We start from the raw sequence: 56,718 nt of genomic DNA, 5'->3' as shown, positions 1-56,718 counted from the left end.
GCCTCTACCAGCAGCAGGTCCATGGCGCGGTGCCCTCGGAGCCGGATGATGCGTTGTGGTGGACGCTGCGGCGGCCGTTCCGGCCGCTGAACTATCACGCGGCGAGGGCGATGTTCGCACGCGCCAACGGCCTGCTTGGGTCGAACTGGTCGCTGCACGACCTGCGACACACGGCGGCCTACCGGCTGGCACGAGATCCGAACATGCCGATCACCGACGTCCAGTGGGTTCTGGGCCATGCCTCGCTGACGACCACGCAGATCTATACGACGCCGACCGCTGCGGACGCTATCGAGGCAGTGGTGGCCCATCGCCGTTCCCGGGCGAGGATTCCCAGTCGCGGTGCCACCGCAAGGTTTCGGTGCAGACGGTCCTGGACTGGCTGGAGCTCTATCCCGGCCAGAGCTGGCAGCAGCGGTGGGACGCGACCGACGCCGGCCGCGACGGCCAACGCGACTGGCGGCTCCAGCTGGCCGCCGACCTCGCTGCAGCCGGGCTGCAGAACCAACGCCCCGACTATCTTGGCAAGATCCTTGGCAAGGGCCTGATCCAGCTGATCGGCGGCGACTACCTGCGCCCTGCCTTGGGCTGGTTGATGGTCACCTCGTCGCCGCAGCGGATCGCCAACGAGCTGGCCCAGGTCCGCGATCCCCACGGTTTCGCCGAGCTGCGGACCGCCCGGTCGGCTGGCGCGGTCGGCGGCTCAACCATGATCCCCTCAATTGAGAAGATCGCGCTGATCGTGGCGGCGAAAGGCGGCAGCGTCCGCGACGTGACCATCGGCGATTGCGTCGAGGCGATGCGCGTCAGCAGAGAGGTGTTTCCCGGACCGACCCGATCTGGCCGGCACAGCCCGGTCTTCTATCAGCTGCTGCATTCGGCCGGAGTCTTCCCGGCCGACGCTCCGCCCACGGTCCGCATGTTCAGCCCTGTATTCGCCGGCCAAGTTCCGGTCGAGCAACTCGTCGACCGCTATCAGGTGACCTGCCGCCCGGTCCGTGTCGGCGATCACGAAATTCCCCCACTTTGCGGGTTCCGCGATCAGGTAATTCCCCACCTGTGACGGGGTCGGTCACGTAATTCCCCAGGGGGAACGTGAGCGGCGGTGTCGGGTGTGGTCCTCGCGATCATGGAAGGTTCTCCCTCGTCTGAGGGCGAGGGAGCCGATGGCGAGGAGAAGTTTCACCGTGGTGGACATTACGGAGATCTTGATCCACTGGTATGCGGGTCGGTCGATCAATGAGATGTCGGTCAGCCTGGGCGTGGACCGCAAGACGATCCGCAAGTATCTGGCTCCCGCGCTTGAGGCGGGGCTGCGCCCGGGCGGGAAGCCGGTGACGGCGGCGCAGTGGGCGGCGCATGTCGAGGTGTGGTTCCCGCAGTTGTCGAACACGCGGTTGCGGCAGGTCACCCCTGGCCGGAGATCGACCGGCACGCCGAGTATGTGAAGACGCAGCTGGCTGCTGGGGTGCACCAGTCGACGGTGTGGCAGCGGCTGCGCGACGAGCACGGCCTGGAGGCGTCGGTGGCGTCGTTTCGGCGGTGCGTCCGCGCGACGCTGCCGGAGGAGACCCGCCGGGCGGCGGTGACGGTGCTGCGCGACGGCATCCCGCCGGGTGAGGAAGCCCAGATCGATTACGGGCTGCTCGGGACCTGGGTCGACCCGGCCGGTGGTCGGCGGCGCAAGGTGTGGGCGTTCGTCATGGTGTTGCCGTGTTCCCGGCACGTGTTCCTGCAGCCGACGTTCGTGATGGATCAGACCGCGTGGACGCAGGCGAACGTGGACGCGTTCGCGTTCTTCGGCGGTGTCCCGCGCCGCCTGGTGCCGGACAACCTGCGCACCGGCGTCGAACAGGCCGATCTTTACGACCCGAAACTCAACAGGTCGTATGCGGAGATGGCCGCGCACTACGGGGTGCTGATCGACCCGGCCCGCCGCGCCAAACCCAAGGACAAGCCCCACGTCGAACGGCAGGTCCCCTATGTCCGGGACAGTTTCTGGCGCGGCCGGGACTTCACCTCGCTGCAGCAGATGCGCGCCCAGGCACTGCGCTGGTGCACCGACGTCGCCGGCGCCCGATCGTGCCGGCCGCTGGGCGGTGCCCGGCCCCTCGAGGTGTTCACCGCGGTGGAGGCACCGGCGCTGCAACCGTTGCCGCGCAAGCCGTTCGTCATCGCTGCCTGGTCGACGGCGAAGGTCGGCCCGGACATCCATGCCAAGGTCGGCCAGACGCTGTATTCGATCCCGTGGCGGTTCATCGGCCAACGCGTCGACGCCCGCTCGACCCCGATGGTCGTGCAGTTCTTCCACAACGGCCAGCTGATCGCCACCCACGGCCGCAAACCCCGCGGGAAGCAGACGGACTTCAGTCACTACCCACCGGAGAAGATCGCGTTCCGGATGCGGACCCCGACCTGGTGCCGGGAACAGGCCGCCGCGATCGGCCCCGCCGCCACGGAGGTCATCGCCGGGCTCCTCGCCGTCGGGGTGCTGTTCAGGCTCCGCGCGGCGCAGGGCATCTGCGGCCTCACCGGCAAGTATCCCGCCGCCCGGGTCGAGGCCGCCTGCGCCAAAGCCCTCGCGGTCGGTGACCCGTCCTACCGCACCATCAAAGGCATCCTCGCCGCCGGCACCGACATCGAACCCGCCGCGACCGACGGGGCGTCACGGACCGGCGACGCCGGCGCCGCAGCGTTCCTGCACGGCCCTTCGCAGCTGTTCGCGAACGTCATCCCCATGCCGACCACGACCGCCCCGGCCGCCGGGGACCAGGCCACCACGACCGCGCCGCTCGAGCTCCCCACGGCCGGCGCGAGCGACCATCACGCCGGCTGACCCGAACGCCGCAGCAGACTAGGAGACCATCCGATGACGATCGTGGACACCACACTGAACAGCTGCCTGCGCAGCCTGAAACTGTCCGGGATGCTCGACACCCTCGACGCCCGCCTCGCCCAGGCCCGCAACGGCGAACTCGGTCACCTCGAGTTCCTGCAGATGCTCTGCCACGACGAGATCACCCGCCGGGAGAACACCGCCATGGGCCGCCGCGTCCGCCGCGCCCGGTTCGAGCAACTGTCCACACTGGAGGAATTCAACTTCGGCGCCAGCACCAAACTCCCCGCCGCGCAGATCCGCGACCTCGCCGCGCTGCGCTGGCTGCACGCCGGCGAATCCGTCATCCTCTACGGACCCGTCGGCGTCGGCAAAAGCCACATCGCCCAAGCCCTCGGACTCCTCGCCATCCGCCAACACGCCGAGGTCCGCTTCACCAAAACCAGCCGCGCCCTGGCCGACCTCGCCGGCGGCCACGCCGACCGGACCTTCACCCGCCGCCTCGGCGAACTCGTCCGACCAGCCGTGCTCATCCTCGACGACTTCGCCATGCGCGAACTCACCCCGCAACAAGCCGACGACCTCCACGAACTGGTCTCCGAACGCGCCCACGCCGGCCGCAGCCTCATCATCACCGCCAACCGCGCACCGCAGGACTGGTATCCGCTGTTCCCCAACCCCGTCGTCGCCGAGTCCCTCCTCGACCGGCTCATCAACAACAGCCACCAGGTCTTCATGAACGGACCCAGCTACCGGCCGAACAAGCGACCTCGAGGGGCCGCTCGCGCTCCCCAGAAGGACACCGAGTAGAAAGAACCCACAGGACCACACCCTGGGGAATTACCTGATCAAAACCCCTGGGGAATTAGGTGATCGCCCACAGTCCGGGACCTGCTGGTCGACTACCTGCGGGAGCGTCAGCCGGCAGTCGACTACGGCACGCTCACGTCGCTGGCCACCACGCTGGTGCTCTGGTTCTGGAAGGACCTGGAACGTCATCACCCGGGCATCGACTCGCTGCGGCTGAACCCCGAGACCGCCGCCGGTTGGAAGCAACGGATCCGCACGCGCGTAGTCCGCTCCCGCGGCGCCGACGGGGAAGTCGTCGAAACCACCGTGGAGCGGCAGACCGCGACCGACGCGGACCGCCGCGGCCCGTCTGGCCGCGGCCCGGGCGGTCCGCGCCTCACCGGCGATGGCGTCACGTTGCGGCTGGCCCGGCTCGTCCGCCCGTCGCCCCGCATCTGGGCTGAAGACCCGGCCACCGGCCGGCGTCGTGACCTCATCCGCGAGGAGGACAGCGCGTTCTGGGCCTGGGCCTCAGTCGAGGTGCTGCGGATGACCGGCATCCGGATCGAGGAACTCACCGAACTGTCACACCACAGCCTGGTGCAATACCGGGCGCCCGCCGGCGAGCTGATTCCGCTGCTGCAGGTCCCACCGTCCAAGACTGACGAGGAACGCCTCCTGGTCATCTCGCCCGAGCTGGCCGACACGCTCTCCGCGGTCGTCTGCCGCATCCGCACCGCCGACGGCAGCGTCCCCCTCGTGGTCGCATACGACCACCATGAGAAGGTCTGGAACCCGCCGATGCCCCTGTTGTTCCAGCGCACCGTTGGCCTGGAGGCAAGGCCGATACCGATCTCCGGCATCCGCATCCTGATCGGTGAAGCTCTCGCCCGCACCGGCCTGACCGACGCCACCGGCACGCCGCTGGACTTCGCCCCACACGACTTCCGCCGGATCTTCACCACCGACGCCATCATGAACGGGATGCCACCCCACATCGCCCAGCTCCTGCTGGGACACAAGGACATCAACACCACCATGGGTTACAAGGCCGTCTACCCCGAAGAGGCCATCAACGGACACCGAGCCTTCATCGCCCGCCGCCGAGGACTGCGTCCCAGCGAGGAATACCGACAACCCGGCGACGAGGAATGGGACGAGTTTCTCGGACACTTCGAACGCCGACGACTCGCACTCGGCGACTGCGGCCGCGCCTACGGCACCAGCTGCATCCACGAACACAGCTGCGTCCGCTGTCCGCTCCTGCGCGTCGATCCCAGCCAACGGCAACGACTGATCGACATCCGCGACAACCTCACCGCCCGCATCACCGAAGCAGAACGCGAAGGCTGGATCGGCGAAGCCGAAGGACTCCGCGTCAGCCTCGCCGCTGCCAAGGAAAAGCTCACCCAGACCGCCACCACCGCCCAGCGGCGAACCACAGCCGTCGAGCTCGGCATGCCCACCTTCCAGAGACTCGCGGCACGCACCGTCGCCGCCTCCACTGAGCCACCGAAACCTTCATGATCATTTCAAGTTCAGAGAAGCACATAGACGACCCTTTGAGTGCCGGGGCTCGCGGAGGATCGAGCCCTGACGCCGGCGCGGCAATGAGCGAATGGCAGGTTCCAGATCGCGCTCCGCGAACGCATGATCAGCCCAGATCAAGTTTGAGCTGCTCGTGCCGGGTGCCGCCACCGCTGGAAGCCGATCCGGAGGCGTTCGAGTTCAGTAGAAGTTCCGATGTCGGGACGGTGTTCCGGACGCTCGGCGTAGTGCCGAATGGCAGTGGCGAGGAACTCGCGGTCGACGTGGAACAGGAGCAGCAGGACGTCGAGGTCCTTGGCTCGCCCAATGGGGTTGTGATAGCGCAGCGGCATAGTCCAGCGGGCGGTCGACGGCGGGCCGCCCGGGAAGAGGTCCTGCCAACAGATGTTTCGGGCACCGACGAGATACCTGACCGTGACACCAGTTGGTGTGAGCAGTATCGACACGGTGGGCAGCCACAGGAACGCCAGCGCGGCAACGGCCAGCAGGACGGCCGACAGCACAAGCACGGGAACGAAACCTGACAGCGTCGACAGTCGCACGTGATCGCTGTTGGGTACCCGCTCCGCCGGGATCAGATTGCCTGCCATCACCATGAGCGCGATGGCCCAGACACCGCGATACGCCGGCGACTCCGGCACCACGAAGGCTGGCCGCTGCGGAACGGTGGACAGTGTGAACGTGGCCGGCCTGGGGCGTAGCCGCCGGGTCAGCCACAGATACGCGACAACCGGCACCGCAACGATCGATGCGAAGACCACGAGCCCGGCGCACGCACCGAGAACGTCCGGGTGGATCCGCCAGGTCAGTGGTTGGAGGACGAAGTTGTGCAGCACGCTGTAGCCGAACGCGGCGACGGCGACGCAGGTGGCGGTGAACCGCGAGGCAGAGGTCACGCGCGGATGACTGGCGGTTGGACCGCGGTGCCACGACGGGCGACCGGCTGCGCCTTCCACTGCCGGAAGCCGGTCTCGAGGCGGTCACGTTCGGCCTGGGTACCGATTTCGGCGCGGTGCTCCGGGCGCTCGGCGTAGTGGCGCAGGACGGTGGCCAGGAAGACGGCGTTGATGTGCAGCCGGAACACCGTAATGCGGCTCGAGCCCGTCTTGCCGTCCGGGCCGCGGTGCAACAGCCGGATTGTCCACCGACCCGGGTGCGGGCCGCCGGACATCAGGTCGTCCCACCGGATGTCGTGAGGGCGGAAGGCGTTGCGCACGGTGATCCCGGCCGGGGTCAGCCGCAGCTCGGGACCCGGCAGCCAGAGCAGCGCGAATGCGGCCAGCACCATCAGCGCGGGAACCGCCATCAGTGCCTGCAGGCCCGGGTCCACAGGCAGCCCGATCCGGTCCGTGCCCGGCACCCGCTCCATCGGCAACGTGTTCGCGGCCTGCACCATCAGCGTGATCGCCAGGAACCCGGGCTGCGCCGGCGAACCAGACACGACGAACGCGGCCTCGTCGCGGGCGCGGCGGAACGTCGCCGGTGGACGCAGCAGCCGACGCGTCAGCCACAGGTACACCAGCAGCGGGCCGAGCATGGCGACCCCAACCGTTCCGATGTTCACCCATGTGCCGGTCGACGCCGGCTCGATCCGCCAGAACATCGCCAGCAGCACGAACTTGTACACCCCGACTGCAACGAGTCCTGTCAAGGCCACGGCGGTGCCGGTGACTCTCCAGGCGAGCGACATGGCCGGATCGTAGATGATCAACGGAACCGCAGGTAGCCTCCGAACAGCTCGGGACGGAAGCGAAGCTGGTTTCCGCTCAGTTCAGAGAACGTCCCCGAGGTCGAGTCACTGGACCAGCTCAACGCCATGGTCGACGCGTGGGACGCTGCCGACGACGCCCGACGCATCGGCACCCGAACCCACACCGTCGGGGAGTTGTTCGCGATCGAGCAGCCGCTGCTCGCGGCGCTGCCGGAGGAGGCGTTCGAGACCGGGACCTGGCTCGGCCCGCGCGTCGACCGCTACAGCTAGGTCACCGTCCGCACGAACCGGTATTCGGTGCCGGTGCGTCTGGTCGGCCGGCAGGTCCGGGTCCATCTGCACGCCTCGCATCTGGTCGTCTATGACGGGCGTGTCGAGGTCGCCCGACACGAGCGGTTGATGGCCAAGAGTGGCAGCCGGCTCGACCTCGACCACTATCTGGAAGGCCTGCTCCGCAAACCTGGCGCGCTGCCCGGATCGACCGCGCTGGAGCAGGCCCGCGCCGCGGGCAAGTTCACCCCGGTCCACGACGCGTGGTGGGCAGCCGTCCGCAAAGCCCACGGCGACGCCGCCGGCACCCGCGCCCTGATCGAGGTCCTGCTGCTGCACCGGCATATGCCCCACGAGCACGTCGTCGCCGGCCTGGCCGAAGCGCTGCGCGCCGGTGCGCTGACTGCCGACGCGGTCGCGTTGCAGGCCCGCAAGTTCGCCGAGACCGACGACCACCCAGCTGCTACCGATCGACCGGCTCAGCCGATCGGCAGCAACGTCGTCTCCCTCACCCAACGCCGGCTCGCCCAACTGCCGGCCGACACCCGGCCGCTGCCGACGGTCACCGCCTACGACCAGCTGCTCCGCCTCCATCGCCGCACCGCAGAAGGGATCAGGCCATGACTCGCCACCGAGGACTCACCGAGCAGGCCGCCGACGCGGCGATCGACTCCGCCTGCAGGTTGCTGCGCCTGCCGACCATCCGCAGCCAGTTCCCAGAGCTCGCCGAGGCTGCCGCCCGCAGCCAGATGACCTACCGCGGGTTCCTCGCCGAGCTGCTCATGGCCGAGTGCGACGACCGGGCCCGACGCCGCTCCGAACGCCGGATCAAAGCCGCCGCGTTCCCACGCGACAAGAGCCTGCGCGCGTTCGACTTCGACGCCAACGGCAACGTCGACCCCGCCGTGATCCACACCCTCGCCACCTGCGACTGGGTCAAGAAGGGCATGCCGCTCTGCCTGATCGGTGACTCCGGCACCGGCAAAAGCCACCTGCTCATCGCATTGGGCACCGAAGCCGCGATGGCCGGCTACCGGGTCCGCTACGTCCTGGCGACCAAACTCGTCAACGAGCTCGTCGAGGCCGCCGACGACAAGATGCTCGCCAAGACGATCGCCCGCTACGGCCGCGTCGACCTCCTTCGCATCGACGAACTTGGCTACATGGAACTCGACAAACGCGGCGCTGAGCTGCTCTTCCAGGTCCTCACCGAACGCGAGGAGAAGGCCTCCGTCGCGATCGCGTCCAACGAGGCGTTCTCCGGCTGGACCAAGACCTTCACCGACCCGCGGCTCTGCGCCGCGATCGTCGACCGGCTCACCTTCGGCGGCAACATCATCGAGACCGGCACAGACTCCTACCGGCTGGCCCAAACCCGCAACCAACTCGCCAGCACAGGCCAATGAACCAGCTGCCCACCGGCGTCATGGTCGTCTACGCCCTCGCCCAACCCGTCGACGACTTCACCGCGCTCACACCGCTACCTGACTGGATCAACGCCGACCCCATCCCGCACACCCACTGGGCGCTGCAGGCGATCCTCGCCCTGGCCGACGCCGCGAACTCCGTCCGCTGGGACGGCGACATGCGCCACCTCCCGTCTGTCGGCGCCGTCATTGCACCACCGGACACGCACCCATACCTCGTGGTCCAGCAGGACAACAACGGCACCACCTTCGTGATCAGCGACATCGAGATCCCCGGCCTGGCCAACGCCGTCGAACGCTGCACCCGGACAGACCGCCGACCGATCGGAGCCTGGACACATCCCACCAGCACCGACATCCCGACGTTCCTGCAGCCGACCTACCCAGACGTCCCCGCAGGCTCCGACCCGCCATTTTGATCTCGTTCGAGGCCGACCAAGGTGGGTCCCAAACTCACCGACAACGATCACGGAAAAAGTCACCCAGCCGGGCCCGAAAGTCACACACATCTGGGCCCGGTTCTCACCAACGAAGCCAGGCGTCGCACGCCCCGACCACGAAAGACTCCTACACTGCCCGCACTGCTCTGCAGCAGCACGGTTTCGCAGACGCGACCGTGCGTATCGCATCAGGTCAGGACCCGGCACCGGCCGGTGCCCTCATCTACGCCGTCCGGATCGAGCAGACGTGCGTCGTCGGCTACCTGCAACGGGTCCCAGCCGGACCCGGCTCGGACACCGCTGTCGGATTGCTCCCCGGATCGACCTGTCTCGTTTCGGGCTGACCGGCAGAGGGTCGGGCTGGACCTGCGCTCCAACCAATCCTCAACGATGGTGTCGTAGCAATCCGGGTCGCGGTCCTGCGGCGCGAGACTCGCCCGGAACTCCTCTTCCGTCAGCTCCAGGTCGGGGTCGCGGGACTGCCGATAGTAGTCACCCCGTTCGTAGACCTCGAGGCAACCGCTGGAGCGCAGCGTTCACGTCGGCTTGATAGTCCACGGCGTACCACGATGCCGATGAACCCCATCAGCGCTCCTCTCGAAACACGACGCCAGCGATCTTTCCATGCGTCGCGCCGCCGCGAGCGCAGTACCAAGATCGACTGTGCGCGCATATGCCGCTGGGTCGAGCGCACTGACTGCACCTGTGCCGTCACCGACGGTGCCTCTTGGCGGGATCGCGCTGCCGCGCTCGGTCGTGCCGACGACAGCGCGCTTCGCCCGGCCGAGGAGCTGCGGCTGCGGTATCTGCTATCGGCGCAACCGGGGCAGGCGGCGTGTCGTGCCGCATCGGCGAACCGCCGCTGCGCGTGGAGCAGCTTCGCGTAGAACAGCCTGCGCGTGCCCAGAACCACGTGCCAAGCCGGCGTGACCTGTGCTCCCGTGGAATCGGACATAGATCCTGAAACCGACCGAATACTACTTTATCGCACCGTAGGCGGCATTGAGCGTTGGGTGATCTGAAACTGCCGTCTCACGTTTGGCTCCGCTCTGACGTCTGCAGAGTGCAGAGGGAAAGGAGCCGCGATGAGCACGCGACACATACTGGTGGAAACGTCTCTCGGATCGGTCACGCTCGTCGCGAGCGGTGACGCGATCATCGGCCTGTACTTCCGCCGTCACATCCGCCGGCCCGCGCAGGAATCGTTCGGGCAGGAAGTGACGACGGCCGAGGATGCGCTGCTTGCCGAGGCAGCTGAGCAGCTGATCGACTACCTGGCCAGCGGTCGACGTGCGTTCGACCTTCCGTTCGACGCTGCGGGTGATGCATTCCAGCGCGCCGTGTGGAGCATCGTTGCCGAAATCCCGTCCGGTGAGACCGCCACCTACGGGCAGATCGCGGAACGGCTCGGCGACAAGTCCCTGGCCTACCGCGTCGGCCAGGCGGTCGGCGCGAACCCGTTGTGCATCTTCGTGCCGTGTCACCGCGTCGTCGGCGCGAATGGGAACCTCACCGGCTACGCCGGCGGGCTCGAGCGGAAGCGGGCGCTTCTGGAGCTCGAGGAGCCCGCCCAGGTGCGCGCTGGACGCTTGTTCTAGCGAGTCTCACGAAAGACTTCCCTGCACCGTCTTCAATGGGATGAACATGAAACAGCCGTTCGAGTCAGTGGTCGCGCAGCACAGCGTCACCGTGCTGCGCGTCTGCCGGGCGCTCCTCGGAGTGCAAGATGCGGACGATGCCTGGTCGGAGACCTTCCTTGCCGCGTTGCGCGCCTACCCGGACCTTCCGGAGACCGCGAACGTCGAGGCCTGGCTCGTCACCATCGCCCGCCGCAAGGCGATCGACGTCCACCGTGCCGCGAAGCGTGACCCGCTGCCGGTGGAGACACTGCCGGAAGCGCCGACCTCGATCGGCATCCCGGGCACCGACGACGCCGATCTCTGGGAGTTGGTCGGCCATCTTCCCGGCAAGCAACGGCAGGCGGTCACCTTTCGATACCTCGCCGGCATGTCGCATGCGGAGATCGCGGCGATCCTCGGCGGAACCGTCGACGCGGCACGAAGAGCCGCCGCCGACGGACTCAAAACCCTCAGGAAGCACTATCCGGGCGCAAACACGAAAGGAGCAGTCCAATGAGCGACATCCGCGACGATGCCGCCCTCACCGCCCTGTCGGCGCCCATCGACCCCGAGACCCTGGCAAGGCTGCACGCCCGGCTCGAGCACGCGGCGCAGGCCGAAGGTCTCGTCGACGTCGCGTACACGACCGTTGACAGCCCGGTCGGGAAGTTGCTGCTCGCGGCGACCCCGAAGGGCCTGATCCGCGTCGCCTACGCCCGCGAGGACCACGACCGGGTGCTGGAGAACCTGGCCGAGAAGGTCAGCCTCCGCATTCTGCGCGCACCGAAGCGACTCGACGACGCGGCGCGCGAGCTCGATGAGTACTTCGACCGGCGCCGGAGGGTTTTCGACCTGGCGCTCGATCTGTCCCTCTCGCGCGGCTTCCGGCAGCTCGTCCAGCGGCACCTCCCGGACATCGGATACGGCCAGACCCGCAGCTACCGGGAGGTCGCCGAGCTCGTCGGCAACCCCAAGGCGGTGCGCGCCGTCGGCACCGCGTGCGCGACCAACCCGCTGCCCGTCGTCGTTCCCTGCCACCGGGTGCTGCGCACCGACGGCACCCTCGGCGGGTACGTCGGCGGGCTCGATGCCAAGACCGTCCTGCTCGAACTGGAGGCCGCGGCATGACCACAAAGACGGAGACCCCCGCGAACCCCTGGCGGAAGCGCGTCGAATCCGCGGACTGGGCCGCCGTTGCGGCCGAGGTTGACGAGTACGGCGGCGCCCTGCTCCCGCAGCTCCTCGCGCCCGAGGAGGCGAAAGGGATCCGCGAACTGTACGACAGCGATGAGCTGTTCCGCAGCACGATCAACATGGGCCGGCATCGCTTCGGCGAAGGGCAGTACCGATACTTCGCGGCACCGTACCCCGAGCCGATTGAGGCGCTGAAGCAGGCTCTCTACCCGAGGTTGCTGCCGATCGCCCGTGACTGGTGGACCAGGCTCGGCCGGCCCGCCCCTTGGCCTGACACCCTCGATGAGTGGCTGCAGATGTGCCACGATGCTGGGCAGACCAGGTCGTCGGCGATTCTGCTCCGCTACGGCGAGCAGGACTGGAACGCGCTGCACCGCGACCTCTACGGTGACCTCGTCTTCCCCCTCCAGGTCGTGATCAATCTCAACGAGCCCGGAGTTGATCATACGGGCGGCGAGTTCCTGCTGGTCGAGCAGCGGCCGCGGGCGCAGTCCCGCGGGACCGCCGTACTCCTGCCGCACGGTCACGGGTATGTCTTCACCACTCGCGACCGCCCCGTCCGCTCCGCCCGCGGCTGGTCGGCGGCGCCGGTGCGGCACGGGGTCTCCGCGATCCGCTCCGGCGAGCGGCACACGCTCGCCCTTGTCTTCCACGACGCGGCATGAGCACCACGAAGACCTACACGCTCATCGGCGCGGACGGTCGCCCCCACTCGTCGCCCGTCAAGGGCGAGTGGGGCGGCCACCGCGGCAGCAAGATCTACGGCCGGTTCGACTGCCCCACCGCGCGCCGAGCGATCATGCGAGGTGGCTACGTGACGCACCGCGTCTTCTTCGCGGACGAGGCGACCGCGATCGCCGCCGGCTACCGGCCGTGCGGGACATGCTGCGAAGACCGCCACCAGGCGTGGAAGGTCGCACGGGAGAAAGGGGAACCATGGACGCCCTGGTGAGCCCGCTCCTTCGCAGTTCGCAGGGAATCCGCCCGCCACATGCTTCGGCGGCGACGGAGGCGGAGGTCGAGGCGATCACGGCGCTCGCCCGGGCTCGCGGCGCAACACGGTTAGCCATCGGATCGGGCCGGGCGGACGACGACCTCACGGCGGTACGCGCTGTCGCGACACGGTGGGAAGCGCTCGGCGGCGAGATCGTCTCGACCCTCACCTGGCCGGAGACCGCCGCGTCGTGGTTGCGGCAGGCCACCCGTTTCGCCGCGGCTGATCCAGATCTTTGGATCATGACCGGTTCCCCGGTCGGATGGGCGCAGATGACCCGCAGGCTCCTTTGGTCGACCAGTTGGCGACCGGCTCGAACCGTCCTGACGGCGGCGCTGTCCGGGCGGGCGGCACTCGATCTGGTCGGCCTCGTCAACCTCAATGGCATCACCGGCGTCACCGAATCAGGCGACACCTGGCAGATCGAGAACGAGGTCGTCACAGCACCCCAGGTAAGGACTTGACGATGACGCTCTTCACTGCGGACCTCGACCCGGGAGAACGCAGCGAACCCGGCCCCGGTGCGATCCTCATCCCGAGTTGGCTCAACATGGAGCAGCAGGAGTGGATCGTGCGCCAGTTTCACCGTTGGACGCAAGGGCCCGTTCCCATTCGGGCCGCAACGGTCCGCGGCTACGAGATGTCCGTGCGCACCGTGTGCCTGGGCTGGCACTGGCAGCCGTACAAGTACACGCGAGAAGCGACCGACGTCAACGGTGCCCGGGTGCTCCCGTTTCCGGACTGGATGGTGCGGCTCGGTCGGCGCGCGCTTCGCGACGCCGGCTACCCCGAAGCCGAGGTGAACGCCTACGCGCCGGACACGGCACTCGTGAACTACTACGACGATTCCGCACGTCTGGGCATGCACCAGGACAAGGACGAGCGCTCCCCCGCCCCGGTTGTGTCGCTGTCGGTCGGTGACGCCTGTACATTCCGCTTCGGCAACACGGAGAACCGCGGCAAGCCCTACACCGACCTCCGCCTCCGCTCCGGGGACCTGTTCATCTTCGGCGGAGCGTCCAGGCTCGCCTACCACGGCGTCACGCGCGTGCATCCCTTCACCGCCCCCGACGGATGCGGCCTGGATACCGGCCGGATCAATATCACCATGCGCACCACCGGACTCACCGACTGACGGAGCAGCAACACAGCAATGAACGAGGCACCCGAAGACCCCGGCGTCGTGATCGGCGAAGACGGCCTGGCCCGACCCGCATGGGCATCGGTCGATCCGATGCTGCGCGACTACTACGACACCGAATGGGGCATGCCCGTCACCGACGAACGCGGCGTCTACGAGCGGGTCACGCTCGAAGGGTTCCAAGCGGGCCTGTCCTGGGCCACGATCCTCCGCAAACGCCCCGCATTCCGCGCCGCGTTCGACGATTTCGATCCCGACGCGGTCGCCGCCTACACCGAGCGCGATGTCGAACGCCTCCTCGCCAACACCGGGATCGTCCGAAACCGGCAGAAGATCGAGGCCGCGATCCGAAACGCCCAGGCGACGCAGAAGCTTCGCGACGACATCGGACTTTCCGCGCTCATCTGGTCGTCCAAGCCGGCAACGACCCCCCGGCCGCGAACCTTCGCCGACATCCCCACCACCTCGCCCGAATCCGTCGCCCTCTCGAAAGAGCTCCGCAAGCGCGGATTCGCGTTCGTCGGCCCGACGACAATGTTCGCGCTCATGGAGGCAATCGGCATCGTCGACACGCACCTGATCGGCTCGCACCGACGCGGCACCTCCGGCATCTGGCCCGAATGACCACGATCCGTCTCGACGCCTCCGGGCCGTTCCATCACGATGCTGCGCTCGCGATACTCGCAGCGCATGCCGTTCCCGGGGCGGAGAACACCGACCGCGAAGCGTCAACGCGCACCAGAGTCCTGCCGAGCACGGGCGGGCCGACCGTCGTCACGATCACCTTCGACGCCGGCGGCGTGTGCGTCGACCTGGACGCCAAGGAAGCCGGACGCCGAGCGAGCGCCTGGGCACCCTACCGCTCGTATGCGCTCCCCCAACTATGGACCGAAGCCGCCTACCACTGATCTCACGAACCCGGCCCTCGCTGCGTCTGCAGAATGTCGGGGCACTGCTTCGACGGCACCCGCGGTCGTATCGCGCCCGGCGACCGCGGGTGTCCAAACTGTGCGGGCCCGGGTCGGACACGAGAAGCCCGATCCTGCACGACCTCACGCGATACGAGCCCAAGCGCGAACCGGACCTGGCAGGCGCAGGCATCACGCTCCCACTTCTGAACGAGCTTCCCGATGGGCTGGACGCGCACAGCCTCGCACCCGCGATAGCCGACCTCCTGAGTGATGCGATCGAGGACCTCGCCGACTCATCGGTATCGATCTCGAACCCAGTAAGCTCGCGCACATCGCCTGGAATGGCGAACAATGCGTCGGCCTCTCGATCGTCAAGAACGACGGCAATCACGGCTTCGACGCACTCACCTGCATCGAGCCCAGCCAACGTCAGCGCGGCCTGGCGACCGCGCCCAAGCGCCATGCACCGCTCGCCGCGAAGCAAGCCGGCTACACCGCCCGGTAGACGCCGGGCGACATCCGTTCCGAGTCTTTTCCATCTGCCACTCGGGCTGCGATCTGAGGAGAGAAATCCCGGCGGCCGGTCTCACGAAACACCCGCCTGACACGTCTTCCCAGTATCGGCGGCCAGCAACCGGCCGGCGAAACCCACAGGAGAAATGGGACGACATCATGTCGCTGGAAGAGAACAAGGCCATCGTCGGACGATGGTTCACCGAGTTCTGGGGCAACCCCTGGAACCCTGCGGTCATCGACGAGCTCGCGCACCCCGACATCCGGTTCGAGTACTCGCTGCACAAGCCCATGCGCGGCCGCGACGAAGTGCGGGCGTTCGCCACCAACTTCCGCACCGCGTACCCGGACCTCAACTTCTGGGGCACCGCCGACCTGATCGCCGAGGGCGACTACGTGGTCGGCCAGTGGGAAGGCGGCGGCACCCACACCGGGCCGATCGTCTTCGACGACCTGCCCATCGGCTCGGTGCCGGCGGCCTCCGGCAAGACGCTCCGCTTCACCGGAACGACCGTCCTCAAGGTCGTCGACGGACTCATCGTCGAAGAGGTCGGACTCGACGACGGCGTGAAGGTCCTCCAGCAGCTCGGCATCATCCCCACCGAGTAGGTCGACGACTACGCCGTTTGAAGGCGGGGAGGGGTCGAGCGACATGCACGGCCCCTCCCCGCGCAGTTCCCGGCCTGATAAATTTCGGCGTCGCCGAACTCACGAGCGTTGTTCTCTCATGGACACATCACGGGCCACTGCGGGCACCAGCGGCCATCCACACGACCGCGCGACCAGCGCGCCGGCCATGCGCCCGACGTGCAGCGCATAGATGAGCGGCAGGACGTCCTGAATCAGGTCGTAGGCGGCGGTGTGGTCGCGCGCAGCTCGAGAAAGATCCGCTGCGCCTCGCCACCCATGAGCGGACGGTCGGCAATCGCTGACAAAGTCAATTTGTCCATGCGTTTATTGAGGTGATCTCAACGAAATAGACCGGTTTCAACCGATCGTTGCAACACCACTGTCCTGAGTGGACGATAACAGGTCGTTGATGGCTTCGCCAGGCGTCCTCCACCCGAGTGCCTTGCGTGGCCGGCTGTTCAAGGTTGCGGCGACCGCCTCGAGTTCACCGGTGTTCCAGCGGGCTAGGTCTGTGCCCTTGGGAAAGTACTGCCGGAGCAGCCCGTTGGTGTTCTCGTTCGTGCCGCGCTGCCACGGACTGTGCGGGTCGGCGAAGTAGACCTGCACGCCGGTGTCGATCGTCAGCTTCGCGTGCTGGGCGAGTTCTTTGCCGCGATCCCAGGTCAGCGTGCGGCGCAACTGCTCGGGCAGGGCGGTGATCGTCGCGGCGATCGCTTCGCGGACGGCTTCGGCGCCGTGTCCGGCCAGGGCCGGGCCGTTCTTCGACCGCGCTTCGACGCCCCAACCGTCCATGCGGGGCAGGTGCAGCAGCATGGTGAAGCGGGTGGTCCGTTCCACGAGGGTCCCGATCGCGGACCTGTCCAGCCCGATGATCAGGTCACCTTCCCAGTGCCCGGGCACGGCCCGGTCCTCGACCTCGGCCGGCCGTTGGCTGATCATCACTTCGGGAGTGACCATGCCGTCGCGGCGTTGCCGGGCCCGGGCGCGCGGCACCCGCAGTGCCCGGCCGGTGCGCAGACACGCGACCAGTTCACGCTTGAGCGCGCCCCGTCCCTGGATGAACAGCGATTGGTAGATCGCCTCATGTGAGATGCGCATGGACTCATCATCCGGGAAGTCCAGCTTCAACCGGTTGCTGATCTGTTCCGGACTCCAGGCGGTGGCCCAACGACGGTCCTCCCGGCGGGGCTTGTTGCGTCCCTTCCAGGCCCGAGCTGTCGGCCCAGCCACGAGCTCGCCGCCGGGCCGGCGCACCGCCCCGGACAGTCGGTCCTGCACATACTCGCGCAGCCGCGGATTGGATGCCAGCTTGGCGGTCTTCGGGCGCTTGGCCGCCTGCTGCGCCTTCCACTGCGCCACCGTGGCCCGATACTCCTGCTTGCCGGCCCGTGTCGCCGCGTTACGCCGCAACTCACGCGAGATCGTCCCCGCATCGCGTCCGATCCTGCGGCCGATCTCCCGCACGCCCTTGCCCTGCGCCCGCAGCAGCGCGATCTCCTCACGTTCGGCGAATGACAGATAGCGGCCCGAAGGCTCGTCCAGGCTGATCGGCGGCATGCCGCCAGCGTGGCGAAACCACCGCGCCCCCACCGGCCACGACACGCCCACGGCAAGCGCGGCCTCGACCGTCGTGATCCCCGTCGCGATCAGCCGCCAGAACTCCCGCTGCACAGCGCGCGAGGGCTCAGGCCGACCCGGCGACCGCATCGGCGGCCGCAGCGCCCGGTCCGCCGCCCACTGCCTCCGCACCCCCTCCGGCACCCGCTCCAGCTTCGTGTTCCCGCCCATCGCACACCTCCGAAATCAAGGTGTTGCGACGACCGGTTGAATCCGCCTAGGTAGCGGTGTTCGAAGTGGGTCAGTACGAGCGCTGCATTGACGAAATCGCCGATTCTGGATGGGCTGGCGGTGACGTGTTGTAGGGCACGCCAGCGTTGGGTGAGCAGGGCGAGGCCGCGTTCGCCGAGGCAGCGCAGGGATCGCAGCAGCATGTTGTAGGTGCGGGTGTCCACGTCCAGCGCGCGGCCGTCGGCGGGCTGTTTGACCGGGGTGTGCACGCCGATGCCGGCGCCGTCGTAGCCTGGGTCGGCCAGGGTCGGCAGCCCCCGCGCAGCCGCGGCGTACAGGGCGCCGAGGGCGTGCTGTCGGGCCACTGTCAGGTCGTGTGCCGAGCCGGGCTCGACCTGCGAGACCCAGATCGGCAGCCCGTCCGGGCGCATCACCGCTTGGACGTTGCCGCCGAAGTCGTGGGTCTTGCCGGCGTACCAGGCGTCGATGACCTTGCCTTTCTTGCTGATTTTCGTCTCGGCCAGGCGGTCGGTGTCCACGACCTTGCCGTCCAGGATGACGAATGCCCAGCCGTCGGCCTGGACCCGCTGCAGCGCCTCGGTCAGGTCTGGTGCCTACGCGGCAAGCACACGCACAGACTCGTCGTGGTAGCGGTACGCGGTGGCGCGGCTGATCCCGAATCCGGCGCCCAGCACGGTGATGTCCTCCCGCTTGCGGAACCATGCGAGGGCGAACAACGCCTGGCGCCAGCAGGTCAACGCCCGGCTGCCCCGACGCGTGCCGCGGGCACGTCGCTGATCGGCAAGCAGCCGCGCCACATAGGCGACCAGTTCACGCGGGATGTCGAGCATGGCACGATAGGCAATCACGTGGAGTCCTCGGGGCAGATGGTGTCTTGTGGTGAGAACTCATCTACCGGGGACTCCACCCCAACTCACCACCGTCCTATATGGACGGTATGCCCGTGTCACCACAGGCCCGGTTCACGCGCCCTTCGCCGGTGAGATCACATCAAATGCACGCGAGCCCTAACCGAACCGTCCTGGACCACAATCACGCGAACGTCGGCGACTCCGTTCGATACGGTGACGGAATGGCGCGACTCGTCCATCTGAACGGCCCGCCGGGCATCGGCAAGTCCACCCTGTCGGCGCTCTACGCCGACCGGAACCCCGGCACCCTGAACCTCGACGTTGACACCCTGCACCACCTGGTCGGCGGGTGGCAGGACGAGGAGACCGACACGTGGCCGGTCGTGTGGTCCCTGGTCCGGGCGATGGCGGCGACCCACCTGGACGGCGGGCGCGATGTCGTCCTACCCCAGTACCACGCTAGGGTCGACGAGATCGCGACGTTAGAGAAGCTCGCGCGCGAGCACGGGGCGGGCTTCCGCGAAGTCGTCCTGCTCGACGACCGGGAAGCGGCGATCGAGCGGTTCAACCGCCGCGCCCAGGGCAGCGACGACCCGTGGATTCGCCACCACCACCGGCTCGTCGAGCTGGGCGGCGGACCAGTCGTGCTCGGAACCATGTACGACAACCTGACGGAGGTCGTACGCCTGCGTCCTGGGGCGGTGGTGGTGCCGAGCACGGCGGGTGCGGTGCAGGAGACCTACGAGCTTCTGGCGGAAGCCTTGCGCGAGCCGGTCTCCCCGTGACCCGGTTCAGCGTGATCGTGCCGGTGCGGTCGACCGAAGCCTTCGTCGACGAGTGCCTGAGATCGGTGCGGCGCCAGGCCCGCACCCACGTCCGGTACAGACACATTCGCCGTCCTGAACCAGATCACCCCCATTCCTTGCTGAGATCACTTCATTGATTGCTTACTTTTCATATGCTGATCGAGAATAGTGGCCTCGGACATAGGTGCCGGCATCCGCTTAGGCGCCGACGCCGAACCGGGAGGTGGTGGATCGGCCGCCCGACAGGTAGTCGGCGAGAATCTCGTCGAGGACCCGCCGCGGGCCCGCCGCCGCGCCGGTGTCGCCCAGGCTGCCGGCGCAGAGGACGAGGGTCTTCCACAGCGCCCAGCCGCGGCCCCGCGCCCACGTCGCGTCGTCGACGGCCAGCCGATCCCGGAAGGCCGCCCGGCCCTCGGGGGTCAGCAACGTCCAGGCGACGGCCAGGTCGCAGGACGGGTCGCCGACGCCGCACGTGCCGAAGTCGATGACGGCCGCCAACTCCCCGTCGCGGAGCAGCAGGTTGCCCGGAGCCACGTCGCCATGGAACCAGCGCCGCCCGCCGTCCTGCCGCGCCGCGAGGGCGTCGTCCCAGGCCTTCCGGGCCAGCGTGACGTCGATATGGCCGTCCAGCGCCGCGAGCCCGCGCCGCGCCTCGCCGCCGTAGGTGCGCAGGGTGCCGCCCCGGAACCAGTTGTGCACCCCTGGGCCGGGACCGTCGGCGGGGTCGACGGTCTGCAGGGCCGCCAGGAAGGCGGCCAGGTCGAGCGCGAACCGGACGGGATCGGCGATGCGGTCGGCGCTCGCCGGCTCGCCGTCCAGCCACCGGTAGACCGACCAGGGGTAGGGGTAGCCCGCGCCCGGCTCGCCCCGGCCCAGCGGCACGGAGACGGGCAGCGGGAGCCGCGCGGCGAGCACCGGCAGCCAGCGCTGCTCCTTGTCGACCGCCAGCGCGTACTCGGCGGCGCTGGGCAGGCGCACCGACATATCGGCGCCGAGGTGGAACGTCCAGTTGTCCCAGCCGCCGTCCGCCACGGGCGTGACCGGCAGGTCGGCCCACTGCGGGAACTGCTCGGCGACCAACCGGCGCACCTGGTCCGCGTCGACGGTGATGCGCTGCGGCGGCGGGCCGAGCTCGGGCATGCCACTCAATGAATCTCAACGGCCAAGCGGAGACCCGCCGTGATCTCGTATCTCAGCAACCTCGCGGCAGCGAACCGCAACCACGCCCGAGTCGGAATTCGGTACACGCCAACCCGGCCGTGCAAGCGAGACAGGAACCAGATCTCGACCCATTCAGCGAGAATGTGCACTCAAGGTCGCAAGCTGTGCCCTGACTCGTGCGATGGTCGTAGCGCCGTCAGTGTCATCATCGAGCGCGTTGGTTTCGCGGATGTGTTCGGGTCCGGTCGCAAGGGTCAGATATCGACGCCACGCCTCGGCGGCTTCGTTCGATCGGCCCAGCTGAGCGAGGACCGCACCATGCGAGTGGAGCAACCGTAGCTCAGCATGGGCGGCACCGTCGCGGCGAAATATCTTCAATGCCCGCTCCGCGTCATCGGCCGCCTCTTCGAAGCGACCCGCCCGCGCCAATGCCCGTGAACGCCCCGAAAGTATGTGCGGTTCGAGCGAGAGGAGGTTTCCCGCCGGGCCGGCAAGCTGCCGAGCTTCATCGAACGCCGCTAGCGCATCCTCGCAGCGCCCGGCCCAGAGGTATCCGAGTCCCAGAGAATGGTACGACATGGCCAGAGTCGGCTGGTCATCGAGTTCACGGACGACCGCAACCGACTGTTGGAGCATCGCGATCCGCTCGGCGGAATCCATCGGCAGGGTGACACCCATGCTGCGATAGACAGCGGCCAGGCCGAGAGCGTCGCCGGACTGGCGGTACGCGGCGACCGCTTTCTCGAAGTACGTCCGGGCGCGGCCGTGCTGATCGGTGCGGGCGAAGTTGGAGGCCGCATCTCGGTAGACCTCGGCTCGTACTGCGAGATCGTCGACCTGTTCAGCCGCTCCGATCGCGAGCTCGGCGAAGGGCAGCATGTCGCGCCGGGCATCAATCGCCTGGCTCATCGGCCGCCAGTCGAGCATCAGCAGGAGCGCCGACCGGTGGTCGCCCAGGTCGAGTGCCCGGCGGAAGACGGCGTGCAGGACGTGCCGGTGCTCCGCGTACCACGCCGTGGCGCCAGTGCTTGCCATGAACTCCTCGGCGACCACGCCGTTCAGCACATCGGCGGCCCTGGCTGTCGGGGTCTGCCCGAAGCTGGCGATCGCACGGCCGGCCGAATGGACGTAGTGATTGACGAGGCGGCGAGAGGCGTCGGCGAAGCCGTCGCCGAGCAGTTCGGTCGCGTACTCGCGAACGAGATCATGGAATGCGTACCGTTCGGGTTTCGTCGGACGCAGCACGTTGGCGCGAGCAAGCTCGTCCAGCACCTCGCGCGTTCGGCGGCCACCCAGCCCGGACATGCTGACCGCGGCAGCGGCCGAGATTTCCGGGCCGGGGTGTGCGCTGAGGACGGCGAACACCCTTGCGGCGTCGTCGGTCAGGCCCTGCCGTGACCAGGAAATGACGTTGCTGAGGTCCACCTCCGCGCTTCCGGCGTTCAGCACGGGCAGTACAGGTCCCCCCACGGCGAACTCGGAGACGAACAGATCAAGCGGAAAGTGCGGATTGACCTGGGCTCGCGCAGCCATAACCGCGAGCGCGAGGGGTAGACCGCCGCAGGCTCGCCCGAGTCGTACGAGCGCTTCGCGGTGATCCCGGACCTGGTATCGGGGGAGCCGCTGAACGAAGAACTCGACGGCTTCCTCGTCGTCGAATGGCTCGAGCACGATCGGCTCGACCTGATTGAACGCCACCAGGCCGGTCAGGGCATTGCGGCTGGTGATGATCGTCAGGTTGTCACCCGCGCCGGGCAGGAGGGGCTCAACCTGGTGGTAGTCGCGCGCGTTGTCGAGTACCAGGAGTACCCGCCGGCCGGCCAGGCGGCTGCGCAGCAATCCCGATCGGGCCCCGAGCGAGTCGGGCATCGCCTGGGCCACCACGCCGAGGCCGTGTAAGAGGTCCTGAAGGGCATCGAGCGGATCGGTCGGGCGGGCGGCCGCGTCGAACCCTCGAAGGTTGACGTACAGCTGGCCATCTGGGAAGTGGTCGGCGACGTCGGCCGCGTGCCGAAGCGCGAGCGAGGTTTTGCCGACGCCGGCCATCCCGGTGATGAGTAGGCGCCCGGACGCGACCCGATCGGACGCAAGGGCGGCGAGTTCCGCTCGGCGGCCGGTGAAGGTGGGTAGAGGGCTGGGCAACTGCGCCGGAACGGTGTCCGTGGGGCTGAGGGTGGACCGTTCCTCTGAAGCTCCGTCGCGCAGCGCCAGCGCGTGGGCCGTTTCGAGTGCCGCACCAGGTGACGTTCCGAGCTCGTCGCGGAGCGCCTCGCGGACAGTTCGGTAGACCGCCAGCGCCTCGGCGAGGCGACCTGTCCGATGCAGCGCGGCAATCTCGTGCGCGCGAAGAGACTCGTCGAGCAGATGCCGACTGCCAACGGCACGAAGAACCGGCAGCACCGCCGCGTGGTCATCAGCGGTCTCGCAGAGCGTGGCCGCAGCGACGACGGCCCGAATGCGTTCATCCTCCAGGCCGACGAACACGGGGAGAGCGCGTAGCCGATCGTCGCCCGCAGGAGCGCTCGCGATGTCCAGTGCCGCAAGGTAGAGGCGGAGCGCATCGCGCCGATGGCCACTCTCGACCAGACGCCCCGCTCGTTCGGCGAGCGCGCGGAATCGCAGCACGTCGGAGTTCTCCGCGTCGAGCATCAGACGGTATCCGCGGCCCGCGGAGGCGATGTAGCGGCCCTTGTGCCGCGGCGGCAGATCTGGTTCACAGAGCCGCCGAAGGGCGCCGATATGCCTGTGCACCTGATTGACCACCGACGCCGCCGGCTCGCCCGGCCAGAGCGTGTCGATCAATTCCGAGAGCGTGACCAGCTCGCTCGGTGCAGCGAGCAGCATCGACAGGATTCCGCGCTGCTTGGGTTGAGTGATCTCAACGGCAACCCCGTCGCGGACTAGACGGACATAGCCGAAAAGACCGAAACGGACTATTCCGTCGGTCTCGTGCTCTTCCTGCGCAATCTCGTCCAAACGCTCTGCACCTCTGACGCACCGTCCGGCCGGCTGCCGGGGTGCGGCCAAGACTATCAATTGTCCTGCTCGACAGCCTCGATGCTGCGGTCGGACGAGTCGGACGCTCTCGCCTGGCGACGACGCGAAGCGTGCCCCGGTCCGTGGCGGCGGACCGGGGCACTGTTGCGAGCGTCAGCAGGTCGCCTTGGCGGCGTCCTCGATGAGATCGGCGGTGATCTTCGGGTTGCTGATCATCGCGACGTGCGACGAAGTCGGCACTTCGACGACCTTGCGGAAGTTCGCACGGCGGTACATCCAGCGCTCACAGTCCGGCGGGATCGCCTTGTCCCGGCCGGCGACCAGCCCCCACGACGGGATCGTCCGCCACGCGGCGGCCTGCGTCGGATAGGTGAAGGAGTCCGCATCGAACGGCCGCTGAGTGGCCTGCAGGAGCCGGAACGTCGCGGTGGGCACGTCGGCGGCGAAGGCGGCCTGGCCGTCCTTGCTCAGGTACAGGTCGGTTCCGGTGGTGCCGTCGGCCTTCGTGTAGGGGACCGGCACGCTCACGGGCAAGACCTGGCTGCCTGGGAACTTGTTGATGAGCTCCCCCTGCGTCTCGCCCACATCGGGCACGAACGCTGCGATGTAGACCAGCGCCTTGACGTTGGCCTTTCCGGCGGCGGCATTGGTGATGACGGTTCCACCCATGGAGTGCGCGACCAGCACGACCGGCCCGCTGATGGAGTCCAGCAGACTCCCGATGTAGGGGGCGTCCGTGGGGATACCCCGCAGCGGGTTCGACCCCGCGATCGTGGTGTATCCCTTCTGTTGCAACTCCTGGATGGTCGCGTTCCAGCACGACGAATCGGCGTATCCGCCGTGCACCAGGACGATTGTCGGTTTCACCTTCGGGTTCTCCTTACTGGTAGCCGTCGGGGCTGCGGCCGCTGCGGCCGTTCCCAGTGGGCTGGCCATCAATGCCGCCGACCCGGCCAGCGCCGTTCCGGCGGCCAGTACCTGGCGGCGGGAAACATTTCTACTCATGGAGCTCCTCACGGAATTGGGGGGCAAAGGAACTGGCCCGACAGACAACTCGCCGCTCGGCTGCCACACGCGTGCGCGCGACCTGCGTGACGACATCCGCGATGGGTCGGGGGCCGGGAGGACGGACGAACCCTGTCCACCGAACCCTCGGCACGTGCGTTCACTTGATCGAACGTGCGGCCTCCGCAATGAGATCTGCCGTCGCGCGCGCCTGCGACAGGTACAGCGAATGGCTGGCTGCGACCTCCTTGACCGTCGCTCCCGCGCGGTCGGCCATTGCTCGCTGGGCCGGCGGCGGGATCATGTGATCCTCGGTCGCGACCAGGTACCACGAGGGCTTGTCGCGCCAGGCCGGTCGGCTGACGGCACCACCGAGCGCGTCGACACCCCACGGAACCTGCGAGTTGGCCATGAACAACGCCAGGCCCTCCGGCAAATCGGCCGCGAAGGCACTCGCGAACTTCTGCTTGTCGAGGAACAGGAAGCCGTCGACCGGCGGCATGATCGGCGGCGCCGGCGTGCCCGGCGGCGGGTTCGCGATCAGCGTGTTGACGGATTCACCGCGATCCGGCGCGAACGCCGCAATGTAGACGAGCGCCGCCACCCGGTCGTGATCGCCGGCCTCCGTCACGACTACACCGCCGTAGGAGTGGCCGACGAGGACCACCGGCGCGTCGACGGCGTTGATCGCGCGGCGCGTGACCGCCACATCGTCAGCCAGCGAGAGCGTCGGGTTCTGCACCACGGTGACCGGAAACCCTTGCGCGATGAGCAGGTCATGCACCTGCTGCCAGCCCGAGCCGTCGACGAATCCTCCGTGCACGAGTACGACGTGGGCAGCCTGAGAGCTCATGGTGGTCCCCCTGCGAACCATCGAACGGATGAGACATGGGGACCCTAGGCAGGACAAGTGCACATCTAGTGCGCAGTTAGTGATCGGGCAATCGGGCGCGCACCTCGCCGTCCCGAAGACCATGCGCATCGAGAGTCAACCGTTGCCCGCCAGCGTCCGCTCCCCCACCAACGTGATGGCGTAGGCATCGGGTACAACTCGAACTTTCGACACACATCTTGGAGGAAGTTCACCAACGGAACATCGTTGCAGCACCGCTGGCGCGCACGCTATCGGTATGTGCACACACTTTCGTGGTGTGTGCCGGATTTCTGGGGCGATTCCCCATCCCTCCACCACTCCCCCGCGAAGTACCCCGACTTCCCGGGCAGCACGCTGCTGCCCGACCACGGCGACGGCAGCTGATGGCAGTACATCCTCAGTGCCGTGATCGGCAGCGTCGTGGTCGCCTCTCTGGTCTTCGGCGTTACCTGGCTCATCGGCAGAGGTGTGTGGCGGCGAGCGCGAGACGGAGGACCTCGATACCCCCGCCGGTTGCCGCCCCGGCGGCGACGGCAGCACCGCAGCCATGACCGCACGGGCCCAGTCTGGGCTTCCCCCTGAGGTGTGGACACCCTGAGACTGGATGTTGGTCCATTTGGCTGCCGGTTCACCCGTCGCCGCTGTCGTCGGGCGACAGGGAGTTGTCGTGCTGCCCGGTCGTCGTGTCGCGGGTGACAGCGCAGCGGCGCTGCGTCTGACGCCCCGCGCCGGAGTTCTGTCGTGTTGGTCGATGGGGTGTCACGGTTGCCGGTCGGGACGGTCGAAAATCATGAGTGTGGTGCCAGGGGCCTGCCGCGGGGTGTCGGTGGTGTCGTCGCGGTTTGGCGCCGCCGTGTCGTGGGCTGTGGTGTAGGTGAAGGTGTCCGGGCCACCCTCGGCGTCCAGCGCGACGATGTCGTGCACGTGCCGCAGACCTGCGGCCTGTGCTGCAGTCAGCAGGTCGTGCTTGTGCTGGACGTAGCTGGCGCCGGCGGCCGCCGCCGTGGCGGCGGTGACGACGACGATCGTGCTGCCATCGTCGGCCAGGTGCTGCCGGCAGGTGCTGAGCAGCCGGTTGGCCTCCTCCGCTGGGGTCGTCTCGGCCGGGCGGGGCCAGCGCAGCACCATCAACGCGGCAGCTCCGGGTGGGGTGGACGCGGTGACCAGCTCGGCCGGGTCGGCCAACGCGAGGTAGGTGCGGCCGGTGGCTTCGGCCGTGTGCCGCAGGTGCTCATCAGCGTCGAAGTCGACGACCGTGCGGTGCATGTCGCTGTAGAGCGCGACAAGGTGGCGCGCCAGCCGCGACGTCATTGGGCTGTTTGCCGCGTCCAGCGTCACTGCGGCGTTCGTGTCGTCGCCGATGCGCCAGACAATGATGGCTGCCTTGTCGCGAGCGCCGACACGCCTGTCGCGGGTGACAGCGATGCCGGGCGCCGTGTCAGGGCTGGTGGTGACGGGCGACAGGTTTGGGTCGTGGGCGGTCATAGGCGAGTTGCCCCCGCGCCGACCGGCCGTGTTCGCATCTCACGAAAGGCGCCGCGTTGGGTGCATCCGCGGCGTCCCGCTGTCGCCCGTAGTCAACGGCCACCCATCACGTCGCTCGCTGTTGGCCGCCCTGCCCGACAACGTCGCCGTGCCGACCCAACACGCGAACAGACCGGGCCGCCTGCACCGAACAGCTCGCCGAGCGCAGCCAAACAGTTCCGGCCCTGGTGTGTTGGGCGGAAGTGCCGCGCCGGGGTGCATACCTCATCGACCTGGGTGCTGGCCAACAGCGCCCAACGGCACGTCGACCTGCATGGTTGGCTTGCCGTCGCGGGCGCAGGTGCGTGGGGTTGGCTCGGCTGTTGGCGTTGGGTGTCGATGGCCAGGCCTGACGCGGGTCGCTGGACATCTGATCGCCCGGGCAGTGTTGGGTTGAGCTGCCTGAATAGCGGTCCACGCGCCGGATTGGTTTGGCGCACCGCGTGGTCAGGAGTTCTCCAATGGCTACCCCTTCATCGTGGCCGACGACGCCGCTGGACGCGGCGGAGAAGGCGTTTCTCATGCTGGCCGAAGCGCCCAGCCATGTGCCGTTCGACGCTCGCGGTTTCGACGGCCTGCCGGACCGCGTCCTGCCGCTGGACCAGCTGCGCAGGTTGCTGCTCGCGTCGGGTACGGGCCGTGCGGTCCGGGATGCGGTGTGGCGGGAGCTGGTCGTGCGCGCCCGCCGGGATGGGCCGGTATGGCGGGTCGCCGCGGTCGGGATGGCGATGCCGGGCCTGCGCCGGCAGGCCGGCCTGCTCGCGGCTGGCTGGCACGGCGACACCCACGACTTGGACGCCGAGTTGCTTGTCGGGTTCATGGAGCGGCTGGCGAGCGTCGATGTTGACGAGCCGCGGATCTGCGGTCGGCTCGTCGACGCCGGTGTCCGCGCCGCGCGGAAGATCCGCGTCGCCGAGTCCGACGCCGTGCTGATCCGCAGCGGCACGCCCGGCTCGTTGCTGCCGATCCGGCCGTGGGACCACCCCGATTTGGTGCTGGCCCGTGCCGTGGCGACGGCGGTCATCGACCGCGACGAGGCCCGGCTGATCGCCGGGACACGTCTGGACCACGAGACCCTCGCTCGCGTCGCCGGCGAGCTCGGCATCTCGCCGCAGACCGCGTCGGACTGGCGGGCGCGGGCCGAACGGCGTCTCCAGCAAGCGATCGCAGGGGGCGAGCTGTCGTTCGTGCCGCTGCGCTCGCGCCGGCACCGCGGCCGCGGGCGCCGTGTTGGGTCGCTGTTGGGCGCCCGGGCTGTCGCAGCGGCCGTGTCGGCCAGCCAACAGCAGGCCTTGGTGGGCAAGACATCGGACCGTATGGCGGCCGGTGTCCGCGCCCCGGGGATCGTGGCGGCGCCGGCCTGACCGGACGTGTTCGCAACCGATCCCTCACGGCTGAAAGGAGCCCCGCTCCCACGGCCCCGTCCCGGTTCCCGGTGGCGCATCTCAACTCCTGCGATCGCCCCGCTTGGGGCGGGAGGTGCGCCATGTTGCGACGCAACATTTCCCGTCTGGTTCTCGTCCTCACGGCCACCGCCTCGGCGGTGGCCGTGGCCGTTCCGGCGTACGCGGCCCCTGCGCCGGACGCGCCGGGCGCTCACGACTTGCCCACGATCATCTCCAACATCACGGCGTGGGTCGCTGGCCTGCTGATCGGCGTCGCCACCCTGTTCCTCACCATCGGCGGCCTGCGGTACCTGGCGGCCGGTGGCGATCCGAGCGAGGTGGACAAGGCCAAGTCCGCGGTGAAGTCCGCGCTCATGGGGTACGCCTTGGCGGTCCTCGCGCCGATCCTGCTCGCCGTCGTCAAGGGCTGGATCGGGGGCTGACGATGAGCTGGGCCACCGACGGCCTCATCGAAGGCATCATCAACAAGCTCGCCGAATGGGTCATTGGCGGCCTGAACATCCTGTGGAACCTGCTGGCGGCAACGGCGTTCGTCTCCCCGGACGTGACGACGCTGCCACAGGTCAAGGCCATCTCCAGCACCTCGCTGACCATCGTCAACACCGCGTACGTGCTGGCCGTGCTGTGGATGGCCGTGCTGGTGATGGGCCGCGGCACCATCCAGAGCCGCTACGGGCCGGGCGAGCTGATCCCGCGGCTGGTGATCGGTCTGCTCGGTGCGAACGGCGCGATGCCGCTGTGCTCGCAGCTCATCGGCTTGGCCAACGGCCTGACCAGGGCGCTGACCTCCCAGGACATCACCTCGTCCGGGTCGATGCAGCAGGTGCGGACGATCGTCGTCGGCAGCCTGTCCAACCAGACCGGCGTGAGCGCATCGGGCTTCCTGATGCTGCTGATCGGGCTGATCATCGCCGTGATGGTCGGCATGCTGATGATTCAGTGGATCGCCCGGCTGGGCGTGCTGCTCGTCGCCGTCGGTGTCGCCCCGCTCGCGCTGGCGTTGCACGGGACGCCACAGACCGAATCCGCCGCGAAGCTGTGGTGGCGCATCATGCTCGGCACGCTGGGCACCGTCGTGATCCAGGCGGTCGCGTTGCACACGACCCTGGTGGTGTTCCTCAACCCGCAGGCCAACCTGCCCGCGCTGGGTCTGCCCGGCGACTCGGGCGTGGTGATGAACCTGCTGATCGTGCTGTGCCTGCTGTGGGCCATCCTCAAGATCCCGGGCATGATGCGCCGGTACGTCACGAAGTCCTCGCCCAGCCAGGCCGGGACGTTCCTGCGGGTTGTGCTCATCCAGCACCTGACCCGGGGCCTGCGCCGCGTCGTCGGTGATGGCCGTACGGCGCGCGGCACGGGCGTGGTCCGCCGCCGCGGTCGCGGCGGCCCGGGCGCGGTCCGTGGCGGCGACCCGCCGTGGCCAACCCGCACGCCCCGCGGCGGTGGCGCCCGCCCGCTACCGCAACCGACCACTGCAGCGCCGGGGCGAGTGCCGTCACGGCCGCCGGCCGGCGCCGGGCCTGGTGTGGTCGGCACCGCCTACCCGACTGGGCGGCCGGTCCGCCCCTACACCGCCGACGAGCTCGCCGACGGCGTCGACGTCTACACCCGCCGCGCCAGAAGCCGCGGCGCCGTTCCACGCACCGGAAGGACCCGTCCGTGAGCCGCGATACCACACCGATTGCGTCGCCGTCCGCCGCTGCCAACCGCACGGTCGTGGCGGTGGCCTGGCCAACTGGCCGGCCGATCTACGCCTACACCGTCGACGAGCTCGCCGAGGGCGTCGACCTGTACACCCGATGGTTGAAGGCTGCCACGCCGACGGTGGGTGGCACGGATGCGCGCTGAGGACGACGCCACCCCGCGCGCTCGAATCCCGGCCGACGTCGACCAACCAGACAAGATCGTCTACGGGTTGACGGCGCGGCAGCTGGCGATCCTCGCGGCCGCTGCCGCGGTCGCCTACGGCCTGGTCAAGGGCTTCGGGCAGGTCCTGCCACAGCCGATCCTGATCGCGATCCTGGTCCCGGTCGGCGGCGCGGCGATCGTGCTCGCGCTGGGCCGCCGCGACGGGTTGAGCCTGGACCGGTGGCTGCTGTCGGCGATCCGGCAGACCCGGGCGCCGAAGCACCACGCCGCCGCGGCCGCCGAAGCGGTGCCCGGCTGGGCGCCCGGGCCGGGGATGGCGGTGCCGCACCTGCGGCTGCCCGCACGGGCCATCTCGCCGGCCGGCGTCATCGACACCGGCGACCAGGCCGTGGCCTTGGTGGCTGCGACGACGGTCAACCTGGACCTGCGCTCCAACGACGAGCAACTGGCGCTGATCGGCGCCTACGGCCGCTGGCTCAACGGCCTGTCCGGGCCGGTGCAGCTGGTCATCTCCGCCCAGCGGGTGGACCTGTCCAGCCACGCCCAGCGCGTCGCCGACATCGCCGCCACCATCCCCAACCAGGCCCTGGCCGGCGCCGCGTACGACTACGCGGCGTTTCTCGACCAGCTGGCCGAGCACCGCGACCCGCTGTGGCGCACCGTCACGGTCGCGGTCACCGCCAACACCGACAAGGGCCGCGGTGCCGAGGTCCTGCGCCGCGCCGACCAGGCCGCCGCAGCCCTGGCGGCACTCGGCGCGCAGACCGCTGTCCTCGACGGCGCGGCCGCCACCGCGGCGCTCACCTGCGCCACCGACCCGTACGCCCCGGTCGACGTCACCTGGCCCCGGGCTCGCCCGGGCGCGGCGGTGACCGGACAAGGAGACCTCACGTGAAATGGCTGTCCCGCACGCGAAACGCCTCCGGCGACAACGTTGAGAGCGCGGCCGAGCAGGCCGGGCTTGCGTCCGTTCTGGGCCCGGCCGGCGTCGTCAACATGCCCCGCTTCCTGCAGCTCGGCGACGGCTACGCCGCGGTGCTGATTGTGACCGGCTACCCGGCCGAAGTCGGCGCCGCCTGGCTCGATCCGCTGCTGGGCTGGCCCGGCCGCCTCGACGTCGTGGTCTACATCGATCCGCTCACCCCGCAGGTCGCCGCCGGCCGGCTGCGTAAGCAGCGCGGCCGGCTGGAGTCCAACCGGCGCGCCGATACCGAGCAGGGTCGGCTGCTCGACCCGGCCGCCGAGGCGGCGGCCGACGATGCTGCGGAGCTCGCCGACCGCATCGCCCGCGGCCACAGCAAGCTGTTCCGCGTCGGCCTGTACCTGTGTGTGCATGCGGCGAGCGTGGAGGAGCTGCAGGAGTCCGTCGCGCACGTCCGGGCTGTGGCTGCCTCGGTGCTGCTGGACACCCAGCCGGCCACCTGGCGGCAGCTGCAGGGCTGGATCTCCACCCTGCCCCTGGCTACCGACAACCTTGGCATGCGCCGGGTGATGGACACCGAGGCCATCGCCACCATGTTCCCCCTGGCCTCCCCGGACCTGCCCGCGCCGCTGCCCGGGGAACCTGCCCCGGCCGGCGGCATGCTCTACGGCCTCAACCCCGACTCGGCCGGGATCGTCTGGTGGGACCGCTGGAACCAGCACAACGCCAACTCGGTCGTGCTCGCCCGCAGCGGCGCCGGCAAGAGCTACTTCGTCAAACTGGAGGTTCTGCGGTCCCTGGCCGACGGGGTGCACGTGTCCGTCATCGACCCCGACGACGAGTACCACCGGCTGGCCGCCGCCGTCGGCGGCATCACCATCCACCTCGGCGCCGGCGGTGTCCGCCTCAACCCCCTGGACGTCCCGGCCGGCGACCGCCGCCGTGATGCCCGGACCCGGCGGGCGCTGTTCCTGCACACCCTCGTCTCGGTGCTGCTGGGCGAGCAGCCGCCGCCAGGCGAACGCGCCGCCCTGGACAAGGCGATCATCGCCGCGTACACCGCGGCCGGGATCTCCAACGACCCCGACACCTGGCAGCGGCAGGCGCCGCTGCTGCGTGACGTCTCCGCCGCGCTGACCGCCGACGGCACCGACGCGGCGGTCACCCTCGCCGCTCGGCTCACCCCGTGGGTGTCGGGCAGCTTCAAGGACCTCTTCGACGGCCCGACCACGACCGTCCCCAATGGACAGCTGGTGGTGTGGTCCACCCGGCAGCTCGCCGACGAGCTGCGCGCCCCAGGCATGCTGCTGGCGCTCGACGCGATCTGGCGCGAGGTGGACGTGCCGCCGGCGAAGTCGAGGCGGCCGCCCCGCCGCCTGGTCATCGTCGATGAGGCGTGGGTCCTGCTCAAGGACGGCGAGGGCGCGAAGTTCCTGTACCGGCTGAGCAAAAGCGCCCGCAAACGCCGCGCCGGCCTCGGCGTCATCACCCAGGACGTCGGTGACCTGCTCGGCTGCGACCTCGGCCAGGCCGTGATCGCCAACGCGGCCACCCAGGTGCTGCTGCGCCAGGCCGCGCAGTCGGTCGACGCCGTCGCCGGCAGTTTCGGCCTGACCGCTGGCGAGGCACGGCTGCTGCTGTCGGCTCGCCGCGGCGAAGGCCTGCTGATCTCCGGCACCCATCGGGTGGCGTTTCAGGCCGTGGCCTCCAAGCAGGAGCACCGCCTCTGCATCGGCGACCTGGAAGTCGACGAGGAGTAGGCCACCACCCCGCACGCCTGCGCGGGGTCCCCACCCCCCAATGGCTGGCCCCGGGCGCACCTCCCCCGGGGCCAGCCCCTTGTTCGTCTCGGAAGGGCTCACCGCATGATCAGGCCCGCCGCCTTCCTTGCCCCACCACCGTCACCTGCTCCCACACCCACCCCACCACCGGCGCCGGGATTCACCCCACCCGGCCCGTCACAGTGGGTCCAGCACACAGCGACCGCCGTCGGCAGCTGGTGCGCGCATCGCCCGTGGCTCCTTGCCGTCCTCGTCGTGCTGCTCGCGGCCGGGGACGCCACCCGCAGGATCTTCGCCGCCCGCCACCAAGCCCGCCTGCAGGAGCAGGCGCGGCTGATCCTCATCAGCCCGCCGCCGCAGGTCGAACCCTCCGGTGCAGGCGTGCTGTGGGCCACCCTCGCCGAAATCCTGCGGCGCCGGCTGCGCGGCGGGCGCGCCCACCTGGCCGTGGAATACCGGTGGTCGGGCCGGCAGCTGCAGATCGGCATCTGGCTGCCCGGCACCATCCCCGCCGGGCCGGTCCTGGCCGCGATCCGCGGCGCCTGGCCGGGCGCCGCGACCGAGGACACCGACGCCACCGCGCCGCTGCCGCTGGCGGCGATCAGCGAAGGGGGCGCCCTGGCCCCGGCGCTGCCTGCGTGGTTCCCCCTCGAGACCGGCCACGACGCCGACCCCTTGCGCACCCTGATCCAGGCCGCCGTCCCGCTTCGCCACGACGAGACCGCCTGCGTGCAGGTCCTGGCCCGGCCCGCCACCAACCGGCACATCCGCCGGCTGCGCGCCGGGGTGCAGGCCCTGCGGACCGGGACACCGCCCCGCGACCTGCTCGACCCGGCCGCCTGGCTGCGCGGCGCCCTGGACGTCCTGCAGGCGTTCGGCACCGGCCGCCGCCCGAGTCACACCAGGGCGCCCAGCCGGTACCCGGCGTACCAGCCCGGCGCCGACCCGCAGCGCGACCGCGACGCCCGCGCGGCCGTCGACAAGCTCGCCGGGGCACCGCTGTGGGAGGTCGCCATCCGCTACGCCGTCGCCCACACCGGCCGCGGCGGCACCCCGCAAACCCGCCAGCCGCGGCTCGCCGCCCTCGCCGACGGCCTCGCCGCAGCGTTCGGCGTCTACACCAGCCGCAACCGGTTCCGCCGCCTGCGGCTCAAACACCCCGCCACGGCGCTGGCCACCCGGGTGCTGCACCGCGGGTTCCTGCTCAGCAGCGCCGAGCTGGCATCGGTCGCGGGACTGCCCACCGACATCGCCGTCCCCGGTCTGGACCGCGCCCGCGCCAGGCCGGTGCCCGCCCCGATCGCGGTCGCCGCCGGCGGCCGCGCAACCAAAGTCCTCGGCGTCTCCCAGGTCGGCGGGCACAAGGTCGCGCTCAAGGCCGCCGACGCCCGCCAGCACGTCCACGTGCTCGGCTCCACCGGCTCCGGCAAGTCCACGCTGCTACTGAACATGGTCCTGGAGGATGTCCACGCCCGGCGCGGGGTCATCGTCATCGACCCCAAAGGCGACCTCGTCACCGACATCCTGGACCGGCTCCCGGCGAAGGTCGCCGACAAGCGGCTGTTCCTCATCGACCCCGACCAGCCCGCCGGCGCCACCCTCAACCCCCTCGCCGGCAGCGACCACGACCTCGTCGTCGACCACGTCGTGTCCATCTTCGGCAAGATCTTCCAGAAGCACTGGGGCCCGCGCATCGACGACACGCTGCGCATGGCGTGCCTGACCCTGCTACGCAAGGCCAACGCCACCCTGACCCTGGTCCCGTCGCTGTTGCAGGACAAGCAGTTCCGCGCCGCATTCACCGCCGACCTCGACGATCCGGAAGGGCTGCTGGGGTTCTGGCAATGGTTCGAGAGCACTCCCCCGCCGGTGCGCTCCCAGGTCATCGGTCCGGTCCTGGCCCGGCTGCGCAGCTTCCTCACCCGCCCGTTCGTCGGCCAGACCATCGGCGCGCCCCGCTCGACGGTCGACATGCGCCGTGTCCTCGACGGCGGCATCCTGCTCGCCCGGCTGCCCAAAGGCCAGATCGGCGAGGAGACGTCGCGGCTGATGGGGTCGTTCATCCTCGCCTCGGCCTGGCAGGCGGCCACCGCCCGCACCCGCCTCGCCGAGGACGCCCGCCGCGACGCAGTGGCCTACATCGACGAATCCCACAACTTCCTGAACCTGCCCGGCAGCGTCGGCGACATGCTCGCCGAAGCCCGCGGCTACCGACTCGGGCTCGTGCTCGCGCATCAAAACCTCACCCAGATGCCGCGGGAGACGCAGCTGGCCCTCAGCGCCAACGCCCGCAACAAAATCTACTTCAGCTGTGCGCCGGAGGACGCCCACCAGCTCGCCCGGCACACCATGCCCGAGCTCGCCGAACACGACCTGTCGCACCTCGACGCGTTCCAGGCCGCGTGCCGGCTCGTCGTCGACGGCCGCGAGACACCAGCATTCACGCTGCTGACCCAACCGGCCAAACCGGTCGTCGGGGAGAGCACCGCGGCCCGCCAGGCCGCCCTGGCCAACGTCGCCCGGCCAGCCAACAACCCGGCCGCGGTCGCCCGGCTGGCCGGCGTCAAACCCCCCGGCCACCACCCCAGCCAACCAGGCCCGACCGCCGCACCCGACAGCGCCGCGTGACCCCACCAGGCACGCGGCGCTTGCCGTTGCCGGCCCCGACACCGGGAGCACACCTGTGAGCACGCCCAACACCACGGCACCCGACCCGACCCACCGGCGGCGGCTGGCCGACCAGATCGCCAACCAGCTCTACACCGCGCGGCTGCTCGGCGGCCCGGTCCGCAACATCCACCGCCACCCCGCCTACCTCAACCTGCGCCCGCAGCTACACGAGCTCCTCACCGCCGCGCCGCACGTCGCCGCCAGCCGAGACCCCGACCTCGTCCGGGTCGCGTACACCGCCAGCGGAGCCTTGGCCGTCATCCGCCTGCACGGCCCGACCTGGAGCCTGATCCTGTCGTCCGGCCGGCCGCTGCCCGACTGGCTCCTCGCCGTCCACGACGCCTACCCGCTGCGGCCCCGCCAGCACCGCCCGGGCCACCTGCAGGCCCTCGACCTGAGCGCCGACACCCTCTCGCAGTCCGACCTGCGGCGCATGTGCCGGCGCATCCACACCGCGCTGCCGCCCGCCCCGGGCTGACCAGCACCACACGGCAGCCCTGCACTTGCCGCGCACGATCCCTCGCCCCTTCACACATCAGGGGACTCCCATGCCCGAAACCGCTGTCACACCACCGTTTCCGCGGCCCGGATGGCTGCTCACGCAGAACCGCGAGATGAAGGCCATCGGCGTGTGGAACTGGACCCTGCCCGCCTGGGCGGGCCGGCTGTCCGACGGACGCACCTACAACACCTGCCCGTCCGCCGGGATCTGCCGGCACGTCTGCTACGCCCGCAACGGCACCTACCTGTGGCCCACCGCGCGCCGCCGCCACCACGCCAACCTCGCGTTCGTCCTCGACGACCTGGCCGGGTGGGAGGACGCCATGACGGCCGAGCTCGGCGCCCGCCGCTACCACAGCGCGTGGATCAGGGTGCACGACTCCGGCGACTTCTTCACCGACGACTACCTGCGGGCATGGCTGCGCATCTGCCGGGCCCGGCCCGGCCACACGTTCTACGCCTACACCAAAGAAGTCACGCGCTTCCGGCGGCTGGTCGAACCCAACCCGCCACCGAACCTCCGGTGGGTCTACTCCTACGGCGGCACGCAGGACCACCTACTCGACCCCGCCGTCGACCGGGTCGCCGACGTATTCCCCGACGAAGCCGCGATCGCCGCGGCCGGCTGGTCCTCCCAGGAAGCCTCCGACCTCCTCGCGGTCATCGGCCCGCGGCTGGTCGGCATTCCCGCCAACCGCATCCCCAGATACCTGCGCACCCTCGCCGGGCGGCGGTTCAGCCACTGGCAGGCCGACGAGGACACCCACCGCCACGCACATCCCGCGCGAGGCGCAGCTCCTGCCGGCACGGCGAAGCGCGCTGCAACCGCCACGGGAGAAACGGGCGCAGCGCGCTGAACCTCACCGCACGCCGCACCAAAGACGCCCCTCACCACCGCTGCGTCGATCAGGCGGACCGCCGGCCTCGCCCCGGTCACCGGGCCGGCCGGCACCCCGGCCGGCATCCCACACCGCCCGGCCGGCCCCAGGCCAACCCAGACCACCCAACACCGCAGCTAGGAGCCCACATGCCCGGCACCGACCCGACCCGACACTTCCCTGCAGGGGAAGTCTCCCGACCGGGGAACCACCGCACTCACCAGCCCCGTACCACCGACGCCGGCCCGCCCACGCACGGCTCGACCCTCATCCAGATCTCCCACCGGCTCCGCCCCCGCGACTACGCCATCGCCGCCCTCCTGCACGAGCACACCATGCTCACCACCGACCAGCTCACCGCCATCCTCTTCACCAACCCGATCACCTGCCGGCACCGCCTGGGCATCCTTCGCTCCATCGGGTTCGTCGACCGGTTCATCCGCCGCAACCAGCCCGGGACGCCGAACGTCGTGTGCTGGGTCGCCGGGCCGCTCTCCTCCCGCATGACCGCCCTGGCGGCCGGGGAATCCCCACCCACCCCGAAAGCACTGCGGGAGCGCCAGGACCGCATCTACGCCAGCCCGACCCTGGACCACCTCATCGCGGTCAACTGGGTCGGCACCCGGCTGCTGGCCCGCAGCCGCGCCGACCGGACCACGTCGCTGCTGCGCTGGTGGTCCGAACGCACCACAGCCAACAGATTCGGCCAACGCATCCACCCCGACGGGCACGGCATCTGGGCGGCCGGCGACCGGCAGGTCGGGTTCTTCCTCGAGCTGGACCGGGGCACCGAACCGATCGGCAAGGTCGCCGACAAGCTCACCTCGCACCGGCGGCTGACCGCCGAGGGCGGCCCCACCTACCCGATCCTGTTCGCCCTGCCCAGCCGGACCCGCGAGCAGCACCTGCACCGGCGCCTGGCCGAACGTCCCGAACCCACCCTCGTCGTCGCGACCACCTCCCCGGAGTCCGGCACCGACCCCGCCGACCCGGTCTGGCGGCTGGCCGGCAACGGCCGCCACCGGCTGGCCCTCGCCGACCTGCCTGCCAGCCACGGCCAGCCCGGCCCCCTCAACCCCGGCCCGCCGACCGCGGCGGAGCACCCGCTGCGCCACACGCGTTAGCACGGCAGCCGGTCCAACCGGGGCCCGGCTACCGGCGATCCCGATGGGCTGCGTTGCGGGCTATCGGCGGGTGATCGCCAAACCCCGGACCACTCTGGTACGCCAGCCGTCGCCTCGGCAGGGCGCGATCGCTGGTCGTCGGGATCGGCATCGTTGGCGATGGCCATCGCGTGGCAGCTGTCGTACAGCTCGGCCTCGCTGCCGGCGCCCACGTGCAGGTGGGCGAGCATGCGCACGCTCGGATCGAGCTTCACGATGATCGGCAGGGGCAACACGTCTGGGGTTTGAACCGTATCCTCTCTCGCTGTGGCGGTCAGGGGCGGTGTCGTTGCGGGTCTGGCGCTGTTCGTGCTGACCGGATGCGGAGCTGCCGACGAGACGGAACCGGTCCCGACGTCGGTGCCGAGGCTTCCGAGCCGGGCGTCGACGCCGCTCGTGGTCGTCGCGTCGGCGAGCGCGAGTGCCAGCCCCACGCTGGCGGTCGGCGCGAGGGCGACCGTGCGGGCGATAGGGGTCGAACCCGTGGTCGTCAGGCCGTTCGCGTGCACGCCGCCGGCGCCGGAGCGGCCCGAGGTCACCGTCGAGGTCGCGCCGGTCGGGCCGGGGACGGCGGCGCTGACCGTGCAGCTGGAGTACGCCGCCGACACGGAAAGCGACCGCTACCACGGCACCGCGCGCATGCTGTTCGACGCCGGGCGGAAGGTGTTCACCTACCGATTGCCCGCGATCAGCCGGGCGAACCTGTCACCTCGGACCACGATCGTCGAGTTCGACGTGCGCGTGGAATGGCACGTGGGCCCGGGCGAGCCAGCGCCACCCGGACCGCTCTTCGGAATCATCCAGGTCGTCGAGAACTGCCCGAACCCGCAGCCGTGAACGGCGAACGATGCCCCTGTGCAGAACCTCATCGATGCTCGGCTCGCCGCACATCGTCGGCTATGGCTACGTGCGGCTATCGTCGTCCGCAATACTGATACCGCGCCCGCGCCGCGACCGCCGCCTCCTCATGGAACGGGCCCGCCGCCGGATGGACGACCAGGTCACGCGCGCCGCGTAGCCGCCCGTCAGACGGTGAGGCAGTCCGGCACCGGCAGGTCCAGCACCTCGAGCAGCCCGGCGAGCTTGTGGTCCAGCTCGACGCCGACGGCGGCGATGTCCATGCGCCCGAACGACGAGAACTGCCGGCTGGGCTGATCGGTCGAGAACAGCGTCGGCCCGCCGGGCGCCTGCGAGATGACCGTGCGCAACGGGGCGTACAGCATCACGGCCGGATCGTGCCGGAACATCTTCTCGGCGATCGTATGGTTGCCCATGAGGTACGCGGCGCAGTGCGCGTCGTCCCCGGCGAGTCCCATGACGGGGTCGAGGTCGGTCTTCCAATAGATCATGAACCCGTGCTCGGCGACCTCGTCGATGAGGTCGAGCATGGCCGGCCACTCGGCGTGCTCAGCCACGAGCCGGTCGACGCGGTCGGCCGGATAGGCGGGCACGGCGGCCTCGTAGCGGGCAACCGCGTGCTCGAACGGTGCGTCGACCTCGACGACCAGGCGGCGCGAGGCCCAGTCGACCTGCATGCTTCGCGCTTCATCCGTCTCCACCGCAGCGCTCTACCCGGGCGTCGTCCCACCAACCTCGGCGCTTGCTGCACAAATTCGTGACGCAAGTTGGCGAGTTGTACGCGTCTGGCCATAGCTGTCTCGGCGGGGCCTCACATGTGCGCGATACGTGTTGCCTGGCGGCACGGCCGCAGCCTGGCCAGGTCGTAGGTCGTCCCGGCGGAAGCGTTGGGACGCCTCGGCGGAAATGCCCCGATCGGCGCGTCCCGCCACTGGCAGCGTGGACTGGCCGGTGTTGGAACCGGTTGGACCTGCCGCACCGACGCTGGCCCTGCTGCCCGTATGACACGGTGCCGCTCTTTCGCCACGCCTCGCTGGCGCGGGAGCCCTGTACCGCGTCGCCTCGGTGGCGATACCCCTCTCTCTCCGCTGGCCATCGCGGCCGCCGGTGACCTGCCCATCGACTGGACGGGTTGTTCCGGGCTTATCTGGACAATCTCAGAGCCTGGTGGTGGACATCACACTGGTGACCGTGACGGCGCGATCGCTGACCCGCGTCATTCCGTTAACTCGGCGCCGTATCCATGGCGCATTTGGAACTTCATCGGATCCGTCCCGGTCGCCGTCACGTGTGCGATCAGAGCAGACTTCAGCGACTCCGGAATGTCGGTGTGCGGAGAAGTAGTCCATGCAAAGGACGTGAACAGCTCTGCGGCGCCATCGAGCTCGCTTGGTGTCAATGGCGCGCGCGTCAAGACGTCGAGGATCAGTTCAGTTGGCTCGGCCAGCACCATGCGTTGAGGCGCGAGTTCGTACCACGGTGTTCCGCCCATCGTGGTCGTGTGGCGCGCTGGGAAGCCCGCCCATGCCACGAGCATCAAGATTCGCTTCATGGGGTCGGGGTATCGCTGGGCTACGAGCTCGGCAAGCCTGTCCTCCGCGTCCGTCTCGCGGTGCGATGCGGCCTCGGCGGGCTGGGCGAGATCCGATGGCGCTGCCTTGACCCACTCTCCGCGACGCGCCTCTTCTTCCGTCGCTTGTTGGGCCAGCATCTGCTGGACCTCTCGCGACCTGGTCAAACCTCGCTCAGCCAGCCAGTCGGTGAGCGCTGGGCCGTCGCGCAGGTCCGCGTCGCAGTTGCCGAGGCCCCTGATGCCGGTCTGGTGGTGCAGAGACCACTGGGCGATCTCGCGGCCGGTGGTGTCGAACACGAGGATCGTCGGCCAGCCACGGCACCGGCAGCGATCTCCGGTGCCGCCGTCCACGACAGCCAGCAGCCGGACCAGTTCGGTCATCGCCTGCCCGGACACCACAGTGCGACGCGCGTCGGCTCGGTCAAGATCGTCGACTGAGGCTTCGATGATCAGCACTTCAGCGGCCTTGGCCAGCACGCGTTCCACCACCGCAGTGCTGGGAGCCTCGTCAGCGCTGTCGGTTGTTGGCGCGTTCGTCACGGCGGGAGCGTACCGCCCGTTCGACAGCGCAGCCCCCAAAGGCCGATCCTCCCGGTCGAGTGCGGGCCCGCCGTCGCTCATTCAGCGGACACTCGGTGACTCGAGACCAAGTTCGTTAAGGAGGCCTCGGATGCGGTCGGCGGTGCAGCGGTGTCGCTCGACCTCGCGGGCCCAACCGCGTTCGGTGGCGTCGGCGATGAGCTGTTCCTCCGTGCGTAGCCGTTCTTCCGGCGCGGGATGTACTGGGGCGTGGTGACGAACTTGGGGCAGGTCAGGTAGATGTCGCACTCGCAGGGGTCTTCTTGGGCAGACGCAGGCAGCGGCCGAGTTCGAGTTCGGTCTTGTAGAAGTTGGTCTGCAGCCAGTCCAGGGCGGACTGGTCCAGTTCGCCGCGGCGCAGGGTGTTCGCGAGGGGGGCCGGCGATGGTGGCGCCAGGTTGCAGGACGGCCCGGTAGTCGGCCAGCACGACGGGGTCGGAGATCTGCTCTGGCGACGTCAGATATTCCAACTGTCTGAATGCCTTCCCGTCTCGGCTCGGTGTGGCTCAGCCGTGCTGGGTGATGAGATCACGAAGTTCGGCGAGGTGGGTGTCGAGGGCGGGGTCGGGTGTGTTGGTCCAGGGGCCGTCGAGGTCGGGGCGGTGGTTGACGACGTGGACGGTGAAGGCCGCGATCTGGTCGCGTGCGTTCTCGGCCCAGCTGGCGTCTTCGCCGACCGCGATGCGGGCGGCGTAGCAGAGGTCGATGCGTTCGTGCAGCCATGGCGGGGCGAGTTCGGCGCGCTGGGTTGCGCTGGCCGTGTCGGCGGCGGCCAGGGCGGCGATCCGGGCGGCGAGGGCTGGTTGGCCGTGGCGTTCTGCCATGCGTTCGAAGCGGGTCCATTCACGGCCCATGGAGCCGAGTCGTTCGCCCCATTGCTCGATGAGGACCATGCGCAGCGCGCGGGCGGAGACGCGCAGCAGGTGGGTGGCCTTGGTGGGGTCGTCGGTCTGGGTCTGGGTTGCTTCGGCGAGAGCGTCGGTGGCCTGTTGGCGCCAGGTGTTGATGCGGGTGGCGACGACGGTCGGGTGGAAGCGGGCCTCGGCTATCCAGGCGGTGAAGGCGGCGCCGAGTTCGTCGTCGGGATCGGCGGCGTGCCCGCCGTATGCCTTGTCGATTCCGTGGAACCAGCGTGGGTCGGCGATGCGGGTGGCGGCGTGGTCTGGTCCGGCCGCGATTGCCTCGCGGATCTCGGTGGTGGTGAAGGCGAGCCAGCCGATGTCGAGGGTTTGGGCGCGGCCGGAGGCGGCCCACCAGTCGACGAGTTCGGCTCGGCGTTTGTCGAGCTGGGTTGCGGACTCGGCGGGGTCGGCGGAGGCGTAGATGGGCAGCAGGTCGATGTCAGACATGGGCCAGGGTGCGCCGCGTCCGACGCTGCCGGCGACGATGAGTCCGTGCAGGCCGGGGGTTTGCCCGAGCACGTTGACGGCTTCGTGGAGTCGCTGCTCGAGCAGCTGCTTCCACCGGTCAGTGGGCTTCATCGGCGATGTTTTTCCTATCGGTTGGGGTGGCGGCTGACGTCGGCGGCGTAGTCGGTCCAGTCGCCGGTGCTGGCGCGTTGGTGTTGGGCGAGTAGTCCCGTACCACCAACAGCCGCAGAACCCCGCTACGTCGGTCACCGGCACGCCGGCCGTGTCCACCAGTTCCACGCCCGGTCGCCCCGGACCCGCACCAACGATCTTGCGGACCTTCACGCGGCCAACGTAAAGGATCAACGCCGCAGCTCACGAACCCGCGGCTCCATAATTGTCCAGATAAGAAGGTGGGCTGTGGACGGTGGCTGCGCCCAAGGGCTGTTGGCCTACACGGGCACCCAACAGCTGTTCGCCCGAGCCAACACGGGTTCACCGCTGATGCCTGGCCGACTCAATGTTGCTGCTCAGCCCGCCTTCGGCCGAGATCATCGGTGGGGTCGGCTGTTGGGTGCGCCCGATACGGTGAAGCCTTCTCATCGAGAACCCCCAATCAGCACCACCCATCGGGCCCGGCGCCCACGACCGCGGTAGCAACCGCCCACCCGCCATCGGCCGGTCGGCCTGCACTGCCCGTGACCTGCCCCCGCCCAACCGGACCACCACCGGCACCACCCCCGGCGCCCCACGGCGCATCTGCGCGCCCATCGGCGCGGTCGCATCGCGTCGTACCACCAGCGGCCACGCCACACGCGCACGCCATCCAACACCGGCCCCCGCGAGCCAGCGGTGCCGTGCGCCACTCCCCCATTCACTCTCCACATTGGAGGCCTCACCGTGCCCGACGTCCAGGTCGTGACCGTCTGCCTACCCAAGGCCACGCCCAGCGACCAGATCGCCACCGCCGCCGCGGCGCTGCTCGCCGCACACGGCATCACCGAAGCCGGCCCGGTCGCCCACTTCCTCACCTCCACACGACGGCGGAAGGCCAAGCTCGTCCAGCCCTGGGGCGGCACCGCTGCCGGCGGCCCGGTTCGGTTGCTGGACCTCGCGCGGATGCGCGCCGAGGTGTCCCAGCAGTATGGGGACCTCTGGCAGCTGTGGCGGCAGATCGTCGCCGGCAGCCCCGCGGCCCGGCCCTGGTGGCATTTCTACGACCGCTTCACGGTCAACCCTGACAGGTACACGTGGGATCACGCCCGGCACGGTTTCAACAGCCAGCCCCGCGTCGCCCGCATGGTGACCTACAACAGCCACCACAACCGGCTGTGCGATCTGCCGCTGGAGCACCTCGAAGCGTTCGAGGCCGGCCCTCAGGCCTACGCCACCTACGGCTGGCTGCAGGCCGTCCCCTGCGATCGGATGCTCACCCTCGACGGCCAGATCCTGGCCCCCACTGGCGTCCGCTACACCGAGCACCTGGAGTACCTGCGCCAGGCCAACGAGCACATCGCCCGTCTGGCCGGCGCGGATCTGCTGGTCGCCATCGCGACCCGATAGCACCCGCACCACCGCGCAGCCGGTCCTCCCACGGATGGCCGGCCTTCCGCCATGTCCTCAGCATCCCTGCACAAAGGAGCCTCATCATGTCCGACGACCGGCGAGCCGTTCCGGGCCGCCAGCCCATCTGCGCCAGCCTGTTGCTGATCGCTGCCGCCCTGCTGCTGCTCGTCCTTTCCCTGGTGGTGGTCGCCGACCACATTGCCCTGGCCGGCTTGGCCATCATGCTGGCCATGTACGTCCTGGTCGCCGCGGCCTTCCTCGCGCTGGCCGGGTTGGGCCGGGCGACATGGCACCTCCGCGACCTGCGACAGCACCTGGCCGAGGCGCTGACCGATCCGGTCACCGGCCTGCCGGTACGCCGCGTCGCGGAGACCGCCATCGCCGGCGCCGACCCCGACGTCGCGCTGAGCGTCGCGCTGGCAGACGTCGACGGGCTGCACGACATCAACCACGGCCCCGGCGGTCACGCGGCCGGCGACCGCTACCTGGCCGAGGTTGGCCGCCGGCTGCGCGCAGCGGCCAGCGGCGGCGATGTCGTGGCCCGGCTCGGCGGTGACGAGTTCGTCGTCATCACCCGCCGCACCCCGCAGCAGCTGGCCGGGAGCCTCACCGCGGCGTTCGCCGCGCCGGCAGCGGTGGCCGGGTTCGTCGGGCCGGTCGAGGTCAGTGTCGGCATCAGCCAGCTGCCCGGCGGCGACCCGCACCAGCTGCTCAGCTGCGCCAGCCTGGCCATGTTCACCGCCAAGGACCGCCGGACCGGCATCCAGGTCTACGACCCGGACCGCGACGGTCTGCCGCTGCCGCACGGCGTGCGCCCGGCCCACCGGCGCCGCGACCGGCGCACCGCCACGGAGACGGGCGGCGGACGCGAGGTGTTGTCGTTCAACGAGGCCGAGGCGGACGGGTCGGACGGCACCGGCCCAGACGGTGACCCGCTCGTCCCGTACACGATGGAGGAGCTGCCCCCGCCGTCGGCGTCGGCGCCGCGGGTGTTGACCGCGACGGTGGCCGAGGGGGCGTGCCTGCACGACTCCGACCTGGCGGCCATGGCCGGGCAGCCGATGGACGCCCTGGCGGACCGCGGCCCGGTCGCCGAAACGGTCGACGCCTTCGACGTCTACCGGGCCGAACCGGAGGTCATCTTCGAGGTTCCTCCGCTCGTCGGCGGGCAGCCGCCGCTGACGGTTGCCCTCGCCGCGCTCGGTGGCGGCACCGTCGGGCGGGCATATGCCGACACCGGCTGGATCTACGCCGTGTACCTGGACGGCATCCGTGTCGTGTCCGGCACTGACCTGCGCTCCGGCCGTGTGGCCCGCACTCACCGGCAGATGGCCGCGGTCCTGCTCGCCGCCTTGGCCGGCGGTGACGCCGCCGCACCGGGCCTAGCCGCGCAGGGCGAGCGGATGTCGTGGTGGGCCGGCGCCATTGAGGAGGGGCAGACGGGTGCGTGACGGCATGGCCGTCGCCGACGGGCGGCACCCCGGCTGGCGAGCCTGGCTCGTCGGCGACGGAGATGCCGGGCAGCCGTACGGTGATGCCCTTGCGCCCGCCCTGCTCGTTGACGGGCACGGTGCGAGTTGGGCGACGAGGCTGTGCCGGCTGCGCCACGCCGACCGGATTCTGGCCGCCTGGCGTACTTCGACCAGGGGCGAGGCTCGAGCGGTACGTGTCTGGTGCACGGCACCACCGCGATCCGACACGTCACCGGCCAGGAACTGGCCGTGATCGTCTTCGATACGGGTGACTGCCGCCGTCGCGGCGGGTCACCGGCGGGTGCGTCGTGACCGGCGAGCATGACGAGTGGCGCGCGTGGCTCGACGTGTACGGCGTCATCGTCGAGCAGCATGCCGCCGCCGGCTGCTGGACCACCCGCGACGCGCTGTTCGACCGCTGCGGCCGGCGGTGCGTCCTCGATAAGGCAGCGGCTCTGCTCGCCGACGCCATCGCCGCGCCGCTGACGGCGGCCTGACCCCGGCGCCCGGGGCCGCTGCGGTTGCACCACCAGCACCATCCGTTTCCGGCCGATGCCCGGCCAAGCATGACCCATCCGCGGGCACGGCCGATGTGCCGCGCCCGCTCCTGTCCGAGAGGAGCCCAGAGCGTGGCAGTGCAGACGTTCACCGAGTTCATGGCCCGATGCGGCCGCCCCGTCGTCGACCTCGACACCACCGACCAGCAGTGCCACACCCTGCTCGTCACGTTCGCCGGCGGAGCGAAGCAGCCGATCGTGCAGGTGTTCGGTGTGGCCGCGGGCCAGGACGGCGAGCACCTGTGCATCGATGTGCAGGCGTTTGTCGACGACCAGGTCGCCCGCAGCAGCGTGTTCGGCCTGGACTACGGGCGCCGCTTCGAGGGCTTCGACGCCGCCGCCCCCGGCCGCTCGCATGGCCGGCCCGCGGTGCGCGGCGTCAGCGTCCTCATCGGCGCCCAGACCGACCGCGAACCGCAGTCCTGACCTTCCCCCGTACCCGGGCGTGGGCGGGACCGGCTGCGGCAGGTGCTGTCCACGCCTCCCGATCCCGAGGAGGTAGACCTCATGGCCGAAACGGTCACCCTGCACCACCTGTACTACCTGATCGACACCCGCGCGTGGCTGGACCAGCGCATCGGCGCGCACCAGCCGGAGCTCAGCTCGCAGCTGGAGGACTTCGTCCGCTGCGACGTGTTCGCCGAGTCCTGGCCGGCGATGGGCACCGCCGCCCGGATGCGGCTGTGGTGCGCCGCGCGCGGCTACGCGGTCGGCGACGGGGACGTGATCGAGCACGACGACGCGTGCCTCACCAAGCCGGTCACGATCGTGCTCGCCGCCGACACCGGCTTCTTCCGGCAGGCCCTGGCTTTGGTGAGCGTCGACGGTGGCAGCCCCGTGGTGTATGCCGACGCCACCACCGACGACGGCTACTGGCGCACCAGCTCCACGATCCAGCTCAGGTGCCCGGCCGGGCACACGTGGACCTGGGACGGCGGCCGCCACCTGCGCGCCGCCGACGGCACCGAGCAGCGGATCGCCGACGTGTGCGGCCCCGGCCACAGCATGATCAGCCGCTGCCGCGACTGCGTGGCGTCCGACGACGGCGGCACCGACGGCAGCTGCCCCTGCGCGGGCCTCGCCATCTACTGCCCCGCCTGCAACCGGCGCTGCCAGGTCGGGCTGCCCGAGATCCCTACCGTCGAGGTGCACCGGTGATCCGGCTGCTGTTTGCCCTGCGTGACGTGCTGGCACTGGCCGAGCACGCCGTCGCCGCGCCCCGCCACAAGCCGTCGTTCATCGACGTGCTCGACGGCACGACGCCGACACCAGCGTTGTGGTTCGCCGGCGACGAGGGGCTCTACCTGATGTCCAACGGGCTGCCGGCGCAGCCGCACCCGACCGGCAGCAACCGCCTGCACGTCGTGCATGCCCGCGGCTACCGCACCGCCATGTCCAAGCACGCCGTCTCCTGCGATGTCGGCGGCGACGACTTCTGCGAGCCGCTGCCGCTGCTCGAGTCGCAGCCCGACGGCGCGAGCCTGCACACCCGGCTCGTCGACGCGGTCGCCGCCGGCGCGGCCCTGTTCGTCATCGACCTCGACCGCACGTGCATGCAGATCTACCCCGCCCAACGCCATCACCTGGAGGTGCCGTCATGACCCTGCTCGCCATGAACCCGATCCGCCGCCCGCTGACCGAGACCGAGCTTGCCACCATCGTCGGCCGCGTCGACGCCGCCGACTCCACCGGCGAGGTGCTCGTCGCGGTCGTCGGCGCCGTGTACGACGCCCTGCTCGCCGACCTGGGCCTGAGCACCGCCACCGTGCCCGACGGGCAGCAGCTCGACCCGAGCCGGTTCCAGATCCCCAGCTGGCAGTGGCAGGCCATCACCGGCGCGGTCATCGACCGGGCTGCCGCCTGGGGCACCGGCCCCGAACTGGCCATGGAACTCATCACCATGCTGCCGGGCACCTACGACGATCCGGCCGCCCTGGCACCCGATCTGCCCCGCACCGACCGGCGACCGGATCTGCTGCAGTTGCACATCACCCGGGACGCGGTCGACGTCATCGCCGCCGCGACCGCCCACGTCCAGGCCCTGGCCACCTGCTACGGCCCAGGCTCCGAGCAGTACCTCACGGCCAGCAGCAGTTGGCTGGCCGCGTTGGCCAGGCTGCTGTCGATGACCTTCGGCGCCGACACCCACGTGCGCCGGGACGGCAACCTCAGCCTCCTGGCCCACACCAGCAGCGGGTTCACCTACGCGCTGGTGTTCCACGGCGCCACCCGCCGCTGCGCCGCCGGCGACGGCTGCACCGCCGCGATCGCCGACGACGGGATCGCGCACGCAGCGCACGCCACCGCGGTCCTCGCCGACCACGAGCATCGGCCTAGCTTCCCCCTCGATGCACCCCGGCCCGGGTCCTGGAGTTTCCACTCCTGACCGTTAGCGGTGCGCCGGGACCTGACCGGCCCGCCACCGCTGACCGTTCCGGCTGTTGCCCGCCGACGTGTGCTGGCATGCCGAGCACGGCGACGACGGCCCGCGCCACGGGCCGGCCCGGGTCCCGGCCCAGCAGTCGCGGCAACGCCGCCGCGACCTGCCCGTCTGCCCGCGGGTCGAGCCGGACCTGGTCCTACGCGCCGACGACGACAGCGACTGGTTCGTCGGCCCGTCCTGCGACGCGCCGGACACCAGGCACACCGGCGGCGACACGTACGGCGCCCTGCTCGCCGGCATCGGCTCGCACCGCTGCGACCCGGCCGGACGTGTCGGCAAGGGAACACCCGCGGCGTCAGCCGCAGCCACTCGCAACCCAAGACCCCTCAAGGGCATCGCCGGCTTCGGTCGCCCTTGACAGGGCGACCGGTCGGCGATGTCCATCCACAGTGGATGGAGAGCATCGCATGCACGACATGACCCCCGCGGTCCGCGAGCCCGTTCCGGGCGATCCGGCCGTGCTGCTCGCGCTGATCGAAGCCGACACCGCGCCGCTGTTCGCCGCCTTCGGCTGGGCGGAGGATGAGATCGCCGCCGCCGCCCGCCGCCGCCCGGGCCTCGCCGACCTGCTCTTTCACGCGTTCGGCGTGCTGACGCCGCGTACGGTCGGCCGGGGCATGGGTACGGAGTTCGTCTACCGCGCCCACGCCCGGGAACTGCTCGAGCGGGTCGCCGCCGGCGGCGATCTGCGCCCGGCCACCGCGGCCGAGCTCTGCCTGGCGCTGTCGCAGGTCAGCGAGCTGGCCCCGATGCACGGCGCCGCTGCTGGCCTGTACTTCCGGATGTGGCTGGCTGCGTTCCCCCACCATCGGGTCACCGCGGACCAGGCCGACAACCAGCGTCACTACGAGCACCTGTACGGCTCACAGATCGATGCGCTGGAAGCGGCCATGCGGCACAAGACCGCCGACCCCGAGCGGCGGCTCGGCGACATCCAGTGCACAGGACGCCACCACGATGTTGCGGTGGCGTGCCGCTTCGCCACCCGCTGCTGACGCCGCGACCGGACCGGGCCGGGCCGCGTCCAATGACGGTGCCGCCAGACAGTTCGACGTCTCCATCTGCACCGTCCAGCGCGTCCGCCAGACCGGCCAGGCCGGCCTGCGCAACTCCCCCGCCACCCCGGTGGTGTGTACCGCCGCGCTCACCTCCAGCAGCAACGGCCACGCGCCGGTGCTGCCGGCGACCTCCTGAACCCGCCGTGGTGCGGGCGGACCGGCCGCACGCCGCCGCCCGCACCACGACCTGCCCGGGAGGGTTGCCGGCTACCGCCCGGCCCCCACGATCGCAGAAGGGCAGACCCATGCACACCAACGATTCTCGGGGCCGGTCATGACCGCCCGGCTGCTCGGCATCATCGCCGCCTGCGTCGTGGGCGTCGCGTTCCTGTGCGTGGCCGGCATCGCCGGTATCGGCGGCGCCGCGTCCTGGTGTGCGCTGCTGCCGGCTGTGCCCGGCTCGACCAGCCGCTACGACGCCGACCAGCTGCACAACGCGAGCATCATCGTCGACGTCGGTGTCCGCCGCGGCATCCCGATCCGTGCAGCGGTCATCGCGGTGGCCACGGCGATACAGGAGTCCAACCTGCGCAACCTCGGCGATCTCGGGCCGGACAACGACCACGACAGCCTCGGCCTGTTCCAGCAGCGGCCGAGTCAAGGGTGGGGCACGCCGGAGCAGATTATGAACCCCGAGTACGCGTCGGGCCGGTTCTACGACGCGCTGCTCGCCGTCGCGGGCTGGCAGACCCTGCCGTTGACCAGAGCCGCGCAGGCCGTGCAACGCTCGGCCTACCCGGACGCATACGCCAAGCACGAACCCGACGCGACCGCCGTCGTCGCCGCGGTGTCCGGCCTCACCGCGGGCGACATCGCCAGCGGCCGCGCGCAGGACTGCGCCGACGTGGCCGGCTGGATGAAGCCGGTCCACGGGCCGATCGTGTCACCGTTCGGCATGCGCGACGGGGCCCTGCACGCCGGCGTCGACATCGCCGCCGCGAAGGGCACCCCGATCCACGCCGCCGCCAGCGGCATCGTGATCACCGTGCGGTGCAACGCCCACCTGGCCACCGGCGGGTCCTACTCCTGCGACGTCGACGGTGACCCGGTCGCCGTGCGCGGCTGCGGCTGGTACGTCGAGCTTCAGCACGCCGATCAGGCCGTGACCCGCTACTGCCACATGGTGTCGCGGCCTGTGGTCGACGTCGGGCAGCGCGTCGCCGTCGGGCAGGTGATCGGCCTGGTCGGCTCCAGCGGCCACTCCAGCGGTCCGCATCTGCACCTGGAGGCGCATCTTGGCGCTCCCGCGACCAACGACAACGCGGTCGACCCGGTCCCGTTTTTCCAAGCGCGCCTGGTCGACCTCACCAAATCATGATCAACGAAGCGGGTCCGGATGCACGCATCCACCGGCACTGCTACTGGTCCAGCGCATCGCCGAGGTCGGCGTACCACTGCACTGCCGTGACCGGATCGATCATGCCGGGTGCCGACATTTCCAGGCAGCCAGGTGCCGTCGAGCGGGGCGTACGTGGGCCAGACGATGGCCTGGGCGAACTGAGGGTCGTCGCTGTCGGCCAATGCCGTTCCTGGCGATGTCGACGACCTTTCGCTGCGAGACGATGCCTGCACCTCCTCGTTCGCCAACTGGGCCCCAGTGACCCGTGCGGCATGCCGGTTGCGCGCTACGCAGTGTCGAGCAGCCGATTGCGGTCGCGCTCGAGGCACTGGCACAGCCATCGATCTTCTCCTGTGCCACCAGCTGACTCGTGCATTTACGCGTATGAGTCGCGATCGCCATCGCTCGATCGCGTGCGGCGTACGTCCGTCGGGAACACGTATGCACGGCCGCCCAATGCCGGGCCGCTGTGTCCGGGTCTCGGCCCCATCCATGTGCCGACGGGCAGGCTGGGCCGACCGGTCCCAGTCCGCCCGCCGCCACATGGCGGGGAAAGCCTTCAAAGGAGGAGCCACCTGTGAGCACACCCGAACGAATCCGGATCACCAACCGCGAGGACCTGGTTGCCGCGGTCCCCTACCTCGTCGGGTTCCACCCGGACAACAGCATCGTCTGTCTCGCCCTGCACGATCGGATGCTCAACTGCATCCTCCGCTTCGACCTGCCCGAACCCACGGCGGCCGAGGAACTGCAGGCAGCTGCGGCCCGGCTCGCCGGCTACGGCTCGGCGGCAGTGTTGGTCGGATACGGTCCAGCCGATCGGGTCGAGCCGGCCGTCGCCGCGCTCGCGACCGGGCTGCGCGCGACCCCGGTGGACGTGCTCGACATGCTGCGGGTCGACGGCAACCGCTACTTCTCCCTGTGCGATGACCCGAACTGCGCCACTGACCGGGCGCCCCACGAGGTCACGGCCAGCGCCGTGCCGGCCGAAGCCACCTACGCCGGCGTCGCACCGTTGCCGAGTCGGGCCGCGCTGGAGCAGCTCATCGCGCCGATCGCCGGGCCGGGTCGGGACCGGATGGACACCGTGACCTGTGATGCGCTGCGCCGCCTGCACGACGTGCTGCGCGACGACCCCGACTCTGGGGTCGACGACGAGACGGTATCCGTGGGTGCCGCGGTCGTGCACTGCGGTGTCACCGCCGTGCAACACGCCCATGAGGCGGCCGGCCGCGGTGCGGTGTTGTCCGACGAGGAGGTGGCGTGGCTGACGGCCGTGCTCATCCTGCCCGAGGTCCGCGGGTTCGCGTTGAGCGCGTGCGACGGCAGTGAAGCGCAGCGGCAGCTGTGGATCGATGTGACCCGCCGAGCGATGCCGGACACCACTGCCGCTCCGGCCTGCCTGCTCGCCGTCACCGCCTACCTCGCCGGTGACGGTGCGCTGGCGAACATCGCCGTGGACCGGGCCCTGCAGGCCGACCCGCAGTTCGGTCTCGCGCACCTGCTCGGCGACGTGCTGCAGTCCGGCATCCCGCCGCACCTGTGGCAGGTCATGATCCGCTCGGCCGCCGACAACACCTGATCCAGCCCACGATCTGGCGCCGTTGACCGGCGCCGCCGGTATACCCGCGAGCCACAGCCACGTGGCCGTCTTCCTGGCGAGCGCCGATACCGACATCGGGCTGTCGTCCATCGCCGGTGCGGCGACCGCGGATTGGCCACCACGCCACGGTGGCACACCTCGCTCGAGGTGGCGCCCACGGACGCACCAGTCAGTCGATGGTCCGCGGCGTGACCGCCACGGTCCTGCCGGTCAGCTCGGCACAGGGTTCGGCCGGCACTGCCCAGCCCTATGACCGATCGTCGACGGCTGTTCGGCATCGCCGTTGCCTCGGCGCCGCTGTAGCTGCTCCATCGCACGTCACGCCCCAACGGCGTACCGGTTCAGCACCACACCCGGGACGCCAGCAGGGCGCCCGGGTCACACATATGCCCGGAAGGAGCACCATCCAATGTTCAGTACCACACCGCCCCGCGACGTCAACGCGGCGTTCGCCGCCGAACGCGCCGGACAGCTCCAGGCCGCCGCAGCCCGGCAGGCCGACATCGACGCCCGCGTCGCCGACGGCACCCTGGTTCCCCTCGGCAACGGCCGATTCCGGATCAACGACCCCGGCAGCTGGGACAACGGCGAGATCCTCATCCACCAGCAGGACGGACAGCTCCTGCCCCAGCATGGCCTGGACACCAGCCGCGGCCAGGCGGCCCTCTACAGCAGCGTGCCCGCCTGGCACCAACTGGGCAACGTTGTGCCCGGCGGCACCAGCAACGTCGAGGACGTCCTCCGGCTCGGCGGCATCGACTTCGACGTGGCCCGCCGGCCGGTCGAGTTCCGCAACAGCCTCGAGGGACCCAATCGGCTGCTGCCGGAGCAGTTCGTGACCGTGCGCGACGACACCGGCGCCGGACTCGGCGTCGTCGGACGGCGCTACGAAGTGCTGCAGAACCGCGATGCGTTCGGGTTCCTGCAGGACCTCGTTGATCGCCACGACGTGATCTGGGAGTCAGCCGGCGCCGTACGCGAAGGCCGCGGCGTGTTCGTCTGCATGCGGCTGCCGGACACCGTCACCATCGACCCGGCGGGGGTGGCGGACGAGATCGTCCCGTTCATTGTGGCGCTCAACAGCCACGACGGCACCAGCCCGTTCCACGTGGTCGTCACCCCGTGGCGGCCGGTGTGCCGCAACACCGAACGGTTCGCGCTACGCGACGCGGTCACCCGCTGGGGCGTACGCCACACCCGCAACGCCCTCGGCCGTATCGAGGAAGCGCGCCGCACGCTCGGTCTGTCCGTCACGTACTTCGAACAGTTCGCCGCCGAGGAAGAGGCACTGGCCCGCACCGATCTGGCGTTGGCTGATTACCGCCGGGTGCTCGACGATCTGTGGCCGGCCCCGGCCGCAGACGCGTCTACCCGCACCAAGAACAGTCACCGCCGACGAATCGATGAACTGGTCGACCTCTACACCGTCAACGCTGCGCAGCTGGGCAATACCGGCTACGCCGCCGAACGCGCCGTCACCGAGTACGCGGACTGGAAGCAGGGCATCCGCCCGACAGGGTCGCTGCGCGGCAACAACCTGGCAGCTCGCGCCACTGCCGTCCTCGAAGGCAGCAACGACGAGCTCAAGAGCCGCGCCCACCGGCGTCTGCTCACCCTGGCTCGACGGTGAGTCGCACTGGGCGAGGGGTGCCGAACGCATAGCTCCGGCTTCCCGCACACGGTGTGCCGCAGACACTTCAAGGTGCACCTGCAGCGGCACCATCAGCTGGCTGCCAGGAGCTGCTGCGCCCCGATCGGAGGCTGCGACCGGTCGTCCACGGTGGTTACGGCCTCTCGAGCCTGCCGGCAAGGCCGCACCGGACACCGGCCGTAGACCGGTAACCGTCAACCTGCTCTCACCAACTGACACGACGCCCGGCCCTGTTCGACATCGCACACCCGGGCACGGCCTGACGGCCGTGCCCGGGTTGCTCTTCCTTTTTTGCATTGAGGACCTTTGATGCAGAGCACGAGCGAACAGCGCACCGCAGCCTCCGCCGGTACCAGTCTGGCCACCACATCTACCGAACCCCGGTTGGCCGTCGTCTACGGTGCGCTCACCGGGTCCGCCGTCACATTGCTGCTCGTCCAGGGCGGTTTCCCATGTCACCAGCCGCCCGGGGCACCGGGCTCAGCCCGTATGCACCGACTGCTATCTGCCCAGCCGCAGCACGGGAGCGACGCTGTCCGGGCGCATGAAGACGACCACATGCCACCAGCCTGGCCGGTCCCTACGCCGCGCCCCAGGCAGGGATACGGCAGCCCTTTTCTGCATCCAGGCGAGTTACTCTAAGTGACTCCAAAGTCACCTTGGCGACCCCAACCAGACAGACCGCAGGTCATCCGAGCGCAAAGGCGGCCGTGCCGATCGCCTCGACAGTCACCACGACGCATAGGCCCGGCCCCGCCGGCCAGGTCGCAGCTACGTTGAGTAGCGGTAGCCAGTGAAAGGACGGCTACCGGATGCCGATGAGCGTGCACGGCTCCTTGGTGGTAACTGAACTTGCATCGACTGGTGTCGCTTGATGACCCGCTCGGCCGCCAGTGCCGGGCTGGAACACACTATTCCTGGACGAACAGCTCTCCGACGTACGGGCTGCGATCAAGCCCAGGAACGTTGTCAAGCAATTGCTGCCGGCCGTACGAAAGAAATCCTGTCAGGGCTTCCAGGAGCTCGGGCCGGTCCACCTGGGCCAAGCAATCCGGTTCAGGGTCCGCAAGCCGGACGCCATGGTCATCGCAGCGGTATGGATCAGTGGCAGCAACCTCCACTCGCTCGCCGGCCACGGGGCGGAACTCGACGACGTCGGCCGCCTCGGTGAAGGTCAGTGTGTACGCCCTATCCGCGCGCAGCGCAGCGATCAGCCGGGCGACGGAGACGAGGAAGTCGAACAGCGGAACGCGGCGGCGAGGACCGATGACAGCCGTGCCGGACAAGGCCAGCGTCACGTACGAGCGGAAGACCGTGTAGTGCAGGTCCGTTTCGCTCAGCACGTCGCCCGACCCGCGCTGCGATGGCTCAAACAGATACGGAGGCGACGGCTCGAAATCTGTGTCCTCAGCAAGGAGTGCGATCATGAGCGTGCGAGTTCCTTGAGGCTAGTTGGGCTCCGCGGTGTCCATTCTCGCCGAGGCGGGACATCGTGGCATGCTCTTGTCCCCTTCACCTTTCGATCCAGGTAAGCCATCAGACCCAGGAACCTCCCTTCGAGTTGCTCCCAGCTGCGCTGGGGATACAACAGGGCGCTTCGCGGCGCACCGCACATGCCGCGGACAGCGCGTTCGCGATGGTTGCGCTCAGTGCTATCGCCGCTGTCGGCGGCCCTGGGTGTTGGCGTTCTGGGTGAGGTCGGCGCGTAGCTGGGTGCGGGTGCGCATCAAGATCCGTCCGAGCATGTTCTTGCCGGTGCCACTCCGGCCGCGTCCCCAGTAGTGGTCAGTGCTGGTGTCCTCGACGATCTCCTCGTCGCCGGTGTCCAACAGGATGGCGCGGATGTCGGCGTGGGCGGTGAACTTGGCCGTCACGGCCCGGCGCATCACGTCGTCTTTGACCCGTTCCCAGTCGCGGCGCAGCGGCCGATACCGGTCGCGGCCCAGCTCGGCGGCCCGCAACGGGGTCGCCGTCCGCCGGATGAGTTCGGCGTGGCGGGTACCGGGGAACTTCTGGGCCTGGAAATAGTGCTCGGAGGTCGTCCACCAGTGGCCGTCGAGGTCGAAGCCGTGGCCGGAGAAGTTGGAGAAGCAGCCGTACGGAACCTCGTCGGCACCGTAGAAGTAGATCGTCATCTGGGCCTCGGAGCGGGGGTCGGGGATCTGCACCGTGTCACAGGCAGCGACAGAGCGGCAACCGAGTTCGCTGGCCACCATCCGGATGCCGCGATCAGCTCGCTATGCAGCGTGACAGTCCCACCCGGCGGCTCGGTATGCGGACGTGCCGATGACCGTGTGACTGCTGGGGTTTGGACAGCGCTCTCATCTAAGGCGTGTTTCAAAAGGCGGTCGCCCGGTTGAGGCCACGGCGTGGCGGTGATCGATAACTGAAGAGGTCTCCGGTAAGTGGTTCTGCGACCAAGCAAGAACT

At 69.8% G+C, this 56,718-nt stretch carries 59 protein-coding genes and 2 pseudogenes (1 of these 61 only partly in view); 46 read left to right on the top strand and 15 right to left on the bottom strand.

Features of this window, described 5'->3' with window-relative positions:
* The 6 genes from ABD352_RS19825 to ABD352_RS19800 form a co-directional block, all read left to right on the top strand.
* A protein-coding gene (locus ABD352_RS19825; RefSeq protein ID WP_344613903.1) for a tyrosine-type recombinase/integrase crosses the window boundary here: on the top strand, positions 1-548 show its 3' portion. 832 nt of this gene lie to the left of the window's left edge; 548 of the gene's 1,380 nt are visible here — the last part of the coding sequence; its start codon lies off the left edge, out of view; its stop codon occupies positions 546-548.
* Positions 549-592: 44 nt separating this feature from the next.
* Positions 593-1,063 (top strand): hypothetical protein, encoded by a 471-nt coding sequence (locus tag ABD352_RS19820; protein ID WP_344613902.1) that lies wholly within the window; start codon positions 593-595, stop codon positions 1,061-1,063.
* 124 nt (positions 1,064-1,187) lie between these two features.
* Positions 1,188-1,448, top strand: coding sequence for a hypothetical protein (locus ABD352_RS19815; RefSeq protein WP_344613901.1), 261 nt, complete (start codon positions 1,188-1,190; stop codon positions 1,446-1,448).
* Positions 1,445-2,836, top strand: coding sequence for an IS21 family transposase (gene istA / locus ABD352_RS19810; protein WP_344613900.1), 1,392 nt, complete (start codon positions 1,445-1,447; stop codon positions 2,834-2,836). Before ABD352_RS19815 ends, istA begins: the two co-directional genes overlap by 4 nt.
* A 33-nt stretch (positions 2,837-2,869) precedes the next feature.
* Positions 2,870-3,646, top strand: a complete 777-nt coding sequence (gene istB, locus ABD352_RS19805) for an IS21-like element helper ATPase IstB (protein ID WP_344613899.1) — start codon at positions 2,870-2,872, stop codon at positions 3,644-3,646.
* Between the two features lie 156 nt (positions 3,647-3,802).
* A complete protein-coding gene (locus ABD352_RS19800) occupies positions 3,803-5,152 on the top strand; it encodes a tyrosine-type recombinase/integrase (protein ID WP_344613898.1) in 1,350 nt (449 codons plus the stop codon).
* 137 nt (positions 5,153-5,289) lie between these two features.
* Here the strand turns inward: ABD352_RS19800 and ABD352_RS19795 are convergent, their stop codons facing one another.
* Both ABD352_RS19795 and ABD352_RS19790 read right to left on the bottom strand, forming a co-directional pair.
* Positions 5,290-6,069: a hypothetical protein gene (locus tag ABD352_RS19795; protein WP_344613897.1), complete on the bottom strand. Its 780-nt coding sequence runs from the start codon at positions 6,067-6,069 to the stop codon at positions 5,290-5,292.
* Positions 6,066-6,863 (bottom strand): PH domain-containing protein, encoded by a 798-nt coding sequence (locus ABD352_RS19790; RefSeq protein ID WP_344613896.1) that lies wholly within the window; start codon positions 6,861-6,863, stop codon positions 6,066-6,068. The genes ABD352_RS19795 and ABD352_RS19790 overlap by 4 nt, the downstream gene beginning before the upstream one ends.
* A gap of 126 nt (positions 6,864-6,989) precedes the next feature.
* Between ABD352_RS19790 and ABD352_RS19785 the strand changes: the two genes are divergently transcribed.
* From ABD352_RS19785 to ABD352_RS19715, 15 genes and pseudogenes are all read left to right on the top strand, one after another.
* A complete protein-coding gene (locus ABD352_RS19785; protein ID WP_344613895.1) occupies positions 6,990-7,154 on the top strand; it encodes a hypothetical protein in 165 nt (54 codons plus the stop codon).
* Positions 7,155-7,166: 12 nt separating this feature from the next.
* Positions 7,167-7,778 (top strand): annotated as a pseudogene (locus ABD352_RS19780) (Mu transposase domain-containing protein); the annotation flags it as partial.
* On the top strand, positions 7,775-8,560 hold the full coding sequence (istB, locus tag ABD352_RS19775; protein WP_344613893.1) for an IS21-like element helper ATPase IstB: 786 nt from the start codon (positions 7,775-7,777) through the stop codon (positions 8,558-8,560). The pseudogene ABD352_RS19780 and the gene istB (ABD352_RS19775), both read left to right, overlap by 4 nt.
* The gene (locus tag ABD352_RS19770; protein ID WP_344613892.1) at positions 8,557-9,000 is read left to right on the top strand and encodes a hypothetical protein; all 444 of its coding nucleotides are present in this window, start codon (positions 8,557-8,559) and stop codon (positions 8,998-9,000) included. Before istB (ABD352_RS19775) ends, ABD352_RS19770 begins: the two co-directional genes overlap by 4 nt.
* 596 nt (positions 9,001-9,596) lie before the next feature.
* A complete protein-coding gene (locus tag ABD352_RS19765) occupies positions 9,597-9,908 on the top strand; it encodes a hypothetical protein (RefSeq protein WP_344613891.1) in 312 nt (103 codons plus the stop codon).
* 198 nt (positions 9,909-10,106) lie between these two features.
* Positions 10,107-10,619, top strand: a complete 513-nt coding sequence (locus ABD352_RS19760; RefSeq protein WP_344613890.1) for a methylated-DNA--[protein]-cysteine S-methyltransferase — start codon at positions 10,107-10,109, stop codon at positions 10,617-10,619.
* Between the two features lie 46 nt (positions 10,620-10,665).
* A complete protein-coding gene (locus ABD352_RS19755) occupies positions 10,666-11,157 on the top strand; it encodes an RNA polymerase sigma factor (RefSeq protein ID WP_344613889.1) in 492 nt (163 codons plus the stop codon).
* Entirely contained in the window at positions 11,154-11,768 is a 615-nt protein-coding gene (locus ABD352_RS19750; RefSeq protein ID WP_344613888.1) for a methylated-DNA--[protein]-cysteine S-methyltransferase, read from the top strand. Before ABD352_RS19755 ends, ABD352_RS19750 begins: the two co-directional genes overlap by 4 nt.
* Entirely contained in the window at positions 11,765-12,499 is a 735-nt protein-coding gene (locus ABD352_RS19745) for a 2OG-Fe(II) oxygenase (protein ID WP_344613887.1), read from the top strand. The genes ABD352_RS19750 and ABD352_RS19745 overlap by 4 nt, the downstream gene beginning before the upstream one ends.
* A complete protein-coding gene (locus tag ABD352_RS19740; protein ID WP_344613886.1) occupies positions 12,496-12,786 on the top strand; it encodes an Ada metal-binding domain-containing protein in 291 nt (96 codons plus the stop codon). Before ABD352_RS19745 ends, ABD352_RS19740 begins: the two co-directional genes overlap by 4 nt.
* On the top strand, positions 12,771-13,292 hold the full coding sequence (locus tag ABD352_RS19735; RefSeq protein WP_344613885.1) for a type 1 periplasmic-binding domain-containing protein: 522 nt from the start codon (positions 12,771-12,773) through the stop codon (positions 13,290-13,292). Before ABD352_RS19740 ends, ABD352_RS19735 begins: the two co-directional genes overlap by 16 nt.
* Positions 13,293-13,294: 2 nt before the next feature.
* Complete coding sequence (locus ABD352_RS19730) at positions 13,295-13,963, top strand: alpha-ketoglutarate-dependent dioxygenase AlkB family protein (protein WP_344613884.1); 669 nt, start codon at positions 13,295-13,297, stop codon at positions 13,961-13,963.
* An 18-nt stretch (positions 13,964-13,981) separates the two neighbouring features.
* On the top strand, positions 13,982-14,593 hold the full coding sequence (locus ABD352_RS19725) for a DNA-3-methyladenine glycosylase I (protein ID WP_344613883.1): 612 nt from the start codon (positions 13,982-13,984) through the stop codon (positions 14,591-14,593).
* A complete protein-coding gene (locus ABD352_RS19720; protein WP_344613882.1) occupies positions 14,590-14,877 on the top strand; it encodes an AlkA N-terminal domain-containing protein in 288 nt (95 codons plus the stop codon). Before ABD352_RS19725 ends, ABD352_RS19720 begins: the two co-directional genes overlap by 4 nt.
* 675 nt (positions 14,878-15,552) lie before the next feature.
* Complete coding sequence (locus tag ABD352_RS19715; protein ID WP_344613881.1) at positions 15,553-16,002, top strand: ester cyclase; 450 nt, start codon at positions 15,553-15,555, stop codon at positions 16,000-16,002.
* Between the two features lie 378 nt (positions 16,003-16,380).
* On the opposite strand, the gene ABD352_RS19710 is transcribed toward ABD352_RS19715, so the two are convergent.
* Both ABD352_RS19710 and ABD352_RS19705 read right to left on the bottom strand, forming a co-directional pair.
* Positions 16,381-17,730: an IS30 family transposase gene (locus ABD352_RS19710; RefSeq protein WP_344613965.1), complete on the bottom strand. Its 1,350-nt coding sequence runs from the start codon at positions 17,728-17,730 to the stop codon at positions 16,381-16,383.
* Positions 17,731-17,870: 140 nt separating this feature from the next.
* Positions 17,871-18,680 (bottom strand): annotated as a pseudogene (locus ABD352_RS19705) (transposase family protein); the annotation flags it as partial.
* 224 nt (positions 18,681-18,904) lie between these two features.
* Between ABD352_RS19705 and ABD352_RS19700 the strand changes: the two are divergent.
* Positions 18,905-19,468 carry an AAA family ATPase gene (locus tag ABD352_RS19700; RefSeq protein ID WP_344613880.1) on the top strand — a complete coding sequence of 188 codons (564 nt, stop codon included), beginning with the start codon at positions 18,905-18,907 and terminating at the stop codon, positions 19,466-19,468.
* A gap of 219 nt (positions 19,469-19,687) precedes the next feature.
* On the opposite strand, the gene ABD352_RS19695 is transcribed toward ABD352_RS19700, so the two are convergent.
* From ABD352_RS19695 to ABD352_RS19675, 5 genes are all read right to left on the bottom strand, one after another.
* Positions 19,688-20,629 (bottom strand): aminoglycoside phosphotransferase family protein, encoded by a 942-nt coding sequence (locus ABD352_RS19695; protein ID WP_344613879.1) that lies wholly within the window; start codon positions 20,627-20,629, stop codon positions 19,688-19,690.
* Positions 20,630-20,782: 153 nt separating this feature from the next.
* A complete protein-coding gene (locus ABD352_RS19690) occupies positions 20,783-23,626 on the bottom strand; it encodes an AfsR/SARP family transcriptional regulator (protein ID WP_344613878.1) in 2,844 nt (947 codons plus the stop codon).
* 174 nt (positions 23,627-23,800) lie between these two features.
* Positions 23,801-24,664 carry an alpha/beta fold hydrolase gene (locus ABD352_RS19685; protein WP_344613877.1) on the bottom strand — a complete coding sequence of 288 codons (864 nt, stop codon included), beginning with the start codon at positions 24,662-24,664 and terminating at the stop codon, positions 23,801-23,803.
* 148 nt (positions 24,665-24,812) lie between these two features.
* Positions 24,813-25,505 carry an alpha/beta fold hydrolase gene (locus tag ABD352_RS19680; protein ID WP_344613876.1) on the bottom strand — a complete coding sequence of 231 codons (693 nt, stop codon included), beginning with the start codon at positions 25,503-25,505 and terminating at the stop codon, positions 24,813-24,815.
* A 780-nt stretch (positions 25,506-26,285) separates the two neighbouring features.
* Positions 26,286-27,011 (bottom strand): hypothetical protein, encoded by a 726-nt coding sequence (locus ABD352_RS19675; RefSeq protein WP_344613875.1) that lies wholly within the window; start codon positions 27,009-27,011, stop codon positions 26,286-26,288.
* 470 nt (positions 27,012-27,481) lie between these two features.
* On the opposite strand from ABD352_RS19675, the gene ABD352_RS19670 reads away from it, so the two are divergent.
* The 10 genes from ABD352_RS19670 (at position 27,482) to ABD352_RS19625 (ending at position 38,201) form a co-directional block, all read left to right on the top strand.
* Positions 27,482-28,414, top strand: a complete 933-nt coding sequence (locus ABD352_RS19670; RefSeq protein ID WP_344613874.1) for a hypothetical protein — start codon at positions 27,482-27,484, stop codon at positions 28,412-28,414.
* 122 nt (positions 28,415-28,536) lie between these two features.
* Positions 28,537-28,878 carry a pilin gene (locus ABD352_RS19665; RefSeq protein WP_344613873.1) on the top strand — a complete coding sequence of 114 codons (342 nt, stop codon included), beginning with the start codon at positions 28,537-28,539 and terminating at the stop codon, positions 28,876-28,878.
* Between the two features lie 2 nt (positions 28,879-28,880).
* On the top strand, positions 28,881-30,119 hold the full coding sequence (locus ABD352_RS19660; protein WP_344613872.1) for a conjugal transfer protein TrbL family protein: 1,239 nt from the start codon (positions 28,881-28,883) through the stop codon (positions 30,117-30,119).
* A complete protein-coding gene (locus tag ABD352_RS19655; protein ID WP_344613871.1) occupies positions 30,116-30,304 on the top strand; it encodes a hypothetical protein in 189 nt (62 codons plus the stop codon). The genes ABD352_RS19660 and ABD352_RS19655 overlap by 4 nt, the downstream gene beginning before the upstream one ends.
* Positions 30,294-31,220 carry a PrgI family protein gene (locus ABD352_RS19650; RefSeq protein ID WP_344613870.1) on the top strand — a complete coding sequence of 309 codons (927 nt, stop codon included), beginning with the start codon at positions 30,294-30,296 and terminating at the stop codon, positions 31,218-31,220. The genes ABD352_RS19655 and ABD352_RS19650 overlap by 11 nt, the downstream gene beginning before the upstream one ends.
* A 101-nt stretch (positions 31,221-31,321) precedes the next feature.
* Positions 31,322-33,007, top strand: coding sequence for a VirB4 family type IV secretion system protein (locus ABD352_RS19645; RefSeq protein WP_344613964.1), 1,686 nt, complete (start codon positions 31,322-31,324; stop codon positions 33,005-33,007).
* 276 nt (positions 33,008-33,283) lie between these two features.
* Positions 33,284-35,656 (top strand): type IV secretory system conjugative DNA transfer family protein, encoded by a 2,373-nt coding sequence (locus ABD352_RS19640; protein ID WP_344613869.1) that lies wholly within the window; start codon positions 33,284-33,286, stop codon positions 35,654-35,656.
* A 55-nt stretch (positions 35,657-35,711) separates the two neighbouring features.
* Positions 35,712-36,176 carry a hypothetical protein gene (locus ABD352_RS19635; RefSeq protein ID WP_344613868.1) on the top strand — a complete coding sequence of 155 codons (465 nt, stop codon included), beginning with the start codon at positions 35,712-35,714 and terminating at the stop codon, positions 36,174-36,176.
* 70 nt (positions 36,177-36,246) lie between these two features.
* A complete protein-coding gene (locus ABD352_RS19630; RefSeq protein WP_344613867.1) occupies positions 36,247-37,056 on the top strand; it encodes a GP88 family protein in 810 nt (269 codons plus the stop codon).
* Positions 37,057-37,226: 170 nt separating this feature from the next.
* Positions 37,227-38,201, top strand: a complete 975-nt coding sequence (locus ABD352_RS19625) for a replication-relaxation family protein (protein WP_344613866.1) — start codon at positions 37,227-37,229, stop codon at positions 38,199-38,201.
* On the opposite strand, the gene ABD352_RS19620 is transcribed toward ABD352_RS19625, so the two are convergent.
* Complete coding sequence (locus ABD352_RS19620) at positions 38,198-38,749, bottom strand: hypothetical protein (protein ID WP_344613865.1); 552 nt, start codon at positions 38,747-38,749, stop codon at positions 38,198-38,200. The two genes, ABD352_RS19625 and ABD352_RS19620, sit on opposite strands and share 4 nt — an antisense overlap.
* On the opposite strand from ABD352_RS19620, the gene ABD352_RS19615 reads away from it, so the two are divergent.
* Entirely contained in the window at positions 38,724-39,077 is a 354-nt protein-coding gene (locus ABD352_RS19615) for a hypothetical protein (protein WP_344613864.1), read from the top strand. The two genes, ABD352_RS19620 and ABD352_RS19615, sit on opposite strands and share 26 nt — an antisense overlap.
* Positions 39,078-39,265: 188 nt before the next feature.
* Here the strand turns inward: ABD352_RS19615 and ABD352_RS19610 are convergent, their stop codons facing one another.
* The 3 genes from ABD352_RS19610 to ABD352_RS19600 all read right to left on the bottom strand — a co-directional run bounded on the left by ABD352_RS19610 (position 39,266) and on the right by ABD352_RS19600 (position 42,731).
* Complete coding sequence (locus ABD352_RS19610) at positions 39,266-39,775, bottom strand: DUF302 domain-containing protein (protein ID WP_344613863.1); 510 nt, start codon at positions 39,773-39,775, stop codon at positions 39,266-39,268.
* Between the two features lie 539 nt (positions 39,776-40,314).
* The gene (locus ABD352_RS19605; RefSeq protein ID WP_344613862.1) at positions 40,315-41,157 is read right to left on the bottom strand and encodes a hypothetical protein; all 843 of its coding nucleotides are present in this window, start codon (positions 41,155-41,157) and stop codon (positions 40,315-40,317) included.
* Between the two features lie 599 nt (positions 41,158-41,756).
* Positions 41,757-42,731 (bottom strand): nucleotidyltransferase domain-containing protein, encoded by a 975-nt coding sequence (locus ABD352_RS19600; RefSeq protein ID WP_344613861.1) that lies wholly within the window; start codon positions 42,729-42,731, stop codon positions 41,757-41,759.
* A gap of 768 nt (positions 42,732-43,499) precedes the next feature.
* On the opposite strand from ABD352_RS19600, the gene ABD352_RS19595 reads away from it, so the two are divergent.
* The 13 genes from ABD352_RS19595 (at position 43,500) to ABD352_RS19535 (ending at position 54,267) form a co-directional block, all read left to right on the top strand.
* On the top strand, positions 43,500-44,162 hold the full coding sequence (locus tag ABD352_RS19595; RefSeq protein WP_344613860.1) for a hypothetical protein: 663 nt from the start codon (positions 43,500-43,502) through the stop codon (positions 44,160-44,162).
* 86 nt (positions 44,163-44,248) lie between these two features.
* The gene (locus ABD352_RS19590) at positions 44,249-45,616 is read left to right on the top strand and encodes a GGDEF domain-containing protein (RefSeq protein ID WP_344613859.1); all 1,368 of its coding nucleotides are present in this window, start codon (positions 44,249-44,251) and stop codon (positions 45,614-45,616) included.
* A gap of 329 nt (positions 45,617-45,945) precedes the next feature.
* A complete protein-coding gene (locus tag ABD352_RS19585) occupies positions 45,946-46,134 on the top strand; it encodes a hypothetical protein (RefSeq protein ID WP_344613858.1) in 189 nt (62 codons plus the stop codon).
* A gap of 132 nt (positions 46,135-46,266) precedes the next feature.
* Positions 46,267-46,620, top strand: a complete 354-nt coding sequence (locus ABD352_RS19580; RefSeq protein ID WP_344613857.1) for a hypothetical protein — start codon at positions 46,267-46,269, stop codon at positions 46,618-46,620.
* Between the two features lie 81 nt (positions 46,621-46,701).
* Positions 46,702-47,352: a hypothetical protein gene (locus ABD352_RS19575; RefSeq protein WP_344613856.1), complete on the top strand. Its 651-nt coding sequence runs from the start codon at positions 46,702-46,704 to the stop codon at positions 47,350-47,352.
* Positions 47,349-47,795: a DUF3085 domain-containing protein gene (locus ABD352_RS19570; protein ID WP_344613855.1), complete on the top strand. Its 447-nt coding sequence runs from the start codon at positions 47,349-47,351 to the stop codon at positions 47,793-47,795. The genes ABD352_RS19575 and ABD352_RS19570 overlap by 4 nt, the downstream gene beginning before the upstream one ends.
* Positions 47,792-48,580, top strand: coding sequence for a hypothetical protein (locus tag ABD352_RS19565; protein ID WP_344613854.1), 789 nt, complete (start codon positions 47,792-47,794; stop codon positions 48,578-48,580). The genes ABD352_RS19570 and ABD352_RS19565 overlap by 4 nt, the downstream gene beginning before the upstream one ends.
* Positions 48,581-48,635: 55 nt before the next feature.
* Positions 48,636-48,995: a hypothetical protein gene (locus tag ABD352_RS19560; protein ID WP_344613853.1), complete on the top strand. Its 360-nt coding sequence runs from the start codon at positions 48,636-48,638 to the stop codon at positions 48,993-48,995.
* 49 nt (positions 48,996-49,044) lie between these two features.
* Positions 49,045-49,632: a hypothetical protein gene (locus tag ABD352_RS19555; RefSeq protein ID WP_344613852.1), complete on the top strand. Its 588-nt coding sequence runs from the start codon at positions 49,045-49,047 to the stop codon at positions 49,630-49,632.
* Entirely contained in the window at positions 49,595-49,831 is a 237-nt protein-coding gene (locus ABD352_RS19550) for a hypothetical protein (protein WP_344613851.1), read from the top strand. Before ABD352_RS19555 ends, ABD352_RS19550 begins: the two co-directional genes overlap by 38 nt.
* A gap of 138 nt (positions 49,832-49,969) precedes the next feature.
* Positions 49,970-51,013 (top strand): M23 family metallopeptidase, encoded by a 1,044-nt coding sequence (locus ABD352_RS19545; RefSeq protein WP_344613850.1) that lies wholly within the window; start codon positions 49,970-49,972, stop codon positions 51,011-51,013.
* A 598-nt stretch (positions 51,014-51,611) separates the two neighbouring features.
* Complete coding sequence (locus tag ABD352_RS19540) at positions 51,612-52,616, top strand: DUF4192 domain-containing protein (RefSeq protein ID WP_344613849.1); 1,005 nt, start codon at positions 51,612-51,614, stop codon at positions 52,614-52,616.
* 430 nt (positions 52,617-53,046) lie between these two features.
* The gene (locus ABD352_RS19535; RefSeq protein ID WP_344613848.1) at positions 53,047-54,267 is read left to right on the top strand and encodes a DUF932 domain-containing protein; all 1,221 of its coding nucleotides are present in this window, start codon (positions 53,047-53,049) and stop codon (positions 54,265-54,267) included.
* A 932-nt stretch (positions 54,268-55,199) separates the two neighbouring features.
* Here the strand turns inward: ABD352_RS19535 and ABD352_RS19530 are convergent.
* Positions 55,200-55,715 carry a hypothetical protein gene (locus ABD352_RS19530; protein ID WP_344613847.1) on the bottom strand — a complete coding sequence of 172 codons (516 nt, stop codon included), beginning with the start codon at positions 55,713-55,715 and terminating at the stop codon, positions 55,200-55,202.
* Between the two features lie 225 nt (positions 55,716-55,940).
* Complete coding sequence (ybiA, locus tag ABD352_RS19525) at positions 55,941-56,456, bottom strand: riboflavin biosynthesis intermediates N-glycosidase (protein ID WP_344613846.1); 516 nt, start codon at positions 56,454-56,456, stop codon at positions 55,941-55,943.
* Positions 56,457-56,718: the final 262 nt, after the last annotated feature.

It is taken from the genome of Dactylosporangium salmoneum (assembly GCF_039532525.1).
In the GTDB taxonomy this organism is placed as follows: Bacteria; Actinomycetota; Actinomycetes; order Mycobacteriales; family Micromonosporaceae; genus Dactylosporangium; species Dactylosporangium salmoneum.
The sequence above is the reverse complement of the archived record's forward strand: the minus strand, read 5'-3'. Positions and strand labels throughout refer to the sequence as shown.

Bases quoted from the DNA above. Each gene is read 5' to 3' on its own strand.
- istB (WP_344613899.1), top strand. From the start codon at position 2,870: ATGACGATCGTGGACACCACACTGAACAGCTGCCTGCGCAGCCTGAAA.
- ABD352_RS19790 (WP_344613896.1), bottom strand. From the start codon at position 6,863: ATGTCGCTCGCCTGGAGAGTCACCGGCACCGCCGTGGCCTTGACAGGA.
- ABD352_RS19785 (WP_344613895.1), top strand. From the start codon at position 6,990: ATGGTCGACGCGTGGGACGCTGCCGACGACGCCCGACGCATCGGCACC.
- istB (WP_344613893.1), top strand. From the start codon at position 7,775: ATGACTCGCCACCGAGGACTCACCGAGCAGGCCGCCGACGCGGCGATC.
- ABD352_RS19770 (WP_344613892.1), top strand. From the start codon at position 8,557: ATGAACCAGCTGCCCACCGGCGTCATGGTCGTCTACGCCCTCGCCCAA.
- ABD352_RS19765 (WP_344613891.1), top strand. From the start codon at position 9,597: ATGAACCCCATCAGCGCTCCTCTCGAAACACGACGCCAGCGATCTTTC.
- ABD352_RS19760 (WP_344613890.1), top strand. From the start codon at position 10,107: ATGAGCACGCGACACATACTGGTGGAAACGTCTCTCGGATCGGTCACG.
- ABD352_RS19755 (WP_344613889.1), top strand. From the start codon at position 10,666: ATGAAACAGCCGTTCGAGTCAGTGGTCGCGCAGCACAGCGTCACCGTG.
- ABD352_RS19750 (WP_344613888.1), top strand. From the start codon at position 11,154: ATGAGCGACATCCGCGACGATGCCGCCCTCACCGCCCTGTCGGCGCCC.
- ABD352_RS19745 (WP_344613887.1), top strand. From the start codon at position 11,765: ATGACCACAAAGACGGAGACCCCCGCGAACCCCTGGCGGAAGCGCGTC.
- ABD352_RS19740 (WP_344613886.1), top strand. From the start codon at position 12,496: ATGAGCACCACGAAGACCTACACGCTCATCGGCGCGGACGGTCGCCCC.
- ABD352_RS19735 (WP_344613885.1), top strand. From the start codon at position 12,771: ATGGACGCCCTGGTGAGCCCGCTCCTTCGCAGTTCGCAGGGAATCCGC.
- ABD352_RS19730 (WP_344613884.1), top strand. From the start codon at position 13,295: ATGACGCTCTTCACTGCGGACCTCGACCCGGGAGAACGCAGCGAACCC.
- ABD352_RS19725 (WP_344613883.1), top strand. From the start codon at position 13,982: ATGAACGAGGCACCCGAAGACCCCGGCGTCGTGATCGGCGAAGACGGC.
- ABD352_RS19720 (WP_344613882.1), top strand. From the start codon at position 14,590: ATGACCACGATCCGTCTCGACGCCTCCGGGCCGTTCCATCACGATGCT.
- ABD352_RS19715 (WP_344613881.1), top strand. From the start codon at position 15,553: ATGTCGCTGGAAGAGAACAAGGCCATCGTCGGACGATGGTTCACCGAG.
- ABD352_RS19710 (WP_344613965.1), bottom strand. From the start codon at position 17,730: ATGCGGTCGCCGGGTCGGCCTGAGCCCTCGCGCGCTGTGCAGCGGGAG.
- ABD352_RS19700 (WP_344613880.1), top strand. From the start codon at position 18,905: ATGGCGCGACTCGTCCATCTGAACGGCCCGCCGGGCATCGGCAAGTCC.
- ABD352_RS19695 (WP_344613879.1), bottom strand. From the start codon at position 20,629: ATGCCCGAGCTCGGCCCGCCGCCGCAGCGCATCACCGTCGACGCGGAC.
- ABD352_RS19680 (WP_344613876.1), bottom strand. From the start codon at position 25,505: ATGAGCTCTCAGGCTGCCCACGTCGTACTCGTGCACGGAGGATTCGTC.
- ABD352_RS19675 (WP_344613875.1), bottom strand. From the start codon at position 27,011: ATGACCGCCCACGACCCAAACCTGTCGCCCGTCACCACCAGCCCTGAC.
- ABD352_RS19665 (WP_344613873.1), top strand. From the start codon at position 28,537: ATGTTGCGACGCAACATTTCCCGTCTGGTTCTCGTCCTCACGGCCACC.
- ABD352_RS19660 (WP_344613872.1), top strand. From the start codon at position 28,881: ATGAGCTGGGCCACCGACGGCCTCATCGAAGGCATCATCAACAAGCTC.
- ABD352_RS19650 (WP_344613870.1), top strand. From the start codon at position 30,294: ATGCGCGCTGAGGACGACGCCACCCCGCGCGCTCGAATCCCGGCCGAC.
- ABD352_RS19645 (WP_344613964.1), top strand. From the start codon at position 31,322: ATGCCCCGCTTCCTGCAGCTCGGCGACGGCTACGCCGCGGTGCTGATT.
- ABD352_RS19630 (WP_344613867.1), top strand. From the start codon at position 36,247: ATGCCCGAAACCGCTGTCACACCACCGTTTCCGCGGCCCGGATGGCTG.
- ABD352_RS19625 (WP_344613866.1), top strand. From the start codon at position 37,227: ATGCCCGGCACCGACCCGACCCGACACTTCCCTGCAGGGGAAGTCTCC.
- ABD352_RS19610 (WP_344613863.1), bottom strand. From the start codon at position 39,775: ATGCAGGTCGACTGGGCCTCGCGCCGCCTGGTCGTCGAGGTCGACGCA.
- ABD352_RS19600 (WP_344613861.1), bottom strand. From the start codon at position 42,731: ATGAAGCCCACTGACCGGTGGAAGCAGCTGCTCGAGCAGCGACTCCAC.
- ABD352_RS19590 (WP_344613859.1), top strand. From the start codon at position 44,249: ATGTCCGACGACCGGCGAGCCGTTCCGGGCCGCCAGCCCATCTGCGCC.
- ABD352_RS19575 (WP_344613856.1), top strand. From the start codon at position 46,702: ATGGCCGAAACGGTCACCCTGCACCACCTGTACTACCTGATCGACACC.
- ABD352_RS19565 (WP_344613854.1), top strand. From the start codon at position 47,792: ATGACCCTGCTCGCCATGAACCCGATCCGCCGCCCGCTGACCGAGACC.
- ABD352_RS19555 (WP_344613852.1), top strand. From the start codon at position 49,045: ATGCACGACATGACCCCCGCGGTCCGCGAGCCCGTTCCGGGCGATCCG.
- ABD352_RS19550 (WP_344613851.1), top strand. From the start codon at position 49,595: ATGTTGCGGTGGCGTGCCGCTTCGCCACCCGCTGCTGACGCCGCGACC.
- ABD352_RS19545 (WP_344613850.1), top strand. From the start codon at position 49,970: ATGACCGCCCGGCTGCTCGGCATCATCGCCGCCTGCGTCGTGGGCGTC.
- ABD352_RS19535 (WP_344613848.1), top strand. From the start codon at position 53,047: ATGTTCAGTACCACACCGCCCCGCGACGTCAACGCGGCGTTCGCCGCC.
- ABD352_RS19530 (WP_344613847.1), bottom strand. From the start codon at position 55,715: ATGATCGCACTCCTTGCTGAGGACACAGATTTCGAGCCGTCGCCTCCG.